Raw genomic sequence first — 55,841 nt, forward strand, 5'->3', positions numbered from 1 at the left:
CCCAAAAACAGCCCCACAAAGTTCTCCGCTCGCCAGCTCGCTTCGATACTTTGCGAGGACCCCAAAAACAGCCCCACAAAGTTCTCCGCTCGCCAGCTCGCTTCGATACTTTGCGAGGACCCCAAAAACAGCCCCACAAAGTTCTCCGCTCGCCAGCTCGCTTCGATACTTTGCGAGGACCCCAAGTGAGCACCGCAACGCTCGACGAACCAGCAACGGCCCGCCCGACGACGGTGCGCGTCGAACCAGTGACCCTGAGCCGGGTGATCAAGTCGGAGTGGATCAAGTTCGCCAGCCTGCGATCCAGCTGGATCACCCTGCTGGTCTCGATGCTCGGCATGATCGGGGTCGGAGCCCTGGCGAGCTGGGCCACGAACAACCACTGGTCGCAGATGGGTCCTGGCGAGCTGGCACACTTCCAGGCGGTCACCCGAAGCCTGGTGGGCGTCAACCTCGCGCAGCTGGCGATCATCGTGCTCGGCGTGCTGGTGATCACCGGTGAGTATGCGACCGGCATGATCATCGCCAGCCTCGGTGCGGCGCCGAAACGAACCACCACTCTGCTCGCCAAGCTGACCGTATTCGGCGTGATCACCTTCTGCGTGAGCCTGGTGAGCTCGTTCATCGCCTTCGTTATCGGCCAACAGCTGCTGCAGTCCCATGGCGTGGGCCTCGGTGCGCCACACGCGATTCGAGCGATCTTCGGAGTCGCGATCTATCTCACGCTCATCGGAGCCATGTCACTCGGCGTCGGCTTCGCCATCCGCAGCACGGCGGGCGGTATCGCCACCGTCCTCGGTATCGTGCTGGTCCTGCCTGCGCTGCAGGACATCCTGCCAACGTCGTGGCAGCCGCACACCACGCCGTATCTGCCGAGCAATGCCGGGTCGGCCCTCTACTCAGCGGTGCCGGATCCGGGCAGTCTGAGTCTATGGACCGGATTCTTCGTGCTGCTCGCCTGGGCCGTGGCCGCACTCGCCCTGGGTCTCTACCTGCTCAAGAGGAGGGACGCCTGACCACGACGCGCGTGCCCGGACGCCCAGCGAACCTCACCTCCCCCTGGGGGCGAGTGCATCGCTGGGCGGTCGCGCACCCGGTGCTCGTCGATCTGCTGCTGGTCCTGTTGCTGGAGGCCTGGGCCACCCGATTGCAGCACCGGATCGATCGGCAGGAGCTCGCCGCGGCCGTGCTCAGCCAACTGCTGATCCTCCCCCTCGCGATCCGCCGCATCTGGCCCTGGCGGCTGATGTGCTACCTGTGCGCGGTCGGCTTCGTGCAGTGGCTCCTCGGGGATGCCCTGGTGGCCGACGCGGCCCTGCTGATCGGCCTCTACACCGTCGCCGTGCACGACTCGCGCCGCCGCGCGTGGATCGCCGCGGGCATCCTCGAGGTCGGCGTCATCATGGCCTCGATCCGGTTCGCGCCGTCCGGGGACAGCGTGGCCGCCTCCCTGGTCTTCCTGACCGGTATGGTGGCCGCCGCACTGTTCGGCGGCATCACCTTGCAGGTGCGTCGGCAGTATGTCGCATCGATGGTGGAGCGCGCCGCACAGCTCGAGCGGGAGCGCGATCAGCAGCTGCGTCTGGCGGCAACCGCGGAGCGCAACCGGATCGCCCGGGAGATGCACGACGTCGTCGCACACAGCCTGTCGGTGATCATCACGCTGGCCGACGCCGCCGTCCTGGCCGACGATGCCACCGGGACCGAGCTGATGAGCCAGGTCGCCGCGACCGGTCGCACGTCGATGGCCGAGATGCGTCAGCTGCTCGGCATCCTGCGTGACGACGATGTAGCCACCGGCGCTCCGCTGACACCGCAGCCCGCCCTCGGCCAGCTGGGCCAGCTGGTGGAAGAGGTCCGGTCCGCCGGACTGCCGGTCACGCTGTCGATGTCCGGTCAGCCGCAGTCGCTCTCGCAGACACGGTCGGCCGCGGTATACCGGATCGTGCAGGAAGGGCTCACCAACGTGTTGAAGCACGCCATCGAACCGACCCGGGTGGCCGTCCACCTGAGCTGGTCCACCGACCTGTTGAAGGTCGTCATCCAGGACGACGGGCATCCTGGCGTCGGCGACGCTCCAGGGGTCGGTCACGGGGTGACCGGCATGCGGGAGCGGGCCGCGGTCTTTGGTGGCACGCTGGACTGTGGACCAAGAGCCGCGGGATGGCGCGTGGATGCGCGGCTACCTTTGGCGCAGGGCTGCCCCTCCGACCAGATCCGACTCCGTGAGCAGGACCGACCGTGACCGATGAGCAAGGCCGCGTCCGCGTCATGATCGTCGACGACCAGCCGCTGCTGCGCACCGGATTCAGGCTCATCCTGGGCGCCGACGCCCAGATCGACGTGGTCGGAGAGGCGGAGGACGGCGCGGCGGCGATCGACGAGGCCTCCCGTTGCCTGCCGGACGTCATCCTCATGGACGTGCGGATGCCCGTCATGGACGGGGTCGAGGCAACTCGCCGGATCCTTGCCACGGGAGCCGCCAGCCGCATCCTGATCCTGACGACCTTCGACCTGGACGAGTATGCCTTCGCCGGGTTGGCTGCGGGTGCGAGCGGCTTCCTCCTGAAGGACGTCCCCGCAGCGGAGCTGGTCGCCTCCATCCACGTCATCGCCGGTGGGGACGCGGTGGTGTCGCCCCGGGTGACGCGCGCCCTGCTCGATCGGTATGCGCGCGAGCTGTTGCCTGACCCGAAGGATCAACGGCCGCACGAGCTGCTGGGCAGGCTTACCCCGCGAGAGCGAGAGGTGCTGTCAACACTGGCAACCGGGCTGTCCAACGCGGAGATTGCCGAGGTGCTTGTCGTGTCCGAGGCCACCGTCAAGACGCACGTCGCCCGGCTGCTGGCCAAGCTGGAGCTGCGCGACCGGGTGCAAGCCGTGGTCTTCGCCTACCAGCACGGCATCGTCGACTGAACCGCCCAGCGACCGTTGCTCTTAGCCAGTACTCAGCCGAGGGCGACGTTGAGCGCACGCCAGTCGATGCCTTGCGGCGCTCGGGCAACCACGGTCTGCACCAGACCCAGCCGCGCCGCACGCACCGCTGGATCCTGCGCCATCACGAGCACGTCGTCGAAGAACGCCGTCAGCGGCTGCACCAGACCCCGCGCGTCAGCGAACCACTCGGGCAGCCCGTCGTTCGCGTGATCCGGAAGCGAGTCGACCTGACCGGCCAGCGCCAGCTCGGCAGGCTCGGTGAGTCTGCTCGTGTCGTATGCCGCGTCGGTGCCCGCGGGCACGATGCGGGTGATGCGCTGCACGGCCTCGACCAGCGGCGCGAAGTCGCCGTCGCCGCGCGCCGACTCGATGTCCTTCAGCGCCCGCTCGGCCTTGCCTGGTGCCGCCGCGAGCGGCTGCACCGCGGACACGAGATCCGCAGACACATTCTCGTCGCGCAGCTGCTGCGCGAAGCGCCCCTCGACGAAATCCCGTGCCGCAGAGACCGACTCGTCACTGACCTCGACACCCTGACCGCGCAGCCGCGCTGCGGCGGCGGCCAGCCCGGCATCGACGGTGACCCCGGCAAGGCTCGGCAGGCCACGCAGGATGCTCACCGCGCCGAGCGCGGCACGACGCAGCGCATACGGGTCGGAGGACCCGGTCGGCTTCGCGCCGAGCGCGAACATCGCTGCGAGCAGGTCGAACCGGTCCGCGAGCGCCAGCAGTGCGCCGGGCTTCGACTCCGGCAGCGGGTCACCCGCCGACCGGGGCGCCTCCATCTCGAGCAGCGCGGCGGCGACCTGCGGGGTCTCCCCCGCGCGAGCGGCATACTCCTTGGCCATCACTCCGGCCAGGCTGGAGAGCTCGACCACCATCTTGGCGGCCAGGTCGAACTTCGCCAGCTCCCCCGCACGCTTGAGCGTCGCCTGTTCGTCGGCGCTCAGGTCGACCGACGACGTCAGAGAGGAGGCGACGTCGGCGATCCGGTCGGAGCGGTCGGCCATCGAACCGATGCGGTGCTCGAAGGTGAGCTTGCCGATCTGCTCACGCAGGGTGTCCACCGGCACCTGCAGGTCGGCGTCGTAGAAGAATGCCGCGTCGTCGTACCGGGCGCGCAGCACCGACTCGTTGCCCAGGCGCACCAGTTCGTCATCACAGTCGCCGTTCGCCATGGTGATGAAGCGGGCCATGAGCCTGCCGACCGCGTCTCGCACCGGCAGGTAGCGCTGGTGCTTGCGCATCACGGTGGTGAGGATCTGCTCGGGGACCTTCAGGTATCTGTCGTCGAACGCGCCGATGATCCCGCGAGGGGCCTCCACCAGGTTCGTGATCTCGTCGACGAGCTCCGACTCGGCCGCAAGGTCCACGGTGCCCCCGACCGATGCGGCGAGCTCCTGTGCCGCCGCGACGACCTGCTCGCGACGAATGGCGGGGTCGAGCACCAGACCGTGGGCCTCCAGCACGCCCATCAGTTCCCCGGCCGTGGCGACGTCGACGAGCGGGACTGCGTCGGTGCGGTGGACGTAGGTCTGCCGGCCGGAACGCAGCTCGGAGACCTCCACGGGCACCACGGCGCTCCCCCACAGCGCGACCAGCCAGCGGATCGGCCGACTGAACGACAGCTGCGGGTCGCGCCAGCGCATGTTCTTGTCCGAGCGCAGCCCGGCGACGAGGTCGTGGGTGACTGCGCCGAGCACCTCGAGCGCGCCGCGACCGACCTGGTCGATCCGCACCGCCACGTGCTCTGCGCCGTCGAACTCGGCGCGCACCAGATCGGCGGGATTCACCTTCTGGCCGCGCGCGAAACCTTGCGCCGCCTTCGTCAGGTTGCCGTCGGCGTCGTAGGCCGCAGCGACCTTCGGCCCCTTGCGCAGCGTCTGCGCATCGGGCTCCTTCGGCGCTACCTGCGCGATGGTGGCGACGATGCGGCGCGGAGTCCCGACCACCCGAATGTCACCGTGCGTCAGCCGGGTCTGCGCTAGCCGCTCGGTGAGCGACGTGCGCACGTGCTCGATGGTCTGGTCGACGACGTGCGGGGGCAGCTCCTCGACGCCGATCTCCAGCGCGAAGTCCTGCGGATCGGTAGGCAGCGCGGCGGCATCGACCGGCTCCGGCTCGGGATTCGGCGGCATGACCGCCGCACCGACGAGCACCTTCGCGCCCTCGGCCTTGAGCAGCGGGAAGTCCAGCTCCTCTCGGCGCTCCACCCACAGCTTCGCAACCTCGCGCGACAGCCGCCGCATCGTCGAGAAGGCTTTGGCCCGTTCCGTGGTCGAGATGGCACCACGGGAGTCGAGCACGTTGAAGGCGTGCGAGGACTTCAGCACGTAGGTGTGCGCCGGCACGGGCAGCCGCGCGTCGACCATCCGCTGCGCCTCTGCGGTGTAGTGCTCGAAGAGATCCTGGTTCGCCTCGACGTCGGCGTCGTCGAGGTAGTACCGAGACATCTCGTACTCCTGCTGGCCGAAGGCCTCACCGTAGGTGATGCCCGGCGCATACTGCATGTCCTTGAAGTGCGTGACGCCCTGCTGCGCCATCATGATGCGCTCGATTCCATAGGTCAGCTCGACGCTCACCGGGTCGAGATTCTGGCCGCCCACCTGCTGGAAGTAGGTGAACTGGGTGACCTCCATGCCGTCCAGCCACACCTCCCAGCCCAGCCCCCACGCGCCGATCGCGGGCTGCGCCCAGTTGTCCTCGACGAACCGCACGTCGTGCGCGTGGATGTCGATGCCGATCGCCTCGAGGGACTCGAGGTAGAGCTCTTGTGGGTTGCCCGGGTCCGGCTTGAGGATCACCTGGAACTGGGTGTGCGTCTGCAGCCGGTTGGGGTTCTCGCCATACCGGGAGTCGTCCGGGCGGACCGAGGGCTCCACGTAGGCCACCCGCCAGGGCTCGGGTCCGAGCACCCGCAGGATGGTTGCGGGGTTCATCGTTCCGGCACCGACCTCCGTGTTGAACGGCTGCACGGTCATGCAGCCTCGGTCGGTCCAGAACTTCTGCAGCGTCAGCAGGGCCTCTTGCACGGTTAGCACGAGGGCAAGGCTACCCAGCCGCCGAACTCGTCGTGTCGGTGCAACCCGCCGACGGCGCCGCACGTCCTACCTACGTGATCAGGCACACACCGACTCAGGGAGGAATCAAGGTGTCCCACCATCAGATCAGGGCGGTCCAGGCGGTTCTGGCGACGGCGGCGGCGCTCGGTCTCGCCGCCTGTGGACAGGCAGCGAACGGCGCCGGCTCGAGCGGGCTACCGACCGGCACGAGCGGGACGCCCGCTCCTACCTCGGCGGGTCCCACCACCACGTCGTCGCCCGACCCATCGCACCGCATGACCGGAACCCCCGTCGGGCAAGGACCGGTGGTGTCCGAGGTCGCTGCCCGCGGGGCACTGATGCAGAAGTCGGGCTCGCTACACCCCGCAATAGTGCGGCTGGGCTCGGGCTATGAGGCCGCCACCCTCGGTCAGGGGAATGACGTGGTCTTCTGGAGCAGCACCGGCCGCACCTGGACCAGGAACGGCACCAGCACCCGACTCCCGGTCCACTCCGGCAACCACGGCCAGGTGACGGTGGCCGGCTCCTTGCTCCCGGGAGCCAAGCACGCCACCTTCGTGGTCACGGGCGCGTTTACCGGCGACGGGACCGGCGGCGCCCTCGCCTACGGCCATGGGCCGCGCGGATGGAGTCTCATCACGGCACGGCCCGACGGATCTCTCGCACCCTCCGGGCACGGCGCCGACAGGCTCGGCGAGAACGGGCTGGAGCTGAACATCTCCCTCACGCCATCGGGTCTGACGACCTACTCGATGTGGAGCCCACGCAGCTCGGCCGCCTTCGCCATGCAGACCGGCCGGCCCACCATCCGCCGGTGGAAGGCGTCCGGCAGCACCTTGCAGCTCACCGGCAGCAATGTCGTCACTGCCAACGCCACAGAGGTGACACTTCCGAACCCGTTCCCGGCGCCCCCCGGCACCTCGTCGCTGCCGGACGGCACATGGGCGGCTCGGCTGATCACGGCCAAGCAGTCCGGCAACACCATCTCGATGCGGGTCCAGCCCGAGAAGGGCCGAAACTGTATGTCGGGTGCGGGCGTGTGCTTCACGGCCGTCGGCCCGCGGGTATCCCTCACCATGGACGCCTACTCGCCGACGAGTGTGCTGGCAACGAACAGCCACGGGCAGCTGAAACATCTCACGGCGCCCGGCTGGGCCTTCACAGCTGTCGAGGACGGCGCCTCGATACCGCTGAGCACGTACTTCACGGACGGAGCGCCGTGGGTGGTGCCCGCGTCATTGGCGACCACCTCGGTGCCCAGCCCGCACGCCCTCCTTCAAGTCAGGGACGGCACGGTCACGCACGCCGACGCGATCTACACCTCGTAGCCACAAACCCCTCGGATTGGTAGTACGAACGGGACCCATACGTCCCGCTTGTACTACCAACTCGGCGGCCGGAAGGATCCGCCGCCGCCGTGCGTTGTGAAAGGCATGGTGTTTGGATTCGGTCGTTCATCGTCCATGGTCACCCGCGACGAGGCCCTGCCCGGCCGCGCGGAGCGGCCCTACCGCATACCGGAGCGGCATGCGGTGCTCGACACCCCGCTGGAGGGGCCGTGGCCGCAGGGCACACAGGTGTTCTATATCGCGATGGGGTGCTTCTGGGGCACGGAGCGCATCTTCTGGAAGCAGCCCGGCGTGGTCACGACCGCGGCGGGCTACGTCGGCGGGTTCACCCCAAACCCGACGTATGAGGAGGTGTGCAGCGGGCGGACTGGCCACACCGAGGGGGTGCTGGTCGCCTACGACCCGAGCAAGACCTCGGCGGAGCTGCTGCTCAAGGAGTTCTGGGAGAACCACGACTCCACGACCCGCAACCGCCAAGGCAACGACATGGGCACGCAGTATCGGTCGGCGATCTACTGGACCACCCCGGAGCAGGAGCAGGCTGCCACTGCCACCCGGGACGCCTTCCAGGAGGTGCTGGCGAACAACGGACTCGGGCGCATCAGCACTGAGATCCGCTCGGCGGACGAGGCCGGCCGGTTCTACTACGCCGAGGACTACCACCAGCAGTACCTGCACAAGAATCCCGGTGGCTACTGCAATCACGGCCCCAACGGGATGACGTGCCCGGTCGGGATCGTCCGCCAGGACCAGCTGCCCAGCCAGGAGTCGGTCCTGCGCGACAACGGCTGAGCCCACGGCTCCGCGACCGTCGCGGTCTGCCCTGTTACCGAGCCTCTGTCGGCAGGTGCAAGGCGAGGAAGTCCACCGTGTTCCGCCATGCGGTGGCCGAAGCCTCGGCGTGGTGAAAGACGGGATGCGGGTTGTCGAACGCATGCCCGGCACCGGGATAGGTCTCGAATCGGACGCCCTCGCGTGACACCGCGGCGCGAATCTGCTCGACGGTGTCGGCAGAGAGGTAGGCGTCGGCGAGACCGAAGTGGTGCAGGCTCGGCGCCGTGACGTCCTTCGCCCGGTCGAGCAGCCCCGGAATCGCTGAACCGTAGTAGCTCACCAGCACATCGGGGTCGCCGTCGGCAGCGACATTGAATGCCAGCCCACCACCGAAGCAGAATCCCACCACCCCCACGCTGCCGCGGACGCAGTCGTCGGCGCGCAGCGCGGCCACCGCGGCTACGCCGTCGGAGACGGCCTTGCCCCAGTCGACTCGACCGGCGACGGCGACCGCCCGGTCGAGGAAGTCCGGCCGTGACTCATCGATGTCCGCGTCATCGAGTCGCCAGTAGATCTCCGGAGCGAGGACGACGTATCCGAGGGCCGAGAGATCGGCGGCCCGCCGCTTGATGTAGTCGCTGACTCCGAAGATCTCCTGGAACAGCACGAGCCCGGGTCCCGACCCGGCCGGGGGCAGCCAGCGCCGGGCGGGCATCGCTGCGGCATCGGTGGGCACGCTGATCGATTCGCTGCTCATCCCTGCAGTCTGCCGGACCGTTCCTCGGGCGAGCGGACAAGTGGGCCAACTGCGCAAAATCGGTCAAGCACGCGGACCACCGTTCGAGGCAGGCTTGGGGCCATGGACCACGACGACCGCCTGGACACGCTTCTCCAGTTCGCGCAGCAGGCGTTGGACGATCCCGGTCTGAGCGGCGACGATCTGGCCGCCCAGGCCCACCTGTCGCGATTCCACTTCGACCGGATCGTCTCCGCTGCGGGCGGCGAGCCACCGGGGTCGCTGCGCAGACGGCTCCTGCTGGAGCGTGCCGCCTACCGGCTCGTCCACGACGCGCAGTGCATCGTGCTCGACGTCGCTGTCGAGGCGGGCTACGGCTCCCACGAGGCGTTCACCCGAGCCTTCGCCCGTGCCTACGGACGCACTCCACTGCAGACCCGCCACAACCCACCACCGACGTTTCGCGGGCTCGAGCTCGCGGCTCCCAGTGGTGTCCACTTCCAACCACCCGGGGGTCTGCGACTTCCGGCACCACGAAAGGAAACCGGCATGGACGTCATCCAACAGCTCGTCGACCACCACGTCGACTCGCTGACGGCAGTCATCGGATCAGCTCGACACCTCCCCGACGAGACCCTCGACCGAAGCATCGCCCTGTCCGTCGAAGGCATCGACGACGACCCCACCCTGCGTGGCCTGCTCAACGGCATGGTCACTCAGGAGGAGCACTGGCTGTCGGCGCTGCGCGGGGGCGACTGGCCCGACGAGTCCGACCGGTCCATCGCCGGTCTCACGCGACGGCACGAGGTGGCCGGTGCGAGCTTCCGGACGTTCGTCGCATCGGCGATCGAGGACTCGACCATGGCCGACACCTTCATCGACACCACCTGCAACGATCTGGCGACCCACACCATCGGCGGCACCATCGCCCACGTGATCACGTTCGGCGCGGTGCGCCGCACGATGGCCGTCGGCGCGCTGTGGAGCGCCGGCATCAGGGATTTCGACAGGGCCGACCCCCGGCCGTGGATCGACTCGCTCGCCGGTGCGGGCGATCAGTCCTCGGCTCGAGAGCGCAGATAGTCGCCGAAGCCGTTGATCGTGAACCCGAGCCGGCCATGACCGGTGACTCGAATGATCCCCTTGACGATCAGCCGTTCCCGGTGTTCGCTCAGGCTGCGGCTGGCGACGTGCAGCCTCGAGGCGATCTCGGCACGACTGACCGATGAGCCGCCGATATCCGCCATCGCCTGCAGGAAGGTCTGCTCCGCCGGCGTCGCGGCGTTCCACCGGGCGCGGTGCAAGGTGGCCAGGTCGGTCGCGATCACCCCTTGCGCGGTCATCGCGTTCGCAAGTGTGATCTGTCCTCCCGGGTCGGGTCGGCCGGCGGCACGCCAGGCGGCATCCCCCAGCAGTTGCAGGGTGAAGGGAAACCCCTCGGCATACTCGACCGCCGCCTGGAGGACGTCTGGTCCCCACCCCACGCCCAGCCGCTGCGCCGGGCGGACCAGGGCGGCAATCGCCGCATACTGCGACAACAGGCCGAGCGGCTGGTAGTCCCATCGCTCGGTGAAGCTGGCCGCGGCACGCAGCGCGCTGTCGGAGTTGGGTAGGCCGGCGGCGAACACGGCCGCGGGCGCGGGGCCTTGCCCGGGGAGGTGCTGCAGGTTCTGCCAGCCGTGGGCGAACGAGCTCAGCCCGCTCTGGTCGGCATCCTGGATCTCGTCGATGAACAGGACCAAGCCGCTGCGGTGCTCACGCTGCGTCGCCGCTGCGGCCTCCGCGAGGAAGGCAGTGAACTCCCCCGCTCCGGCCGGGACGGACGTCTCGGCCGTATGCGGTGCGGCGATCTCCGCTTCCGCGCGGGCGACGCCGGGCACACCGACGCCGACCTTGAAGCTGGCGCGACTCGCGAGGTCGTGCAGTTTGCGCCGGGTGGTCGGCGCCCAGCTCTCGGTCGCCGCCTCCAGCTGGGCGACCAGGTCGGCAATCAGGCTGCCGCTTCCACCGCCGGCCACCCACACGGTGACCGCGCCGCGCTGCTCGGCCATCCGCCGTACCTGCGCGAGCATCGACGTCTTGCCGACGCCGCGCGGAGCGATGTCGATGCGTGGCCGGCCGACGAACTGCCTCAGGTCGGCCATCAGGGACAGTCGCTCATCGAACTCGGCGAGCTGATGATCTCGGCCCGGCAGCTCGGACGCAATGGCCCCGGGAGTGTATGGACTCGGCTGCATATCCCCTCCCAATACTCTGTGATATCTAGATCAAAGTATCACCTGGTATCGCCCTTCAGCGAGATCGCAATTTCCCGCCCCCCTTCTCGAGATCGCACTATCCGGGCGTATTTCGCCATTTCGGGCAAGATAACGCGATGTCGCGCCAGCGTCCGGACGGATAGTGCGACGTCGACGCGGACGGGCATAGGTCGATCGTGCTCAGGCTCGATTGCGGACCGACATGGTCAGCAGCTGACCGGCGCCCTGCCGTAGGTTCGCTCCGGCCTGCGCATCGCCGGCGAGGTGCCGGGTCAGCGCCTGCTCGAACACCCCGTCGAAGGTCGCGTAGGCCATCACCTTGGACATGGTCGGCTCCCCGTCGACCAGCGCGGCATACGCCAGGACGACCCGCCAGATCATGTCCTCGAGCTGGGCGTCGAGGTCGGTCACGGTCGGTTGCAGCTTGTCCTCGAACATCGCCTGTGAGCGCATGTCGTACCAGAGCCGATGCATGGCCGTGTCCTCCATCAAGGTGGCCACCAGCGCCTCGGGGAAGAGCCCCAGCAGTTGCTCGCCGGTGGCGGCCTCAGCGACGATCTCGTCGTAGCGCGTGACGCAGTGCTCCTTGTAGCGGCGCACGCAGTAGGTGATCAGCTCGACCTTGTCGCGGAAGTAGTAGTGCAGCACCCCGTGCGAGAACGCCGTCTTCGCCGCGATCTCCCGCAGGCTGGTGTGGGCATAGCCGAGCTCGCCCAAGGTTTGCAGTGCCGCGTCGGCGAGCTCGCCACGGCGCGCCTCGAACTTGTCCACCGGCGGCCGGTCAAACCGGTCGGCCCGGACAGCCGTTGCACTGGTCACGATGTGCTTCTCCTCACTCGCCGGTCCGCGGTCGACTGGGCATGCCCGACCGCCCGCAGACAGGCATATCGCCTCCGTCGAGCATAGACGCCACCTCTTCTTGACAAGTGTCCAAGAAAACCTTGACACCTGTCAAGGCTAGGGGCAGGGTGGGCTGGATCCAGCCGTCTCGACCTCCGGCGTCACGACTGCACCCACACCCGCCGCCCGGAGATGCCAAGGAGCCCACCATGACCTCGATCGACCTGACCGGCCGCAAAGCCCTCGTCACCGGAGCCGCCCAGGGCCTCGGGGAAGGGATGGCCACGGCGCTGGCCGCAGCGGGCGCCACCGTGATGATCGCCGATGTGCAGGACTCCGGCCGGCAGACCGCCGAGGCACTCGGCGAGGGTCACGGGTTCGTCCGGCTGGACGTCACCGACGACGCGAACTGGGCCGGCGCCATCAACGAGACGGTCGAGCGTCTCGGCGGTCTCGACATCCTGGTCAACAACGCCGGGGTCGAGATCACCAGCCTGCTGACCGACGTCGAGGCCGACGACATCCGAAAGATGCTCGAGGTCAACCTGCTCGGAACCACGCTCGGCATCAAGAACGGTCTGCGGGCGATGCGCCCCGGCGGGCCCGCCGGACAAGGCGGCGCCATCATCAACGTGTCCTCGGTCGCGGCCACCATCGCGTTCCCGGGGATCGCCGTGTATTCCGCCACCAAGTCCGGGGTTGACCGGCTGACCCGGGTCGCGGCCATGGAGTCCGGCAAGCTCGGCTACGGCGTGCGGGTCAACTGCGTCTACCCCGGCCTGGTGCCGACGGCCATGGGCGCCGGACTGGCGAACGACGTGGCCGAGCTGGGGCTGTTCCCGTCCGCGGAGGCAGCGGTCGGTGCGGTCGTGGAGCTGACTCCGGCAGGCCGTCTGGGCCAGGTCGACGACATGGCCGATGCGGTCGTCTTCCTCGCCTCCGACGCCGCGAAGTTCATCACCGGCACCGGCCTGGCAGTTGACGGCGGCATGGGCATGTGACGGACCCCGCCCCGCACACCGTATCTCCGATCATCACCTCCCACCCGAAAGGCCTGAATCCTCATGGCTGACAAGAAAGTCTTCGTCTACGGAGCATCCGGATACACCGGGCGGCTCATCTGCGAGTACCTGCGCGAGTTCAATGTCCCCTTCGTCGCCGCCGGCCGCAACGAGGAGAAGCTGACCGAGTCGATGACCTCTCACGTGGCGGGCATCGAGACCGCCGACTACGAGGTGCGCACGGCCGAACACTCGGTGGAGGGACTCACCGAGCTGTTCTCCGACGCCTCGGTGGTGCTCAACACGGTCGGCCCGTTCAGCAAGTGGGGCGGGACGGTGGTAGAGGCGGCTCTGGCTGTGGGCGCGCACTACACCGACACCTCCGGTGAGCAGGACTGGCTGATCACCTGCGACGAGCAGTACGGGGCCGACTTCGCCGCCAAGGGCCTGCTGCTCAGTCCCGGAACGGCGCAGATGTACACCACCGGCGAGATCGCGGCCGAGCTCTGCCTGGAGAAGCCGGGCCTGGACACCCTCGACATCGCCGTGTTCTGGGGTGGCAGCCCGACCATTGCCTCCACCCAGACCATCCTGATCAATGCGGCCACCTCGGTCGCCAATCACCTGTTCCAGAACGCCTACGCCCCCTTCGACCCAACCCAGGGCCTGGTGCCGCTGGTCGTGCCCGGTCAGCACGAGCTGGCCCTGTCGCTCCCCTGGGGCGGCACCAGCCACCCGGTGTGGTTCCGGCATGACCCCCGCGTCGCCAACTGCAAGGCGCAGGGCGGCCTGTTCGACACCGCGCTGATGAACGGCGTGCCGCAGATCGTGGCGGCCGCCCTCGAGGCAACCAAGGACATGACCGAGGAGGACCGGGACGCGGCCCTCACGGCCACCGCCGCGCAGGTCATGGATCACATGCCGCCTCGCGAGAACCCGCGCATCAACAAGTCCCTCGACTCGGTCCATGCGTCCGGCCCGCTGGGCCGCGCACACTGCGTCATCTACGGCAACAGCAACTACAAGCAGACCGGCCTGCTGCAGGCCTACACCGCCTACTCACTGCTGCAGCAGCGGCCGCGACGCACCGGATTCGCGTCGGCCTGTCAGGCCTTCGGCCACCGTGAGCTGCTCGGCGTGATGCAATCGTTCGGTCTGGTCATGGAGCCCGTTCTCACGGTCGAGGGCTGACCCGATGCGGATCGTCGACTACCTCGACAAGGGCGCGTCGCTCCACCCTGACGCGGCCTGCCTCACCACTGATGGGTCCTCCCTGTCGTATGCGCAGGTGCAGTCCCTGTCACGGGCGATCGCCGCCGCGCTGGCCGCCCAGGGCGTCAGCGCGGGTGACAAGGTGGCGATCTTGTCATCGAACGATCCGGTCGCCTTCTCGTGTGTATTCGGCATCAGCCGAGCGGGCGCGGTCTGGTGCCCGATCAACCCACGCAACGAGGCGGCCGAGAACCGTGACCTGCTGGAACTGTCCGACTGCTCGGTGCTGATCTACCAGTCGGCGTATGCCCCACTGGTGGCGCGGATCCGAGCGGACCTGCCGCGGCTGCATACCTGGGTCTGCCTCGACGGGGCGGACGACGGGTCGCTTCGCTGGGACGACTTCATCGGCGGCGGCGTGGCCCATGCGAAGGAGGCGCCGACGGACCTGTCGGCGCCCGGGGACCTGGCGATGATCGCCGGGACCGGCGGCACGACCGGGCGCCCCAAGGGCGTGATCCTCAGCGGAACCAACCTGGAGACCATGACCGCCCTCACCCTGATGGGCTATCCCTTCCAGGGACGTCCGGTCTACCTGGCGCTCGCACCGCTCACCCATGCGGCCGGGGTGTTGTGCTTTCCGATCCTCTGCCTCGGCGGGGAGATCATCATCATGCGGGCGCCCGATGTCGACGGTTTCCTGAGCCTCGTCCCTGCGCACCGGGTGACCCACACGTTCCTCCCACCGACGCTGATCTACATGATCCTCGGCAATGAGCACCTGGACAGCACGGACCTGTCGTCGTTGCAATGCTTCTGGTATGGCGCCGCACCCATGTCGACCACCCGTCTGGAGGAGGCGCTGCGACGCATCGGGCCGGTGATGGCCCAGCTCTTCGGCCAGACCGAGGCCCCCATGATGGTGTCCATGATGCCGCCGGCCGACCACTTCCGCGCTGACGGCTCCATCGCCACCGAGCGCCTGTCCACCGCTGGCCGGCCCTCCCCCTTGGTGACGGTCGGCATCATGGACGACGACGGTCGACTCCTGGCCACCGGCGACCACGGCGAGATCGTGATCCGCTCCTCGCTGGTGACCCCCGGCTACTACAACAACGTGGAGGCCACTCGCGAGGCGTCCCGCTTCGGGTGGCACCACACCGGTGACATCGGCTTCCTCGACCGCGACGGCTTCTTGTCCATCGTCGACCGGGCCAAGGACATGATCATCACCGGTGGCTTCAACGTGTATTCCGCCGAGGTCGAGCAGGCGGTGATGCAGCACGCGGACGTGCAGGACTGCGCGGTGGTAGGGGTCCCCGACGACAAGTGGGGCGAACGGGTCGAGGCGGTCGTGCAGCCGCTGCCGGGCCGGACGCTCGACCCCACCGAGGTGATTGCCTTCGTCAAGGAGCGAATCGGGTCGGTCAAGGCGCCGAAGGCTATACACGTCTGGGCAGACCTGCCACGGTCGAAGGTCGGCAAGGTGGTCAAGCCGGACATCCGGGAGCGGCTGCGGAAGTAGCCTGCTCGCCGCCGGCGCAGGGTGCCGGCGGCGAGGGCGCACCAGGGCACGGACACAACATACGGCCGCAGAACCCTCCTTCTGCGACCGTATGAGTTCACTAATCTACTACTGCTTGTTGCGGACCCCGCGCTCGATCCGGTCACCGATGGCCTTGTCGATGCTGCGCCAGTAGTCGAATGCCCGCTGCAGCACCGGCTCGGTCACCCCGTCGAGCAGGTGACCGACCGTGTTGCTGACGAGCCGGTCCCGTGCCGCGTCATCTAGCACCTCGCGCACCAACGTGCCGGGCTGACCGAAGTCGTCGTCCTCGGCGTGCAGGGTGGCGGCGGTCCGCGCCAGGTCACCGTCCGTGTGCCAGCCGGCCGGCTCACCGAAGCGCGCGGTGTCTGCGCTCGGGCCACCCTTGGAGTTGGGTGCATAGACCGGGTCCGACACCGGGTGGATGCGCATGGCGCCGTCCTTGGAGTAGGACCGCACCGCCGCGTTCTTCGGGTAGTTGACCGGCAGCTCACGGTAGTTCGTGCCGATGCGGTGGCGGTGCGCATCCGCATACGAGAAGATCCGGGCGAGCAGCATCCGGTCCGGGCTCGGCCCGATGCCCGGCACCAGGTTGTTCGGTTCGAACGCCGCCTGCTCGATCTGGGCGTGATAGTCGGTCGGGTTGCGGTCCAAGGTCATCCGCCCGACCTCGATCAGCGGATAGTCCTTGTGCGAGATCGTCTTGGTCAGGTCGAAGGGGTTGAACCGGTAGTCCTTCGCCTCGTCGAACGGCATGACCTGCACGTGGAGCGTCCAGCTCGGGTGGTCGCCCTTGTCGATCGTGTCATAGAGATCCCGCGTGTGGTAGTCCCCGTCCTCACCGGCGAGCCGGTCGGCGTCCTCCTGCAGCAAGAACTCCACGCCCTGGTCGGTCTTGAAGTGGTACCTCACCCAGAACCGCTCACCGGCTGCATTGACCCACATGTAGGTGTGGCTCGAGTAGCCGTTCATGTGCCGCCAGCTGCGCGGGATCCCGCGGTCGCCCATCAGCCAGGTCACCTGGTGTGCGGACTCCGGTGACAGCGTCCAGAAGTCCCACTGCATGTCGTGGTCGCGCAGGTTCGTGTCCGCGCGCCGCTTCTGCGACCGGATGAAGTGCTGGAACTTCAGCGGATCGCGCATGAAGAAGACCGGCGTGTTGTTGCCGACCATGTCGTAGTTACCCTGCTCGGTGTAGAACTTCAGGGCGAAGCCGCGCGGGTCGCGCCAGGTGTCCGGACTGCCGCGCTCCCCCGCCACCGTCGAGAACCTCGCGAGCATCTCGGTCTTCTTGCCCGGCTGGAAGACGTCGGCCTTGGTGTATGCCGAGACATCACCGGTCACCTCGAAGTGGCCGAACGCTCCGCCGCCCTTGGCGTGTGGCTGCCGCTCCGGCACCCGCTCGCGGTTGAACTGCGCCATCTGCTCGATCAGGTAGGCATCGTGCAGCAGGATCGGGCCGTCCGGACCAACCGTCAAAGAGTGCTCATCGCTCTCCACCGGGATCCCGGCGTCCGTGGTCGTGAAGTTCTCGTTACTCATGCCACTCCTTCCGCAACCGAAGGGTTGACTTCAGCCGGTGATGTCGTCCTGCGTGACACCATGCCTGCAGGACAACTGGCTGCAGGTCCACCAACAGCGAAACACCCAATCTGGATTCAGTCAACAGGTCGGGTGTCCAGAAGATCTCGACAGCGCTGTCAGCCGTCCGGCCCGTGACCGCCGGCTCTGATCCGCATACGTGACCTCGAATCTTGGTAGGACACAAGGAAGGTCTCGCATTCCCGGAGCCGGCCGCAGTCGCATTTCATGGCCCACCCAGGGCTAACTCATAGGTAGGCAGGGCAATCTTTGCCGGATGAGTGACGCGTCGCCGTTGAGCGGCAACCAAACAGACGCTGCCGATCACGTCGCGCGTCAGCGGCCGCGGCCACGGCCACAGCCACGAAGGAGGCTCCGGCGCAGCCGATGCGCACGTTCGTCAGCACTGACCTGACGACACCGGTCGTCACCAGCTGGCGGTACGGCGCCCCAACCGATGGCCTCTTGGTGGTCGACCAGTTCGATGGCGGTTACTGTGGGCTCATCATGGACGACTCGGGCGAGCCGGTGCTGACGTTCTGGTCGGGCACGAGCAACTCCGGGATGGCGCCCCGGTCACGCGATGACCATGTTTGATGATCACTACTACGCGGCGAGCACGACTGACGGCTCCGGCGCCGGCGAGTCTCGAGGTCTGCGGTTCGTGCTCGATGAGTCGTCCAACACGGCGAAGCTGACTGCGCTGTACGCCTACGACCGGCACCGAGCGACCGCCATGGGGAATGTGCAGGCACTGGCAAACGGCAACTCACTCGTCCGGTGGGGTACCGTTCCGGCGATCACCGAGTTCGACTCGCAAGGCGGCAATGTCGACGTCTACCTGAGCTGGAACGGAGCCACCGAGGTTGCCTCGTTGCAGGTGCGATCCGGTGTGAGCTCGGCCGCCCTCGACGACGCCGTGACCGTGGCGCGGACCGGATTCGAGACCGCGGTTCAGATCGCACCCGCCAAGGTCTTCTCGGCGCAGGCCCCCGACAAGTTCGGCAAGACCCTCGGCAACACACCAACCACCGACGCATGACCTCCTTCGTGATCACCCTGGACTCGCCGCTCGCCGCCGAAGAGTCGTGGCGGCGCGTCTTCGACCTGCGGCAGCACACGCGGATCATCCCACTGACAACGGTGCGCGGTGACGACCTCGATTCGGACCACCTACACGTAGGCAGCCGGTTCATCGGGCGGACCGGACTGGGGTTCCTGACTTTCGATGACCCGATGACGGTGGATGCCTGGAGTCCACCGAACCCCGACCGTGGTCGATGCACGTTGGTCAAGCACGGTCGCATCGTGCAAGGTCGCGTCCACGTGTCGATCGACAGAACGCCAGCGGGCTCACGGTTGAGCTGGGAGCAGGAACTCGGTCTTCCCATCCGCTGCTGGCACACCTTGCCAGGCCCGCTGTCCAGGCGGGCTATCGGTGGACGCTCCGGCGCCTCCTCCGTGACGCGCCCCGTCGGCCACCAACGGGATCGGACGATTCGGACTAAAAACACGTTTGAGAAACCCTCCGCTCGGTGGTTGACTGACGCCTCCACCTACCACAGGCAGGAGCGGAGCCACGACCACGTCATTCACCTCGGCTGGAATCGCCTACGACCGCAGCGGCCCTCGCGGCAGCAGTACGGTCGTGCTGCTGCACGCCGGTGTCGCAGACCGTCGCATGTGGGAGGCCCTTTGGACCGCGCTCACGGTCGATCTCGACGTCCTTCGGTTGGACCTGCGTGGATTCGGTGAGTCGATCACGCGACCAGCGGGCCCGTTGTGCCAGGTGGACGACGTGCTGGACACGCTCGACGAGCTCGAGGTTCGGCACGCTCACCTCGTGGGCGCCTCGCTGGGAGCCGGCGTAGCGGTCGAGGTCGCGCTCACTCGTCCGGACCTGGTCAGCTCGCTCCTGCTCAGTGCGCCCGGCGGTTCGCTCATCGCCGACCTCACCCCCCACCTGTGTGCGTTCATCGCGGCCGAACGTTCGGCGCTCGATCAGGAGGATCTCGACGGTGCCGTGGAGGCGAACCTCACCTGGTGGGTCGACGGGCCCGGACGCCGTCTTGACAACGTGGACCCGCAGGTCCGAGACCTCGTCCGGCGTATGCAGCGCCGCGCCTTCGAAGTAACGGCCGACTGGGATGACCTGCCGGAGACAGAGCTCGATCCTCCACCGTTCGAACGACTCTCGGAGATCTCGGCGCCTACCCTCGTCCTGGTCGGCGCACTCGATCTCGATGCCATCCAGGACACCGCTCACCGAGTGAGCGATGGGATCCCTGATGCCCACCGCGTCGACTGGCCCGACACCGCGCACCTGCCGTCCATGGAACGCCCAGACGACTTCGTCGCGCTCGTCCGCGATCTGGTTGCCGTCGGATAGCGGGGCCTCGATACGGCTCGCGCCTCGCGCTCACCTACTCGACCACCGGGCGACGACTCGCGCCTCGCGCTCACCTACTCGACCACCGGCGGGGGCGGCTCGCGCTGCGCTTGACTACTCGAGGCTGAGCGGCACACAGTCGGAGCCGCAGCCGGTCGCGGACTCACCCTCGTGCTCGTGTGGCCGGTGCAGCACCGCACGGGTCGGCGTCACGATGATGCCGGGCTGATCGTCGGGTTGCGCGGTTCCGTTCACGATCAGCGAGTAGCCGTCAAAGTCGGCAGGCGGCCAGACCAGCGACACCTGGGGATGCGCCCCGATATTGCCGCGACTGCGCGACCCGACCGCGTCGATCTGCAGCACTCCGGCACTCAGTCGGGGCTGGACCGCGACAGCATGTGCCTCGCCGGCGTCCGTGACCGTCATCAGGTAGGCGAAGGCGTAGCCATCCATGGCGTCCGCCAGCTCAGTTCCCGGGACTCCGCTCATAACCTGATCGTAGGTCGCCGGGCCGGCGACGCGCAGGCCGTCACCGCAAACCTGCGGCGCCGGGTCGCCGAGGCCTCCGGCGGACGCGACAGGTGACGATGCTGGGCATAGGCTGCGGCCATGTCTGCGATCGAGTTCACCGAGCACCAGATCACCGCCCACGTGCCGGAGCTGACGAATCCGACGAACCGCATCGAGGTACCGCTCAGCATCCGCGTCGACCCGCTCACGGGTCATACGTCGCGAGTGATCACCGGCACCAAGCTGGCACCGAGCGAACGCCCCGATCTCTCGGCGCTCACTGCGGATCCGCCGTTCTGCCCGTTCTGCGCCGACAAGATCGAAGCCGCCACCGGCACCTTCCCCACCGAGATCTCGGCGGACGGCCGGATCCGTCGCGGAAACGCCGTCATCGTGCCCAACGTGATGGCCTACTCGGAGTTCTCTTCGGTTGGGCTCTACGACACCGAGCGCCACTTCCTCGACCTGCCCGACCTGACCGGGCAGCGCGTCGGCAATCTGTTGTCGGCATTCGTCGACTACACGACGGCGCTGCATCGGATCCGCCCGATGTGGTCCTCGGTCAACGCGAACTACCTGCCCCCGAGCGGCAGCTCGCTGATCCACCCGCATGCGCAGTCGGCCCACGACGATATCGGCACCACGCTGCATCGCACCCTGGTGGAGCGTTCCGGCGCGTGGCAGGGCGCGGGCGCCTACTGGGATGAGCTGATCGCCCGGGAGCGGGGCGGCCCGCGGTGGGTCGGCGAGCGGGGCCGCGTCGCCTTCCTGACGCCATTCTCCCCGATCGGCTTCCACGAGACCTGGGCGGTTGTGCCGGGCTGCCCGGACATCACCGACCTGACGGAGCAGGACTGCGCCGACCTCGGAGAGGGCCTCTCACGTGTCTTCGGGGCGTACTACGCGACGAAGCTCACCTCGTTCAACTGGGCGATGTACGGCGGCGGGCCAACCCCGTCCGACCGCTACAGCCTGCTGTTGCGCGTGGTGAGTCGCAGCAACGCCGAGCCGATGTACCGCAGCGACGTCACCTACTTCGAGAAGCTGCACAACGAGGCCATGATCGACCTGTCGCCCGAGGACTGGGCCACCACGCTGCGCGCCGACTTTCCCTGACCGCGGCGACCGTTCCATCCCAGCCAGGGTATGCCGTCCGCCTCAGTGGCGGATCGACCCTGCCGGATCCTCGTCCTCGTGGGTGATCCACATCGGATCGCCGTCGGTGCCAGGCTTCGGCACCTTGAGGGTGCGCCCATGCGACTCGTCGATCACATCGTGGCGGACTCCGGCATTGAGCAGCGCCACATGCACCTGCTCCAGGTCCCCGTCGTAGTCCAACGCCGAGTCCGCCGCAACGACACCATTGTCGGCGACGTGCACCAGCACTCGACCGAGGTCTGCATCCACGTCGATCGTGCGACCGTTGGTCTCGGTCAGCCGTTTGCGGCAACCCAGGGCGACAAGGTCCTCCGCGGTCCGCGCGACGTCCGTCGAGACCCACAACTGGTGCACGACGACCGCGGGATCCGCGGTGACCGGCACGTCCGGCTGCTCCGCCTGGTCGATGGTGAACTCCAGCCCGTCCCTGCCGGTCACCCGCACCGCACGCCCGTGATCCGCGTCCCCGACCTCGACCCGCAGACCGGACGGTGCCCGGCCTCGAGCCTGCACGGCATACGCCTCGAGGTCGGCGACCTCGAAGCCCAGTGCGGTCTGCCCCTCGAACACCCCGTCATACAAACGGTGCAGCGCCAGACGCCCGGATCCACCCTGCAGCAGGGTCCACCCGTCCGACCGCGACAACACCTGCATCCCGGCTGCCCGCAGGATCGTCAGGTAGGCGTCGGTGTGCGCCGTGTGCAGGATGGGTCGCACCTGCAGCGCTGCGCTCACATGCTGATCGTTCATTTCTCCTCCTTGAGATAGCGCCGCAGTGCACGCTCCACCAGGGCCGACAGCGAGATCTCGTCATCGACGGCGCGATGCTTGACGCTCCGGATCAGCTCGGGCGGCAGGTACACGTTGAACTGCGCCTTCGGGTCTTTGTGCGGCATACCCAGATGCTAGCAATCTATCTTGCTTGCATCAAGACGTCTCGTAAGCTGGTGTCATGGAGATCTGGATCAATCCACGCTGCAGCAAGTGCAACGCCGCGACCGCCGCGCTTGATGCCGCCGGTGTCGACTACACCGTGCGCCGCTACCTCGACGACCCGCCGAGCAGGACCGAGCTGGATGAGGTGCTGGACCGCCTCGGCCTCGACCCCTGGGACATCACGCGCATCAGCGAGCCTGTCGCGAAGGAGATCGGCCTGCCGACACTCCCCCGGGATCTCGCACACCGCGACGAGTGGGTCACCGCGCTGGCCGCGCACCCCGTGCTGATCCAGCGGCCCATCATCACCGCAGACGACGGCACGACCGTGATCGGGCGCGACCCTGCCTCCCTCGACAAGGTCATCGGCTGATCCGGCCAGCCTCGGACGATCGGAGGCGGGCGTTCGAGCTCAGCCTGCCCCGCCTGCCAGGTGCTGCTCGAGGTCGCGGACCGCGGTGTCGAGCTCGCCGCGGATCTGTAGCACGAGCTCGGCATGGGCGCGCCGTAGGTCGGCGACGGTGACATCGCGGTTCTCCTTCGCGAGAGTGACCACAATGCTGCCGCCGGGCGACAGCGTTGCTTCTTCGATCTCGCCGATGTCGTCGGCGCCCTGGCTACGGCAGGCGGCGGCCACGTCACCTCGGCGCAGCCCCAGTCGGCGCAATGCGTTCGGGACGGGTTGACCATCTCGAACCAGCACGGTCGGTATGCCCTCGAACACGCGCTGCAGTCGGGGATAGCGGTTGGCGAGGCGGACCACGACGGCATTGAGGGCGACCAGCACCGCGGCGCCGAACAGGCCACCGCTGACACTGTTGTCGCTGCCGATGACGGCGTTCTGGACGACGTTGGACAGCAGCAACAGCACCACCAGGTCGAAGCTGTTGAGCTGTGCCAGGTCGCGCTTGCCGGCCAACCGCAGCAGCACGACCAGACCGCCATAGACCAGCACTGTGCGCAGCACCTTTTCGAGCAGCGGTATCTGCATCTGCCAGAGATCGTTCCAGATCACAGCATTCCTTCTTCCGGTCCACACGCGCCCAGAGTGTCGCCCACAACCCGTGGTGTTGATCGCGCCAAGGCACTCCGGCACGACGAGATCACGTCGGCCGTATCACTGAGTATCGACCTTCCCGATCGGCCGCCCTGACCGTCCGCGCACACGGAGCCGACACGGGACACCCGGCGAACAGCTTGCGCTTTCGCCCGTTTGAAATTGATTGATCATCACTCAACTTTATGGAATGTTTCTCGCTCAACTGCAGTTGGACAGGTCAAGAGGTCCGCACCAGGATCGCAAGCACCCGAGGAGCACAACATGAGCATGACCATGATCAACCAGCGCAGCGCCTTCCCCGAGTTCGACGCCCTCATCCGAGGCGCGTTCGGGCCGGGCACGGCACCCTCCACCACCGGCTTCACCCCGGCGGCCGAGGTGCGCCGCGACGGTGACGACGCCGTCGTGTCGCTGGAGGTGCCCGGCGTCGACATCGACCGGGACGTCACGGTGGAGGTCGACCGGTCGCGCCTGGTCGTCCGCGGCGAGCGCCGCCGTGAGGAGAAGGACGGGGGCGGCCTGCGCGAGATGCGCTACGGCTCGTTCCGCCGCAGCTTCTCGCTGCCGAGTCACGTGACGGCAGACGCTGTGAGCGCGACCTACGACGCCGGTCTGCTGCACATCCGCGTCACGGATGTCTACAAGGGCACCGAGCCGCAGAAGATCAGCATCGCCTCGACCGCGCCGACCGCCGCCCCGGTGCAGGCCACCGACGGCGAGCAGTCCGAGCAGGAGTAGTCACAGCGGCGTGGGGCTGCCGTGGAATCGCGCGCAATAGGCAACGCAACCACTGCAGCCCCCGCACGCCACCGACCCCTGCCGTGGAATCGCGCGCAATAGCCAACGCAACCACTGCAGCCCCCGCACGCCACCGACCCCTGCAGTGGAATCGCGCGCAATAGCCAACGCAAGCGCTGCAGCCCCCCGAGCGCGGGTGCTTACAGCGAGCGCAGCGCCTCCGCGATCGGCGCCGAGCCGTTGTTGAACTCGATCGTCTTGTCCAGCAATGCGTCCGAGCTGCCATCAACCAGCTGCACAACCTCGGCGATCACCGCGGCGACGTCCTGCCTGGTCACTTCGGACTTGTCGTCGCCCACAGTGCCCGTCGCACCGGGAATCTCGATCCTGCCGGTGCCGACATCATCGGTGAGCCGACTGGGTCCAAGGATCGTGTAGGCCTGGCCGGACCCGGCGAGGTGCTCGTCCGCGGCCGCCTTCGCCTCGGCATACGCGAAGAATGCGTCATCCTGCGGCACACCGTGGTCCGTGGAGGCGCCGAAGTAGGAGACCATCACGTAGCGGCCGACGTGCGCCTTGACGGCGGCCTGCATCGAGCGGATCGCCGCATCCCGGTCCACGGCATAGGTGCGCGCGGCACTGCCGCCGCCCGCGCCGGCCGCCCACACGAGGACGTCGCAGCCGTCCAACGCAGCGGTCATCGCCGCCACGTCGGCCTGCTCCACATCCACCAGCACGGCGGTGGCGCCGGCCCGTTGCACGTCGTCGGTCTGGCTGTCCGAGCGGATCCACGCGCTCACGTCATGGCCGGCCCGCACGAGCAGTGGGGTCAGCCGCAGCGCGATCTTGCCGTGTCCGCCGATGATGCTGATCTTTGCCATTTCCCCACCGTATGCCGTTCGGCTCGGCTGCGAGGCGGTGGACCGGCAAGGCGGTTATCCCCGCTGCGACAAGAACGTATGCAGGGCGTCCAGCCAGGCACGCGGGGCCTCAAGATGCAGGTCGTGTCCGGCCGCAGCCACAGTGATCGCGTGCACGTCCCGGCCACGGCGCAGCATCTCGTCGACCTCCGGGCCGCTCAACCGGCCTTCGGCGCCGCGCACCACGAGGGTCGGCGCGCTGACCCGCTCCCAGGCCTTCCACCAGGCGATTGCGTGCACCTGCGCCAGGGCCGCCTCCAGCACGTCGGCGTCCCACCGGGGCCAGAGCCCGTCGACCCGCACGTTCAGGCCGTCCGCCCACGCCCGAGCGACCCGGGGACTGCCGCCGAAGAACTCAGCAAACGCATCACGGTCCCCGAAGGGCACCGGCCAGCTGTGCAGCCAGCGCGCGACGGGAGCCGTGGCCTCGGGTCCGCCCCCGCCCACCCCGCCTTCGACGAGCACCAGCGACCGGATCAGGTCGGGCCGTTCGGCCGCGACGAGAAGCGCCGTATGTGCCCCCATCGACTGGCCGATGAGGTCCACCGGCCCGGCGCCGGACTCCTCGATGAGTGAGACGACGTCCTCGACGTAGGCCGCCCGCGTCACCGACGCGGGCCGGCGCGTCGACCGTCCGTGGCCGCGTTGATCCAGGGCCAGCACGCGATATCCCTGCGCACGCAGGTCGTCGAGGGTGCCCTTCCACTCCTCGACACAGCCGGCAAGTCCGTGCAGCAGCAGGGCCGTTCGCTCCCCGGCGCCCACCTCGGCATACGCCAGCTCCACCCCGTCGCGATGCATCGACCGCCAGTCCGACTCCTCCAGCACGCACCCATTGTGTCGACCCTGTCTCGCAGCCGATCGCGGGCCCTCGCATCGTGGTTGGGCCGGCGCCTCCATCCTGGCCGAGAAGCGAATTTCGTTCTAAGGTCATGGCATGAAGATGACCGATTCGCTCGAGAAGAGCTTCAACAAGCAGATCACCCTCGAATTCGAGGCGTCGATCGTCTATCGCCAGCTCGCGATCGAGATGGAGGACATGGACCTGCCAGGTATGGCGGCGTGGCTGCGCCACCAGGCGGACGAGGAGATCGTCCACGCGAACAAGTTCATCGACCACCTCAGCGACCGCGGCAACCACCCGGTCATCGGGAACGTCCCCGCCGCGAAGCTGAAGGTCACCTCGGTCCAGGACTGCTTTGCCAGCGCCCTGTCGCACGAGAGCCGGGTGTCCGAGGCGATCAGGGAGCTCTACCGCGAGGCCGACAGCGCCGGCGATCTGGACTCCCGTCCGCTGCTCACCTGGTTCCTGAGCGAGCAGGTCGAGGAGGAGGCCACGGTCGATGAGATCCTCGGTCGCATCAAGCTGATCGACAACGACGGGCCGGGTCTGCTGCGTCTCGACGACGAGATGGCCACTCGCCCTGTCGCCACCACCGAGAACACCGGCGGAGCCTGAACCCACCAGAACGGCCCGATGAAGCCGGATGGGGCAACTTGACGTGGTCGAACAAACGTTCGATCATGGATAGATGCTCCATCCGGCTTCAGCTACGGTCGCTGACCTGCACGACCTGATCGAGCGCCGCGACACCTCCCCGTCGACGGTGCGCCTGCCGGTGCACCCTGCCTTGGCCGACGCCTTTCCCACCGGGCTGGCAGCGGGCACCGTCTACTCCCTGACCGGCTCCACCACCCTTGCCCTCGCCCTGCTCGCCGGGCCGTCCCAAAACGGCTCCTGGTGCGCCATCGTCGGGCTGCCCGACCTGGGGGTCGAGGCAGCCGCCGGGTGGGGGGTCGATCTGGACCGGCTCATCCTGGTGCCCGATCCCGACGCGAACCAGTGGGTCGGCGCCGTGGCCGCCCTGGCCGAGATCACCGATGTCATCGTGGCGGCACCGAGCCGGATCACCCCGGGTGATCTCTCCCGACTCGCCGCGCGACTGCGGTCCCGGCAGACCACCTTGGTGGTGACCGGGCCCTGGCCCCGAGCGGCAACGGTGCAGGCGACCACCGTCGGCTGGGACGGGCTCGGGCAGGGTCACGGGTGCCTGCTGCGTCAGCACCTCCGCCTGGATATCACCGAACGCCACGAGCCGCGCAGCATCCACCTCACTCTTAATCCCCACCAAGCCACCCCACAAAGTTCTCCGCTCGCAGGCTCGCTCCAATACTTTGCGGGGACCCCGACAGTTCTCCCCCGTCCCTCCTCCAATACTTCGCGGGGACCCCAATGAAGACACCCCCGATGAAGACCTCAAGTCCTGCACCAGTCCGGGTGCTGCTGGTGTGGTGCCCGCAGTGGTCGATCCGCGCCGTCCGTGAGCAGGCCGCTCCGGGGGCCGCCCTCCTCCTGATCGCCAAGGGGATGGTGGTGGCCTGCTCCCCCGCGGCTGCGGCCGCCGGCGTCACCACCGGCCTACGAGTGCGGGAGGCTCAGCTGCGCTGCCCGGATGCCGCTGTGCTGCCACACGACCCGGCGGTGGAGTCACGCGAGTTCGAGCCTGTCCTTCGCGCGATCGAGGAGGTCGTGCCGGGCGTGCATACGATCCGCCCGGGGCTCGCAGCGGTCCGCGCGGGCGGTGCCCGCAGGTTCTACGGCAGCGAACATCTCGCTGCCCAGGCGATCCTGCACGGGGTCCAGGACCGCCTCGGCGGGGACCTCCGGGTCGCGGTGGCCGATGGCCTTTTCGCCGCGGAACAGGCCGCCTACACCACGACGGCCGAATCTCCTCTGGTCCTCGTCCACCCCGGTGCGTCACGCCGGTTTCTCGCCCAGCTGCCGGTCAGCACCCTTGAACGAGAAGTAGATTCGACCCGGATGCCCGGCCTGTTGCGTCGCATGGGCATTCGTAGGCTGAGCGAGCTGGCCGACCTACGCCGCGCCGAGGTCCATGCCCGATTCGGCCCCGATGGCCTACGCGCCCATCAGCTGGCCTCGGGCGAGGACGCACCCGTGCTCGACGTGCGCAGCGCACCGAAGGATCTCACCGTGCGTATCGACCTGGAGGACCACGTCACCCAGGTCGACCAGGTGACCGACCTGTGCATCGCCGGCGTCGACCGCTTTGTCCAGCACTTGATCGAGCAGGCCTTGCTGTGCCACGAGATTCGCGTGATCCTCGACCTCGAAAGCGGCGCCACAGACACCCGCGTGTGGCGCCATCCCTGGCACTTCAGCGCAGCCGACGTGCTGGACCGCGTGCGATGGCAGCTGCAGGACCTCGCCTCCGACGACGAACCGCTGACCCACGCAATCACCGGAGTGAGCGTCGTTCCGGAGTCGGTTGACCCCGCGCTTCATCACGCCACGGGATTGTGGGGCGACCGACCCGACGAGCATGTCGTGCAGGCCCTGACCGGACTGCAAAAGACCCTGGGTCGAGGCGGCGTGCTGACCTGCGCCGTGCGTGGTGGCCGACTGCTCGACGAACGCCGCGTCCTACGCCCGTGGGGTGATGCCCTCCCCACTCCACGAGAACGGCGCCTCGAGCAGCCCTGGCCGGGCAACCTGCCCGGCCCGCCGCCGGCCACCGTCTTCACGCGTGCCCGGCCGGTGTCGGTGCTCACCGAGATCGACCAGCCGGTCACGGTCTCCCCCCGCGGCGAGGTCTCCGGGGCACCGGCCTGGCTGCGGCTGCCCGAGGATCGACCGGATACCCGGCGCATCACCGCCTGGGCCGGTCCGTGGCCCGTGCAGCAGCGATGGTGGCAGGCCACCGGCCGCGGTCCGCTGGACCGCTTCCAACTGCTCGACGAGCGGGAGCAGGCCTGGTTGGTGCTGTCCGAGGCCGGCCACTGGTGGGCCGAGGCCCGCTATGACTAGACGACTCGACGCCACACCGCCCTGCGAACGATCAAAGGAGACCGCATGCGGCGAACCGCCGGGGTCCTCGCGAAGCCACCCCACGAAGTTCTCCGCTCGCGAGCTCGCTCCGATACTTCGCGGGGACCCCGATGGTTACCCCACGAAGTTCTCCGAAGGGTATGGCCGTGGGTTGGAGTAATCCCGCGATCCCGTGGTGGCAGCTGGAGCGTGCGCTCTCCACCGGGGCCAGGCCGGACGTGCGGCGGGCCTATCCCGCGGACGGCGGCGACGGCCCGGCCTTCTCCCGCAAGCGAGCGCCCTTCCATGCCGCCCGGATCGACCTCACCGAGGCCGGTCCGGCGGTCCCGTATGCCGAGCTGCACGCCCACTCGCACTACAGCTTCCTCGACGGTGCCTCCGCGCCGGAGGACCTGGCCACCGAGGCCGTTCGGCATCGGCTGCACGGCCTCGCCCTGACCGACCACAACGGCCTCTACGGCGCGGTGCGGATGGCCGAGGCCGCGCAGGAGTACGGCGGCCTGACCACCGTCTTCGGTGCCGAGCTGTCCCTCGGGCTGACCGAGCCGCAGACCGGCGTCGCCGACCCGGAGGGCACCCACCTGCTGGTCCTCGCCCGCCGACAGGAGGGCTACCGCCGACTGGCGGGTGCGCTGACCGACGGGCACCTGGCCGACGGCGCCGAGAAGGGACGCCCGGTCTACGACCTGGACGACCTCGCCGCCCGGGCCGCCGGCCACTGGATGGTGCTGACCGGGTGCCGCAAGGGCAGTGTCCGCCAGGCGCTGGAGGGCGGCGGCCCACAGGCCGCGACCCGCGAGGTCGAACGCCTGAAGGAGCTCTTCGGCCCGGACAACGTGCTGGTCGAGCTGACCGACCACGGTGACCCGACGGACAGCATCCGCAACGACCTGCTGGCATCGGTCGGGGCCACCACCGGCACACCCGTGGTGGCCACCAACGCGGTGCACTACGCCACCCCTGACCGTTTCCCCCTGTCGACCGCGCTGGCTGCCGTGCGCTCCAGGCGCAGCCTGGACGACCTGGAGGGTTGGCTGCCCGGCGCCCCGACCGCATACATCCGCAGCGGGGCCGAGATGGCGACCCGACTCGGCCGGTTCCCCGGTGCGGTCGAGCGCACCGTCGACATCGCCGACGACCTCGGCTTCGCCCTGCGCGCTGCCACCCCGCACCTGCCGCGGCAGGAGGTGCCCGCCGGGCATACCCCGATGAGCTGGCTGCGTGAGCTCACCTGGCGTGGCGCCGCAGTGCGCTATCCACAGCTGCCGCAGCAGACCCGTGCCCGTCTGGAGAAGGAGCTGCGGGTCATCGAGGCGAAGGACTTCGCCGGCTACTTCCTCATCGTCCATGACATCGTGCAGTTCTCGAAGAGTCGCGGGATCCTCTGCCAGGGAAGGGGATCGGCGGCGGCCTCCGCCGTCTGCTACGTTCTGGGCATCACCGTCATCGATCCCCTTTTCTACCGCCTGCCGTTCGAGCGGTTCCTCTCCGAGCTGCGCGCGGAGGCCCCCGACATCGACGTCGACTTCGACTCCGGCCGGCGGGAGGAGGTCATCCAGTACGTCTACTCTCGCTACGGTCGCCGCAACGCCGCACAGGTTGCCAACGTCATCACCTACCGGCCCAAGAACGCCTTGCGCGACATGGCAAAGGCGCTCGGTCACAGCCAGGGACAGCAGGATGCCTGGTCCCGGCAGGTCGAGCGGTGGGGCGCCGACATCAGCAGCCACGACCACGACATACCCCAGGAGGTCATCGACCTGGCAAGCCAGGTGCTGACCTTTCCCCGACACCTGGGCATCCACTCCGGGGGCATGGTCCTCACCGATCGGCCCGTCGGCGAGGTCTGCCCGATCGAACATGCCCGGATGACCGATCGCACTGTGCTGCAGTGGGACAAGGACGACTGCGCGTGGATGGGGCTGGTGAAGTTCGATCTGCTGGGGCTCGGGATGCTCTCGGCGATGCAGCAGACCTTCGACCTGGTGCACGACCGGCTCGGCGTCACCTGGCGGATCGAGACGATCCCCAAGGGCGAGCCCGGGGTCTACGACATGCTGTGCCGGGCCGACTCGATCGGTGTCTTCCAGGTCGAAAGTCGCGCCCAGATCGGCACCCTGCCCCGGCTGAAACCGCGCAGCTTCTATGACCTGGCGATCGAGATCGCACTGATCCGACCGGGACCCATCCAAGGTGGCGCAGTGCACCCCTACATCCGCCGCCGCTCCGGCGAGGAACCCGTCACCTATGTGCATCCACTGGTCGAGGACGTGCTCGCGCGCACTCTCGGGGTGCCGCTCTTCCAGGAGCAGCTGATGCAGATGGCCACGAGTGTCGGGTCCTGCAGCCCCGCCGACGCCGACCTGCTGCGCCGCGCCATGGGCTCCAAGCGGGGGGTCGAGCGCATCGACCGACTGCGCGACAAGCTGTATGCCGGGATGGCCGCGAACGGCATACCGCGGGACACCGCTGATGAGCTCTACGCCAAGATCGAGGCCTTCGCCAACTTCGGCTTCGCCGAGTCGCATGCGCTCAGCTTCGCCGTGCTGGTCTATGCCAGCTCCTGGCTCAAGCTGCACTACCCGGCCGCCTTCCTCGCCGGTCTGCTGCGCTCCCAGCCGATGGGCTTCTACTCGCCGCAGACCCTGGTGGGAGATGCCCGCCGCCACGGAGTCACGGTGCTGCCACCAGACCTGTCCCGCTCCCCCGCTCAGGCCGGCCTCGAGCCACTCGGTTCGACAGCGCATTCCGGTGGGCTGCCGGACTGCCTGCACGATCACCCTGAGGACCAGATCGGCCCCTTCGACCCCGGCCACCCCGACGACAGCGCGCAGCACCGCCGGGACAGCGCGTATGCCGTGCGGCTCGGACTGGCCGACATCACCTCCATCGGTGCCGACACTGCGACGCGGATCGTCACCGAGCGCGATCAGCACGGCCGCTACCGGGATGTGACCGACCTGGCCCGGCGCACTGCCTTGAGCACACAGGAGCTGGAGGCGCTTTCGACATCCGGAGCCCTCGACGGCATCGCCGGCTCACGCCGTGAGGCACTGTGGCAGTCGGGCGACGCCGCTCGGGTCCGGCCCGGCCAGCTGGACCTGCAGATGCCCTACCAGCCACCGCTGCTGCCACTGATGACATCCGGCGACGTGCTCGCCCACGACCTGCAGTCCACCGGGATCAGCACCCAGGACCACCCAATGCGCTACTCCCGGGCCGCGGTCACCGCGCAGGGCGCGCTGCCCATCGAGACCCTGCGCACCGCAGAGTCCGGACGGCGCATCCTGGTCGCCGGTGTGGTGACCCACCGGCAGCGGCCGGCAACCGCCGGCGGCATCACCTTCGTCAACCTCGAGGACGAGACCGGGCTGATCAACATCATCGTCAGTCGCGGTGTCTGGCACCGCTATCGCAAGATCGCCCGGTCCGCGCCGGCCATGGTGGTGCGCGGCATCGTCGAGCGCTCACCGGACAATGTCATCAATGTCCTCGCCGACCGCCTCGAACGACTGACGATCAACGTGCACACCCGGTCCCGTGACTTCCAGTGACACCTCACCGAGAGGCATACTTCACCTCTGAGGGGCATACCTCATTGGTATGCCCCTCAGTATTCTTGTATGCCTCTCGGCGGGAGGCAGTCAGCCGCGCGGGATGTTGCGGATGTTGGATCGCGCCATCGAAACGGCTTCTCCCGCACCGCCGTTCAGCACGATCTTGCTGATCGCGGTCGCAAAGCCGAACACCTGGTCCGAGCTGATCTTCGGCGGGATCGACAGGGCGTGCGGGTTCGTAACGATGTCGACCAGGGACGGTCCGTCGAAGGCCAGGGCGTCGGCCATCGCGCCTTCGAGCTGACGCGGATCGGTGACTCGCACGGCGTGCCAGCCCATGGCCTGCGCGATCGCGGCGTAGTCGGTCTCCGGCACATCCACCCCGAAGTCCGGCAGCTTGTCGACCAGCATCTCCAGCTTGACCATGCCGAGAGTGGAGTTGTTGAACAACGCGACCGTGATGGGCAGGTCGTAGGCCTTGACCGTCAGCATGTCGCCGAGCAGCATCGACAACCCGCCGTCACCGCATACCGACACCACCTGCCGGTCCGGGTAGGCGAGCTGGGCGCCGATCGCCTGTGGGAGCGCGTTGGCCATCGAACCGTGCAGGAAGGAACCGATCAGCCGGCGGGTGCCGAGCGGGTTGATGTAGCGCGCGGTCCACACGTTGCACATGCCGGTGTCGGCGGTGAAGATCGCGTCGGGTGCTGCGACGCCGTCGAGGATGGATGCCGCGAACTCCGGATGGATCGGCTTCTTCGTCTCGACGTTCTTGGTGTAGGCGCCGACCGCCTTGTTCATCAGCTTGTCGTGCTTCTTCATCGTGCGCTCGAGGAACTTGCGGTTCGCCTTGCGCTGCACCAGTGGGAGGAGAGCCTGCAGCGTAGGACGCACCTCGCCGTGGATCGGCAGGTCCACCTCGGTGCGCCGCCCCAGGACCTCCGGCCGGGCATCGACCTGCGCGGTGCGCACCTCGGGCAGGAACTGGTCATAGGGAAAGTCGGTGCCGAGCATGAGCAGCAGGTCCGCTCCCTCGATGCCATCGGCCGCCGCGCCGTAGCCGAGCAGTCCCGTCATCCCGACGTCATACGGATTGTCGTACTGGATGAAGTCCTTGCCGCGCAGCGAGTGACCGACCGGTGCGCCGATCAGCTCCGCGAGCTCGATCACCTTGTCGTGCGCACCCTTGACTCCGATGCCGGCAAAGATCGCGACCTTCTCTGCCTCGTTGATGGCGTCGGCGAGCGCACGGATCGTGTCGGTGTCGGGCACGATCTGCCCGGGCCGGACCGGTTGGTAGGCCCTCGGCTCACCGACCGCCGACTCGTCCGCGATGTCACCGGGCAGCGTGACCACGGCAACCCCGCGCAGGCCCAGCGCGTGCTTGATCGCACCGTGGATGACCCGTGGCGACTGCCCGGGGGTGCTGATCAGCTCGGAGTAGACGGAGCACTCGGTGAAGATCCGATCCGGATGCGTCTCCTGGAAGTAGTCCTGCCCGATCTGTGCACTGGGGATGTGGCTCGCGATCGCCAGCACGGGCGCGCCCGAGCGGTTCGCGTCATACAGTCCGTTGATCAGGTGCAGGTTGCCCGGGCCGCACGAGCCCGCGCATACTGCCAGCTCACCGGTGAGCTGCGCATCCGCGGACGCCGCGAACGCCGCCGTCTCCTCGTGACGCACGTGGACCCAGTCGATACCCCCGTGCTTCGAGCCGCCGGTCTTGCGAACCGCATCGACGATCGGATTCAGGCTGTCCCCGACAATGCCGTAGATGCGACGTACGCCCGCGTCCTGCAGCTGTTTCACGATCTGTTCGGCGAGTTTCATGCCACGTCCTTTGCTCGGCTCGAATCCGTGGCCCTTACGGTAGCCCGCCGCTCGCGCTCCACGTCACCATCACCCGATGCCGGCGGGGCGACCCGGGTGAAAGAATGCTCACCGTTCGACCGTCGCGCAAGGAGGATGATGACCGTCGCACCGACCCAACCGGCACCAGCCCGGTCCCGCCGATTGGCCGTGCTCATCGTGCTCGGCGGGCTGAGCGCATTCGGACCGTTGTCGATCGACATGTACCTGCCGTCGCTGCCCCGCATCACCGGCGACCTGTCGACCGGTGACACCCAGGTGCAGCTCACGCTCACCGGCTGCCTGGCCGGGCTGGCACTGGGTCAGGCGCTGGCCGGGCCGCTGTCCGACACCCTCGGGCGGCGGCGACCCCTCCTGATCAGCCTTGTCGGGTATGCCGTCGCATCCGTCCTGTGCGCGATCGCCCAGTCGGTCTACCTGCTGATCGCCATGCGGGTCCTGCAGGGACTGGCGGGAGCCGCGGGCATCGTCATCGCTCGTGCAGTGATCCGTGACCTGCGCGAGGGCCCTGCCCTGGCCCGACTCTTCGCCATGGTGATGATGGTCAACGGGATCGCGCCCATTCTCGCGCCGATCATCGGCGCCCAGGTGCTGCGATTCGGCTCGTGGCGCTGGGTGTTCATCATCCTCACGGTGCTGGGGGTGCTGCTGCTGGCGGCCGTGGTCGCCTGGCTGCCGGAGTCGCTACCCGTCGGTCGACGGCACGCCGGCAGCATCACGCACACGATGCGCACCTTCGGGCGCCTCTCCAAGGACCGCGCATTCGTGGGCTACCTGTTGTCAATCGGGCTCAGCTTCGGTGCGATGTTCGCCTACATCTCCGCGTCACCCTTCGTGCTGCAGGACATGCACGACCTCAGTCCCCAGCAGTTCAGCCTGGTCTTCGGCGCCAACGCGGTCGGCATCGTGGGCTGCTCGCAACTGAGCGGCCTCCTGGTCGGCCGGGTCCGCGCGGGGACGCTATTGCACCTCGGCGCGCTGCTCCAGTCCTGTGGTGGGGTCGGCGTGCTGCTGCTGATCTCGCGCGGCCCGCTCTGGGCAATCCTGGGTGCGCTGTTCGTCTCGGTCGCGACGATCGGGCTGATCCTGCCGAACGCGAGCGCCCTCGCCCTCGCCGAGCACGGTGCCCAGGCCGGCACGGCCTCCGCCATGCTCGGCACCTTCCAGTTCGCGGTCGGCGCCCTCGCTCCGGTGCTCATGCGGATCGGCGGGATGAGCCAGGACCTCGGGATGGGTGTCGTAATGGCCGCGCTGGCGCTCGGCTCGCTCGTGGCGTGCGTGACACTGACCCGTGGCCACACTGAGTTGTGCACTTTCGCTCCAAAGGCGCAGCTGTAGCTGCGCCCTTGGAGCGTAAGTGCACATCTGGGCGGGGGTGACTTGCCGTAGGTTGGAACCATGCCTCGATCCATCGCCACCAACACCCCGGCCGACCTGGACGCCCTGCTGGAGTTCGTGCGCCCACGCCACCGCATGCTGCTGGCCACCGTGCGCGCCGATGACCGCCCTCAGATGTCTCCGCTCAGCGGCGGGGTCGATGCGCAGGGCAGGATCGTCATGGCCACCTACCCGAGGCGCGCGAAGACGCGCAACGCCGAACGCATCCCGCACGTCTCCGTCGTGGTCCTGTCGGATGAGTGGAACGGCCCATGGGTGCAGGTCGATGGTGATGCGCAGGTGCTGCACATGCCGCATGCGGAGGACGCGCTCGTCGACTACTTCCGCAGCATCTCCGGCGAGCACCCGAACTGGCAGGAGTACCGCGAGGCCATGCGCGTGCAGGACAAGTCGCTCATCCGGATCACCCCGACCCGGTGGAGTCCGATCGCCACCGGTGGCTTCCCGGCGGAGGTTGCGGCCCGCCTGGATCGGGCCGATCAGTAGCAACCAGAACGCGGAATGCCGGCGTCAGTACGAGTCGTGGGCACAGCTCCCGCTCGAGGAGGACCCGCATACCTCGCCGTGACCAGAGGCCGGGACGTCGAGTGCAGGATTGCGATCGAAGAACCCGAAGGGGCGCAGGCTGAACCCTGCCTTGTCCGACGGCATGACCGGCCAGTCCTCCGGCCGGGTGATGTGGTGGATCCCGAAGACGTACCAGAGAACCACGTCGGTGTCCTCGATCGAGCGGTTCCGCGCGGTCCACGCCGGTAGGCCCTCATCCGTGACGCTCTGGTTGACGAACTCACCGCAGGGCCACCGCTCGGCGGGGTCATACGGCGTCACCCACAGCGTGTGCCCGATCACCTTGGCGCGCTGGAGCACTGGCGACGCCTCGTCGAACATCGCCGGGAAGGTCGACGTCGGCGAAAGGGTGTATGCCGTGGGCGCACCGAACGCGTTCGTCCGCTTCGTGCTGGCCACTCGCCAGGTTCGGCGCGTCGCCCAGTTGCCGTCCTGCTTGCCCTCGGACTCCGTGCGCAGCGGGGTCGAGCGCACCCGCAGCGCAAGGCCGCTCGGGTTGTCCGGCCCCATCGGCAACGGCTCGCAGTCGTCGGCGTAGACCGTGTTGGCCTCCCCGTCGACGTCCAGGTCGAGCCGCGCCACCAGGAAGTGCTGGTGGTATGGCGCGTAGGTGCGTTCCCCGACGAGCGTCCCGTGCTGCGTGCTGGCACCCTCGTCGAGATGGGACACCACCATGATGCCAGTGGCCCGCGCCTCGAAGTCGACCGTGCCGTCCTGGTAGATGCTCCAGTAGAGCAGGTACTCGTAGTTGGCAACGGTGACGTGCGAGGAGATCGTCAGCCGCCGGGATCGGCGCACCTCCGCGCCGGCCACCTCGTCCACGTGCTTCCACAGCACGCGGTCGTCCTCCTCGTGGATGCAGATCGCGTTCGGGATCACGCGGGGCCTGCCATGGCTGTCGTGCACGACCGCGTCGAGGTAGCGGATCTCGCCGAGGCAGTCGCAACCCAGAGAGAGCGAGGTGGTCATGAATCCGAGCCCCCACTCTCCGACGTCGAACGCCGTCCGCGCCTGGTGGTCGCTGGCCGGATCCCGATACGGGACAACCATCTCAGCGATCGACAGCCGGTGCGCGATCGGACGATCCCGCCCGTCTTCGGCGTAGCTCAGGGTGTGCAGCACCAGTCCCTCGCGGTAGTTGAACCCGACTCGCACGGACCATTTCTGCCACCGCAGCAGGTTCCCTTCGAGCGTGAATGACGGACCGTCGGGCTGGTTCACCTCCAGCGGGCGCACATCCGTGCGCTCGGTCTGACCCGGCACCAGGTCTGGAAGGTACTCTCCCATCACCTCGGGCGGCGGGCTCTGCGGGACGTTGTCATGGATCTCCAGCAGCTCCATCGCATTCAGGTCCACGACACAGTGCAGACCGTCGACCGGGTTGGCGTAGGGGTTGGAGCGGGGACTGGTCCGGAACCACGTGTCGGTCCACGCCACCCGCCGGCCCTGATACCGCTCCGGCACCAGGAAACCGCCGTAGGTCCACGCGTCCATGTAGACGAGGTCCAGGTCGGTGATCCCCCGGGCGTGCAGAGCCGCGACCACCTCCGGGTGCAGCCGCAGCATCTGGTCGCACTCGCTCGCCTCGTCCATCGTGATGTTTGCCTGGCGGCCAGGTTGCTCGTCGAATGAGCGCACCGCACCCCCGCCCGACAGCTCGACGATCGCGACGTAGGTTGCGCCGTCGCTGCGGTTGAAGCAAACCACTCGCGCGCTTCGTTGCCAGCCGGCTCGCGGATCCCACTCCCGCAGCTGCACCTTCGTCGGTTCAACCAGCTCGATTGACGCAAATCGCCAGCCCTCCCCCACTCCGCGACGTTCGCGGAGCACCGCGACCGCGAGCTCGATCTCCGCCTCGCTCAGTGGGTCGAGTGGATGCTCCGGTCCGTCACGGCTGGTCTCAGGCTTGTCCGACATCGGGATCTCCTGCTCTCAGGCCTTCTTGCGGCGGCCGGCGATCACGCTGTAGGCCGCGAGCGCCAGACCGAAGACGAAGATGAGGGTGCCCATGACGTTGACCTGCGCCGGAATGCCCAGCCGGGATGCGCCATACACCCATAGGGGGAAGGTGACCGTCTGGCCGGCGTTGAAGCTGGTGGTCACGAAGTCGTCGATCGACAGGGCGAACGACAGCAACGCTCCCGCCATGATGCCGGGCATGATCATCGGCAGGGTGACCTTCCGGAAGGCCACCATCGGCGTCGCACCCAGGTCCAGCGCCGCCTCCTTGAGCGAAGAGTCCAGTCCGGCCACCCGCGCCTGAACCGTCACGGCTACGAACGGGATACAGAACATGATGTGCGCCAGCAGGATCGTCACGTAGCCGCGCGGGATATTCAGCGTCAGAAACAGTGACAGCAGCGACGTGCCGAGCACCAGCTCCGGCGTGGCGATCTGCGCGAATACGACCAGGCTGAGCGGCCCCTTGCCCCGGAATCGGTATCGCCCCAGCGCGAGCCCCAGCGCACCACCGATCGCCACGGACACGATCGTGACGATGATGGCAATGGTGATCGAGTTGACCAGCGCATCGGTCAGCCCACCGATCGAGAAGAGCTCCCGGTACCACTTCAGGGTGAAGCCCTGAAAGCTGATGTTGTAGCGGCCCTTCGTGTTGTTGAACCCGAAGAGAATCATCACAAAGATCGGCAGGCAGAGATAGAGCAGTACGGCCCAGGTGTAGACCGGAAGGATGTAGTAGGTCCACCGCCGCTTCGGACGCCGGTAGCGTTCGTCCGCCGCCGAGTTGGCCTTGGACATCGTCGTTGTCATAGCGCGGCCGCCTCCATCACGTCCTTGGTGCCGAGGGCTCTGGCGTATACGAAGATGCCGATCAGCAGCACGCCCATCAGGGTGAACGACAGGGCCGACGCACCCGCGTAGTCGTTGTTCGTCAGATACAACGTGTAGATGACGTTGCCGATCATCGTGGTCTTCGCGCCGCCCAAGAGCTGGGCGTTGACAAAGTCGGATGCAACGGGGACGAACGTCATCAGCACGCCGGCGAAGATGCCGGGCACCGTCAACGGGAAGACAACCCGCAACAGGGCCTGAAACTTGCTGGCATACAGGTCATTCGCCGCTTCCATCAGCCGCGAATCAAGTCGCTCGATGGACACATAGAGTGGCAGCACCATGAACGGCAAGTAGTTGTAGGTGAGTCCGCATATCACCGCGACCGGTGTCGCGAGCAGGTGGAAGCCCGAGCCGACCAGATGCAGGTTCTTCAAAGTGCCCAGCACGAACCCGTTGTCGGCGAGGATGAACTGCCACTGCAGCGTCCGGATCACGAACGACACGAAGAAGGGCAGCAGGATGATCAGCAGATAGCTCGACTTGTTGCGCCCCCCTCGCATCGCGATCCAGTAGGCCATCGGGTAGGCGAGCACGATAGTCAGCACGGTGACGATCACCGCATACATGATCGATCGGATGAACTGGTCGTGATAGAGGCTGATCGTGTGACCGTAGGTCGCGAAGTGGAACGTCTGCGTAAAGCCGTGGATGAAGTCGCCGGTCATGAGCGACAGCGACAGCAGGTAGATCATCGGGACGACGAAGAAGATCGCCAACCACAGACCACCGGGAAGGGCGAGCCAGTATCCGGTGAGCCTGCCGAAGCGTCGACGGAATCCGCCTGCGGCCAGGCGGGATGCGTCGTCGGCGTGCACCCTGCTCATCGTCGGGCTCCCGTGCGTGCCGCCTGCCGGACGGTCATGACTCGTACACCGGCTCGAAGATCAGGTTCCATACCGGCACCTCCTCCGGGGTCAGGGTCGCGTAGCGGTAGAGCTTGGACTCCATCGCCTTGGTGGGGAAGACGAGCGGACTGTCCGCGATCTGCTCCAGGGACGTCCGGTCGGCCTTGGCCGTGGCGGCCTTCGCGTCGTCGAGGATGTACTTCTTCGCGCCCGGCACCGGCGTGAAGTAGTTGACGTACTCGGCGATCATGGCCGCGATCTTGGGGTCGTAGACGAAATTCATCAGCTTCATGGCTGACACCGGGTTCTGCGAGTAGAGCGGGATGCACAGGTTGTCCGTCCACACGACCGCTCCCTGCTCGGGGACCACGAACTTCAAGTCCAGCCCGGGAGTGGACGCATTGGCCTGGAAGATGTCACCCGACCACGCCATCGTGATCCACAGGTCGCCCTTCGACAGCGGCGCGATGTAGTCCTGCTGGTAGTACGCCCGCACCAGCCCCTCGTCACGCTGCTGAGTGAGCCTCTTCGCGGCGCGGCGCCAGTCGGCCTCGGTGGACTTCGCCGGATCCACGCCAATGCCGACGAGAGCGAGATTCGGCAGGTCCTGATTGTCGGCCATCATCCCGACCTTGCCCTTGAATGCCGGGTCGAACAGGTCGTCGAAGCTGGTGATCGGACGCTTGACATACTTGGGGTTGTACGCGATTCCGGTCATCCCGGACTGCCACGGCACGGTGAACTTGTTGCCCGGGTCGAACGTCGGGTTCTTCGCCGTCGCATCGGCATACCTGAAGAAGTTCGGGATCATCGCGTGATCGAGCGGAATGACGTAGTTCAGCTCCGTCATCTGGGTCAGGTAGATGCCGTTGGTCAAGACCATCAGGTCGTAGCCGGTGGACTGGTGGGAGGCGAGCACCGGCCGGATGGACCCGACGAACGAGTCCATGTCCTGGATGACCTCCTGGTAGTTGACCTGTATCCCGGTCTCCTTGGTGAACTCCTGCAGTGAGGGGTGCACCGTCTTGCCCTTGACGGTCGCCGTGTCGATATAGAGCGGCCACTGCGCCCAGTCGAGATACTTCGTCGGCTTTTGGTGGCTCCAGTAGTCCGACGGCGCCGCCTTCGCCCGGGCACCGGCGACACCGCAACCGGCGAGCAGCCCGGTGCCGGCGAGCAGGCCGGCCGCGCGCAGCATGTCGCGCCGGCTGTAGCGGCGCTGCATGGAGCCGCGCAGGATCGAGGGGTCGCGGGGGTAGGGCGGGTCAGCCGGCGTCATCGGCGGCACCGCCCTCGGTGGCAGCGGCGGGTTCGTCCACCAGCTGAAGCGAGTGCTGCGGCCGCCAGGTCAACCAGACGGTGTCTCCGCGCTGCGCGGTGGACTCACTGGTCGAGTGGTTCTGCTCGAGGACGGTCAGCATCTCGCCACCGTTCAGGCGCACCTCGTAGGTGTTCGACGTGCCGAGATAGACCATCTCCGCCACGGTGCCGGTCACCGCGCACCGCTCGTCGTCGGCCGCCGGCTCATCGCGGGAGAGGACGATCTTCTCCGGGCGGACGCTGACGGCGATCCGGTCGCCGACCGCGGAACGATCCGTGGGGACGAGCACCCTGCCGTCCGCGCCGGCGTCGATCACCGCAATGCCTCGATCAACACCGGTGACCTTGCCCTCCATGATGTTCGACGTCCCGAGGAAGCCCGCGACAAACCGGGTCGCCGGCCGCTCGTAGAGCTCGTGCGGGGTGCCGACCTGCTCCAGCAGTCCGCCGTTCATCACGACCAGCCGATCGCTCATCGTCAGGGCCTCACCCTGATCGTGGGTAACGAAGACGAAGGTGATCCCGACCTCCCGTTGAATCCGTTTCAGCTCCACCTGCATGGCCTGGCGCAGCTTGAGGTCGAGAGCTGCGAGAGGCTCATCTAGCAGCAGCGCTCGGGGCCGGTTCACCAGGGCTCGGGCCAGCGCGACACGCTGCTGCTGTCCACCCGACAGCTGCTGCGGCCGCCGATCCCCGCGTTCCCCCAGGCCGACGATCTCCAACATCTCGCCCACCCGCTGACGGATCTCCTGCTTGTCGACGCGCTTGCGCTCCAGGCCGAACGAGACGTTCTCGGCGACGGTCATGTGCGGGAAGAGCGCGTAGCTCTGGAAGACCGTGTTGACGTCACGCTTGTACGGCGGGACGCCGACCATGTTCTGACCGTGCAGCAGGATCTCCCCCGCTGTCGGCTCCTCGAACCCGGCGATCATCCGCAGGGTGGTCGTCTTGCCGCATCCGGACGGTCCAAGGAGGCTGAAGAACTCCCCATCCTGGATCGCCAGGTCGAGGCTCCGGACGGCACTAAATGTCTCGGCCTTCGAATAGAAGGTCTTCTCGACGCCGCGCAGGTCGATCGCAGCGGCGGCAACACCCTGCCCGGCCTCGCGCCGTTCCTGTTCGGTTTGGCTGGTCATCTGTCGGCTCCCATCGAGTCGTGGCCATCGTTGAGATGGATGCTGGGTGCCACCTAAGGAGTGGCGGTGCGGTAAGCCGTCGTCATGGCGGGTCTCCGGCGGTCGTCCTGACGTGAGCACACTGGGAATCGGTGCTCGCTAGATGCGATCCTGACAGAATCCCACGAGCACGACAAGGGATTCAGTGGATTTTTTTTCAAATTGCCACTAAATCAGTCGCAAGGCAGAGTTGAGTCCGCGCCGAGAGCGGCCAGGAACCGCATCCAGTCTGCCCCCAAAGCAACGAACCGCGCCAGGGTCCACCGATCCCTGGCCTGGATGCATCGATCAGCGACCAAATCGGGATCAAACCGGGCACACACAACGAAATCAGTCGCGCATTCCTTGCCAATGCCGGCGGCATGGGCCACCATCGCAGGGTGACCTCCTCCCAGTCCTCGCGCGCCGCACATGGCCGGCGCGGCTCCGACAAACGTGGCGCCGGCGCACGTGCTCGGACGCCGATCGGTCTCGACGATGCGTCCAAGGCGATCATCGAGCACCTTCAGGCCGACGGACGCCGCTCGTACGCCACCATTGCCAGGAGTGTCGGGCTCTCGGAGGCGGCCGTGCGCCAGCGAGCCCAGAAGATGATCGATGCCGAGATCATGCAGATCGTCGCAGTCACCGATCCCGTCCAGGTGGGCTTCGACCGTCAGGCGATGGTCGGTATCCGTGCCGACGGAGACCTCGAGGAGATCGCCACGCGGTTGTCCGAGATGCCGGAGGTCGACTACGTCGTGACGACCGCGGGATCTTTCGACCTGCTGGTGGAGGTGGTCTGCCAGGACGACCAGGAGCTGCTCGACCTGGTTGCTCACCGGATCCGCACTCTGCCCGGCGTTTCCGTCACCGAGACCTTCGTCTATCTGAAGCTGAACAAGCAGCACTACAACTGGGGCACCAGGTGAGCCGGCCGCCGTCCCCCGCGCGACACCCATCCCCAGCATGACCACTCAACCGCTCTGGTGGGACGCGGTCTCCGCGACCGTACGCCCGCCACTCGTCGAGGATGCAGACGTCGATGTCTGCATCGTGGGAGGCGGGTTCACCGGGTTGTGGTCTGCCTACTACCTGCTGCAGGCCGACCCTTCACTGTCGGTGCTCGTCCTCGAGTCCGAGCACGTCGGCTTCGGCGCCAGTGGCCGCAACGGCGGCTGGGTGTCCGCGCTGTACCCCGCACCACCCGAGGTCCTCGCACGCACGCACGGGGATGCCGCGGCACGCGACCAGTACGCCGCGCTGCGTGAAAGTGTGCACGAGGTGGATCGGGTTGTGCAGACCGAGGGCATCGACTGCGGGTTCCGGCAGGGCGGCACGGTCGTCGTTGCGCGTAACCGCGCCCAGCGGGAGCGAGCACGGGCGGAGGTGCAGCACTCGACCCACTGGGGCATCGGGACGCAGTGGCTGGAGCAGTCCGAGGCAACGCATCGACTGGCCGCAGCCGGCGTCCTTGGCGCCACCTACAACCCGCACTGCGCACGCATTCATCCGGTCCGCCTCGTCCGCGGCATCGCGGCCGCCGTCGAACGGCTCGGCGGCCGAATCGCCGAACACACCACGGCGACACGGATTCAGGACCGAACGGTCCACACGACCCTCGGTCCCCTGGTGCGCGCGCATCACGTCATCCGAGCCACGGAGGCCTGGACCGCGCGCCTGCCGGACTTCGCCCGCCAGGTTGCACCGGTGTATTCACTGGTGGTTGCGACCGAGGCGCTGTCCCCAGGTCAGTGGGAGCAGATCGGTCTCGCGGACGCCGAGACCTTCAGCGAGCACCGCAATGTCATCGTCTACGGCCAGCGCAGCGTCGACGACCGGCTGGTGTTCGGCGGTCGAGGTGCTCCCTATCACTTCAGGTCGGGCATCCGGCCGGAGTTTGACCGGAACGAAAAGGTTTTCGATACTCTACGGCGTTCTTTGCGAGAGCTTCTGCCGGGCCTGGACGACGTCCGATTCACTCACGCGTGGGGTGGTCCGTTGGGCATCCCGCGTGACTGGCAGCCGAGCGTCGGGTACGACCCGGCAACCGGGCTCGGCTGGGCGGGCGGCTATGTCGGCGACGGGGTAGCCCTGTCCAACCTCGCCGGCCGCACCGTCGCCGAGCTCGCCACCGGTCGCATCACCGCGATCTCGTCGCTGCCGTGGGTGCAGCACCTGTCGCGACCCTGGGAACCGGAGCCGTTGCGCTGGCTCGGGATCAACGCCGGCCTGCAGATCGCCTCGCTCGCCGACCGCGAGGAGCACCTGACCGGTCGACCGGCGAGGCTCGGCCGCCTACTCAGCCTGCTGACAAACCACTGACGGCCACGAGCGAGATCCACCGCTCTAGAACGTCATCGAAACTCGGCGATACCCTCCCTGCCGTCGTACTCCAGGCCGTACTTGCCGATCAGACCCCAGCAGTCCGGCCGTGAGCCATCGGTGTCCGTGACGCCGTAGGCATCGGACAGCTGCCGCGATGTGGCCACGGTGCCCGCGAACCGGTCCGCCCGCGGATCAGCCGCCAGTGCTGCCACTCCCCTGGCGAGGTAGGTCGGCGACTCGGAGATCCCGAAGCCCGGGACGGTGGCAAGTGCGTCTCGCCAGGTCGCCTCCGTGACCGCGAAGTGCTCCAACATGTTCTCCGAACGGAGCCATCCCGGTGTCACACCGAGTGCGACGACCCGCCGGTCCCGCAGTTCATAGTGCAGGCCCTTGACGATGCGATCGACGTTCGCCTTGACCAGGTCGTAGTAGAAACCCACGCCGGGACGCACGTTGGCGTTGAACGCGCTGGTGCCGTCTGTGACCTCGATGAGCAGACCGCGATCTCCGCGCAGAATGAGTGGGATCGCCTTGGCACTGGTGATCAGGTGGGTATCCACTCCCATCCGCAGCATCCGCAGTCCACCGGCCAGATCGTGCTCCCACAGCGGATGCCCCCAGTCTGCATACCGGTCGCCACCGAAGATGTCATTGACCAGGATGTCGAGCCGGCCGTGATCACGGTCGATGCGCTCGACCAGACCGGCGACAGCATCGGGATCCTCGTGATCGACCCGCAATGCGCACCCGGCGCCGACCTGGTCGATGAGGTCGCCGGTCTCTTCGATGGTCTCCGGCCGGTCGATCTCCGACCGACCGGCCTGGCGACTGCTTCGGCCAGTCGCATACACGTGCGCCCCTGCACGGGCCAGCTCGACAGCGATCGCGCGGCCCGCTCCGCGGGTGGCTCCGGCAACGAGCGCAACCTTCCCATACAGTGCCCTATCTTCAGCCATGTCCGTCCTCCTTCTGGGTCGACCAACCTGACAGCAACGCATCGAGGTCGGTCGAAAGGCGTTCAATGAGAGAGCCTTCAGGGTGCACCGACCATGCAAGGCAGCCGCCCTCCATCGCGGTCGAGACGATTCGCGCGAGTTGAGCGGGCGCGGTCCTGTCGACGAGCTGTCCGGCGTTGACGGCAGCCTGCGCGTGACCCTCGAGGTGGCGACGAACGTGACCCCATCCGACATGCAGCCAGCCGCACATCTCGTCGTTCTGCAGATCGATCGCTAATGCCGCGAGCTGCTTTGACGCCGTCAGCGGGTTGTCCAGGTCGTGGTAGCTGTGCAGCGCCACGGCACGCAGTCGCTGCATGGGCGAGTCGATCCCGCGGACCGCCGCCGTCAGTTCGCCGTCCAAGGAGACGACCCACCGCTGCGAGAGCCGCAGGAAGAGCCGCTCCTTCGATCCGAATCGCTTGATATAGGTCGCCGCCGACACCCCGGCGGCCTCCGCCGCCTTGCCGAGAGTGAACCGGGACGGGCCCTCGGTCATCAGGACTCGATCGGCTGCATCGAGCAACTCATCGTCGGAGGTCGCTTCCGGCCGCGCCATCTCCGCCACCTCCGTATGACGTCTCAGCTCCTGACACAATAAGTGAATGCCGGTTTACTAATTGTGTCAACCGATGGTTCGAACCGAACTTCACATAACCCTTGCTGTATATAACTTACAACTGATATAAAATTTGCATGAACGCCTTTGAGATCCTGGGTGACCCGGTGCGACGCCGGATCGTCGAGCTGCTGGCCGACGGGGAGATTCCTGCCGGCGCGGTGACCGAGGTCATCGGCACCGAGTTCGGCATCTCCCAACCGGCGGTGTCGGCGCAGCTCAGGGTCCTTCGTGAGGCCGGTTTCGCCGCCGTGCGCCCGCAGGGGGCCCGGCGTCTCTACGCCATTCGGCCGGACGCATTCGACGAGGTCGATGCCTGGCTCACCACGAACCGCCGGCGGTGGACGCAGTCCCTCGACGCGCTCGACACCGAGATCGCCCGTGGCCGGTCACGCCGCGAGCAGGGAGGAAAGCCATGATCGACGACGTGCAGGACCCGATCCAGCGGGTCCTTGGGGGCACACCCGACCAGCCGTCTCTGACCTTCGAACGCCGATTCCGCACAACCCCGGCCGACCTCTGGGAGGCGATCACCGACCCGGAACGGCTATCTCGATGGTTCGGCCGACTGGATACGGCCGTCCCCCAACGAGTCGGCGACAGGTTCGGCATCCACCTCGGCGACGACGAGGACCACGCGGTCGGCGTCATCACCGCCTGCCGCCCGCCCGAGCACCTGGCCTATGAGTGGGCCTGGCAGGGCGAACGCACCAGCCTGGTCGACGTCACGCTCACGGCCGGCGACGGGCACACGACGCTGCTCCTGACTCACCGGCTGACCGAACGGGATCATGCGGTCGAGTACGGCGGCGGCTGGGAGGAGTTGCTGGGCTCACTGGCCAACCAGCTCTCCCCCGCCACCAGGTCGGATCACGACGCGGCCACCACGGAGGCCGAAGGAAACCGGCAGTGGTCGCAGCTGCTCGAACTACGAGACACGGCAGCCGATCTGCGCCTCACGCGCACGCTGCCCGCCATCGAAGACGACGTATGGCGCGCGCTCACCACCCGCGAGGGTCTCGCCGCCTGGTGGTGGCCCAGTCTCGGCACGACCTACGAGCTGGCCACGCACGTCGGTGGCCACTACCGGTTCACCGCCGGGCAAGCCGGTTTTGCGGTGCACGGCACCTACCTCGAGATCGATGAGGGCCGGCACCTTGCCTGCTCGTGGATCTGGCAGGACGCTGACGGCGACCGCCCGGTCGACCGGGTGGACATTACACTCTCACCAACTGACGAAGGGTCCGGCACGAACCTCGAAGTGTGGCATCGCGGCCCGTGGACCGACCGCAGCCAGGTCGAGAACTACCGTCTCGGCTGGACCTCGACACTCGACGCGCTGACGAGCAGACTGGCCGCGCCGCAGGTCAACCGGTAACCGCAGGCTCTTCTACCGCGAGAGATCCACCGTTCCACCGACAGGAGTCGAGCGCCACCGGCCCGCGCCAGGGCCCGGCATACCCGCAAAGTCGCGGTATGCCGGGCCGACGAGTCGTGTTCACGTGACGGCACGGCCGATCAGTCGTGTTGTGCTCCCTGGCGTTGAATCTCCTCGGAGATCCGCTTGATCCGCCGGAGCCGGGCGTCCCAGGCGTTGCTCACGGCGTGCAGCTGTGCGACGGCTCGGGCAAACTGCGCGTCATCGATCCGGTAGCGCCGCTCGCGGCCTGCAGTGACGCCGTGGACCAGACCGGCACGGTCGAGGACGCCGAGATGCTTGGCGACCGCCTGCCGCGTGACCGGCAGCTGCTCGCTCAGCGAGGTGGCCGTGCCGAGCCCGGTCGCGAGCAGCAGGTCGAGCATCCTTCGGCGGGTCGGATCCCCGATCGCCGACCACAGGTCGTCCTCGATGTCCCCGGTCGCCAGGGCACTCATGACCGGACGTCCAGCGCCGCGACGCACGGTGCCAACCGCGGCAGGAAGTAGTCCCAGCCATTGAGGTGGTCGTTGTACTGCTCCTCGAGGACGGCGGCTTCCCAGCCCATCTCGCGGAAGCCGGTCTCGTTGAACCTGAGAAGTGTCCCATCGCCGGCTGCGGTCAGCTCAAAGGTCACCAGCAGCGAGTTACCCTCCGCTGCAGTCTCGTCGGCCGGTTGGGTCCAGCGGAAGGCGAACCGCCAGGGCGGCTGCACGTCGACAACGCTCAGTGCGACGGCCTGTCCGCCGCCCTCGGCATCGCCGAACACGATCTCGCCTACCGCACCCGGCACCGCCTCGTAGCGGGCGTCGTCCGGCCACCACTTCTTGACGTGCTCCGGGCGACTCACCACCTCGAACACGATGTCTGGCGTGGCGTCGATGTACATCTCCCGCTCGATCGTGCCGAACTCCATGATTCCTCCGAACTCATCACGCAACCTTTTATTGCTCCTCACCGTACACCGCGAGTCGACGATGCGCAACCATTAGTTGCACAGATGCCCGCGAGTCCCTCTGAAATGACGGAAGTGACACCCTTGAGGTATGGCGAACCAGCTCGCGAACTCCACCAGTCCCTACCTCCTCCAGCACCAGGACAACCCGGTCGACTGGTGGGAGTGGTGCGATGACGCCTTTGCCGAGGCGAGACGACGAGGCGTGCCGGTGTTCCTCTCGATCGGGTATGCCGCGTGCCACTGGTGCCACGTCATGGCCCACCAGTCGTTCGAGGACGAGACCGTGGCGGCCGCGATCAACGCGGACTTCGTGGCAATCAAGGTGGACCGAGAGGAACGGCCGGACATCGACGCGGTCTACATGAACGCGACCACCGCGATGACCGGACAGGGCGGCTGGCCGATGACCTGTCTGCTGACACCGGCTGGCGAGCCGTTCTTCGCCGGCACCTACCTTCCGAAGCCGCAGCTGCTCGGGCTTCTGCAGGCCGCGCACCAGACCTGGACCGAGCAGCAGAGCACGGTGCTCGACTCGGCGAGCCACATCGTGCAGCAGTTGCAGGACATCGGATCCACGACCGCCGCGGCCACCACGTTCGACGCCGCCCAGCTGGACCACGCGGTGGCCCGGCTGCAGACGACCTACGACAGCGTCAACGGCGGGTTCGGCACATCACCGAAGTTCCCACCGTCCATGGTGCTCGAGCTGCTGCTGCGGCAGTACGCGCGCACCGGCGCGGCCGGAGCGCTCGAGATGGTAGAGGGCACCTGCGAAGCCATGGCACGCGGCGGGATCTACGACCAGCTCGCCGGCGGCTTCGCGCGGTACTCCGTCGACGCCGGCTGGGTCGTGCCGCACTTCGAGAAGATGCTCTATGACAACGCCCAGCTGCTGCGGGTTTACGCCCACTGGTGGCGAGTGTCCGGCTCTGCCCTGGCCGCCCGAATTGCCCGGGAGACAGCAGACTTCATCCGTGTGCAGCTCGGCACCGCAGAGGGCGGCTTCGCCTCGGCGCTCGACGCGGACACCGACGGTGTCGAAGGTCTGACCTACGCGTGGACGCCGAGCCAGCTGCGGGAGGTGCTTGGCGACGAGGAGGGCGCACGCGCCGCCGATCTGCTGTCGGTCACGCCGGAGGGCTCCTTCGAGCACGGGTCCTCGACCCTGCAGCTGCGCACCGACCCCGACGACCCCGCCTGGTGGCAGGGCGTGCGCACGCGCCTGCTGGGCGCGCGAGACCAGCGCCCGCAGCCCGCTCGCGACGACAAGGTCGTCACCTCCTGGAACGGTCTTGCCGTCGCCGCTCTCGCAGATGCCGGCACGATCCTCGACGAGCCGCAGTGGGTCGCCGATGCGGTGCGATGTGCCACCTTCCTGATGGAGCATCACCTGGCCGGGGGGCGTCTTCGCCGCACCTCACGCGACGGTCGGATCGGTTCGGCTGCAGGCGTCTCCGACGATTACGGCAACCTTGCCGAGGGTCTGCTTGCACTGCATCAGGCGACCGCTGACCCGTCCTGGCTCGGCGCCGCACAGGGCCTGCTCGACACCGCAATCGAGCACTTCATCGCCGACGACGGCGGGTTCTTCGACACGGCCGATGACGCCGAGGAGCTCTTCTCCCGCCCGCGCGGCCGCGGCGACAACGCGGAGCCGTCGGGCACCGCGGCCCTCGCCGGCGCCCTGCTCACCTGCAGCGCCCTGACCGGTGACACCCGCTACCGCGACGTCGCTGACCGCGCACTGGCAGCGATGACCCACACCGCCGATCGTGACCCTCGGTTTGCCGGGTGGGGCCTGGCAGTCGCCGAGGCCTCGATCGTCGGCCCCCTGCAGGTGGCGATCGTCGGGGACGCCACTGGCGGGCTCACCCGCGTCGCCACGGGGTCGTCCTCCCCCGGCCTCGTCCTGGTCAGCGGCATGCCGGACGCCGACGGGGTGCCGCTGCTCGCCGAGCGTCCACTGGCAGGCGGCGAGCCCACGGCATACGTCTGCCGAGGATTCGTCTGTGATGCACCGGTCACCGATCCGGAGGCACTCGCCGACCAGCTCAGTCTCCCCTGAAACCTGACACCGCCCTCGGAGGGGGTTAGGTGGCCAGGTTCAGGAGGCGGGCACCGTTGTGCCAGAGCACGTCGCGCATCCAGTCGTCACCGAGGTCCAGCCGGGCCAGCGCCTCCAGCTGATGCGCATAGGCATACGGAATGTTGGGAAAGTCGCTCCCGAGGATCACCTTGTCCTGCAGGTCGGGCAGCCGCTCGACATAGGAGCTGGGCATCGACGACCTGGCTTCGGTGAAGTCCGTCCCGCACATGGTCGTGTCCAGACGCACGTTCGGATACTTCTGCGCCAGGTCGGCAAACTCATGGTACTCAGGCATCCCCAGGTGCGCGACGACCAGCGTCAGCAATGGGAAGCGTGCCAGCACGTCGCCAATCCGCGCCGCACCGGTGAACTCACCTGGCAGCGGTGCGGATCCGGCGTGAATCACGATTGGCATACCGGCATCGGACAGAGCCCCCCAAGCCGGGTCGAGCAGCGGGTCGTTCGGTGCGAACCGGCCAACCTGCACGTGCACCTTGAAAAGCCGCGCCCCGTCGGCGACGGCCTGCGCGACGTAGTCGCCCACCCCCTCCTCGGGATAGAGCGTGCCGCAGTGGATGGCGTCCGGCACCCGCTGGGCGAACTCCGCGCACCAGGCGTTGAGCCACTGCGCCATGCCGGGCTTGTGGGGGTACGCCAGCGCCGGGATCGCCTTGAGTCCGAAGCCCCGCAAGATGTCCAGCCGGGCCTGCTCATCGAGCCGGTACTCGATCGGCCACTCCTGGCCGTAGTGCTCACCGGCGTCGTCGAAGTAGGCCCACACCTTGCGCAGCATCGGTTCGGGCAGGAAGTGCACATGGATGTCCGCGAGCCCGGGCAGACCGAGAGCGTCGACGTATGCCGGGATGTCTGCGTCCGTCAGAGGTCCGGGCGTGGTCTGTGCGGGCCGGGGGCTGAGAGTCACGTTCCGACTCTATCCAGCACACTAGGCCTATGACACAGCGCGAGACCCTCACCTGGGAACTGTTCGGCACGGCGAGCCGGGAGCTCGCCCAGACCATCGCCGACGACGGCTACCAGCCGGACCTGATCATGTCGATCGCGCGCGGCGGCCTGATCCCAGCCGGTGCAATCAGCTATGCACTCGGCATCAAGAACGTGCACGTCATGAACGTCGAGTTCTACACGGGGATCGACGAGCGGCTCCCGATGCCGGTGATGCTCCCGCCGGTCCCCCAACCGGTCGACCTGTCCGGCGCGACCGTGCTGGTCATCGACGATGTCGCGGACACCGGCGGCACCCTCGAGCTGGTGCGCAAGTTCTGCGCGGACAAGGTCCAGGAGACCCGCTGCGCCGTCATCTACGAGAAGTCGCACTCGATCATCAAGTCCGACTACGTCTGGCGGCGCACCGACCAGTGGATCGACTTCCCCTGGTCCAGCCGGCCGCAGATCACCGTCGAGCGTTAGTCGGCGCTCTGCGGTCGGACGAACGGGAACGCCAGCGTGGCCCGGATGCTCGCCCCCGTGAGCATCATGATCAGGCGGTCGACCCCGATGCCCAGACCGCCGGTGGGCGGCATCGCCAGCTCCAGCGCCTCCAGGAACGGCTCATCGACCTGCATCGCCTCCAGGTCGCCGGCGGCAGCGGCCATCGACTGCGCGACCAGCCGCCGACGCTGCTCCACCGGATCGGTCAGCTCGCTGTAGGCCGTTCCGATCTCGGCGCCGAACGCGACCAGGTCCCAGCGTTCGGCCAGTCGCGGATCACGACGATGAGGTCGGGTCAGTGGCGAGGTCTCCACCGGAAAGTCGGTGTAGAAGGTCGGAAACACCGTCTGCTTCTCGACGAGGGCGTCGTAAAGCTCGGTGACCAGGAATCCACCGCTCGACCCGGTCGGCACGGCGACACCGTGCGTACGGCATACGGCCGCGACCTCGTCCCGCGTGGAGGCGGAGGTCAGCGGTGTGCCGGAGGCACGGGAGACCGCATCGTGCACGGTCAGCACCGGCCACGGCGGCGTGAGGTCGACCGTCTCACCGCCGGGCCGACGAGCGACGGCACTCCCGTTGACGGCGGTCGCGACCCGCAGGATCACCTCGCGAGTCAACTCCCGCATGGTGGTGTAGTCCCCGTAGGCGGCGTACGCCTCCAGCGCGGTGAACTCGGGGTTGTGCGTCGCGTCGACCCCCTCGTTGCGGAAGTTCCGGCCGATCTCGAACACCCGCTGCATACCGCCGACGGCCAGCCGTTTGAGATAGAGCTCCGGAGCGATGCGCAGGAACAGGTCCATGCTGTAGGCATTGATGTGCGTCTGGAACGGCCGTGCGGTGGCGCCGCCGTGCACCGCCTGCAACATGGGCGTCTCGACCTCGCAGAACTCGTGGTCCTGCATCGCCTCGCGCAGCGCGCGGACCCCGCGGGACCGGCTCTGCAGCAGGTGCATCGCCCCCTGATTCATGACCAGGTCGAGACTGCGGTGCCTGACTCGACTCTCCTCGCTGAGCGTCGCGTGCAGATCGGGCATCGGAGTCAGACACTTGGCGGCCATCTGCCACGACGTCATGAGCACCGACAGCTCGCCACGCCGTGACACCGTAACCGGCCCCGTCACGCTGACCAGGTCACCGAGGTCGACGACGCTCCGCCACCTGGCACGCTCCTCGCAGGGCGTGTCCGCCATCGTCACCATCACCTGGATGCGTGCCTTCTCGTCCTGCAGCACCGCAAAACACACCCCCCCGAAGTCGCGCAGAGCCCGCACCCGCCCGCACACGGACACCACGTCGTCGGTGCGCTCCCCCGGGGACAGGTCCGGATGCACCGCGCGCACAGCCGCCACGCGGTCGGTGCGAGCGACCTTCGCGGGGTAGGCCGATCGGTGCTCCTCCTCGAGCTGGCGCAGCTTGGCGCGGCGCACCCGCTGCTGCTCGCTGAGGATCGGAGCAGGAGCCATCGGCATCAACAGCTCGTCCTCCTGCTGCAGCACCCGCTGCACGAAGTCGGGCTCGGGACGCGGTCGCTGCACCTCCTCCGGACGTGGTCCGACGAGCAATCGCGGACCGAGCATCGGGACGAAACCTTCGGCCACGCCCATCGCGAGGCCGGCACGCGGCACGGTCAGGGCGGCGTCGTAGCACAGCAGCCGCGGCACCCACTCCGGCCGGTACTTCTCATTGCTGCGATAGAGCGTCTCGAGCTGGTAGAACCGCGAAGCGAAGGACAGCAGCGAGTCGGTCACCTTGGTGACCGGCCCGGCGCCGACCTGGTCCGCATTGTTGAACACGTTGCGGAAGACCGCGAAGTTCAACGACACCCGGCGTATGCCGTGCTCCGGCCCGAGCTCGATCAGCTTTGCCACCAGGTATTCGTTCAGCCCGTTCTCGGCATCCCGGTCCCTCCGCATGAGGTCGAGCGAGACGCCGCGCACGCCCCACGGCACAAAGGACAGAAAGCCGCGAATCGTCCCACTGGCGTCATGTGCCGTGACGAGCACACATCGCCCGTCGGCCGGGTCGCCGAGCCGGTTCAGGGCCATCGAGAAGCCTCGCTCCGCCTCGTTGCCACGCCACCGGTCGGCCAACTGTTCGATCATCCTCAGCTCCTCGGGCGACAGCTCGTGGTGCCTGCGCACCCGGCAGCTGTACCCCGCCCGGCTGATCCGTGACACCGCTTGACGCACGGGCCGCATGGTGCGTCCACTCAGGCTGAATGAGTCGACGTCGATAATGGCCTCATCGCCCAACGGGAACGCCTTCAGACCGGCCGCGACGTAGCGCTTGGTGCCCTCCTCGCTGGAGGACAGCACCGCGGCGTACAGCCCCTGGGTCCGGCACTGCTGCAACCAGGCCTGCACCGCGGCCGACCACGAGCTCGGTAGGCCGATCGGGTCCGCACTCGCGACACTGACCGAGCCCTCGACCCGGTAGGTCACCGCCGCCCGACCATCCGGCGCGAAGATCACCGCCTTGTCCCGCCGCGTGGCGAAGTAGCCCAACGAGTCGTGCTCACCGTGCTCCAGCAGGAGTCGTCGGACCGCCAATTCCTCCTGCGTGGACTGCGCCGCACGGCCCCGGCCGGACCGCCAGAACACCAGTAGTGCCAGCACCAGGGCGGCCGTCGACATGACGCCGGCCAGTCCATAGATCCAGCCATGACCAAGGTCTCCGGTGAAGCCGGGGGTGCCCACCGGAGTCGAGACACCGAGCGTCGAGCGCGCGGCCCACACAACCTTCTCCCGGACGCCCTTCAACTGCCCCGGGAGCGAAAAAACGAGGAGCACGGTGATGCTCAACGAAAGGGCAAGCCCGCTGAGCAGCACGCCCAACGCCGCCACCCGACTGCCCGGTGTGAGCCTGGCCGGGAAGGCGCTGCGGCTGCGAACGACCAGGACGAGCAGCACCAGTCCCACGATCAACGACACCAGGTTGAAGCCGACACCGTTGCGGAAGATGGCGTACTCGTGGGAGAACCCTCGAAGCGGCAGATCACTGACGGCATCGGGCTCCTGGAACGCCTGGCCCAGAACCGCCAACACGTCCAAGATGTTCAAGGCGATGAGCACCACGACCACGGTGTGCGCCGCCCGCAGCCGACGGCGCACCGCGCCGGTGAGCACCAGCATCAGGCACACCACGAACAGGCTGGGCTCGGATGGCACGTTCAGCACACCCAGCAGGTCGGCCACCATTTCGACACCGTCGAAACCGCGTAGCGGAATACTGATCAGCGACCACACGGCGCCGAGCAGGAGCAGTCGCCCGACCCAAACCGCCACCTGCTCGCGCCACGAGCTCCTCGGAGCCGAGCGGGCCGGCGCGCCCCCATAGGGCGTAATCGAACCTTGTAAGGCTCTCGGCGTAAGTCGCATACGCATATGCTCCCATAAACAAAGATTGGAGGCCGTTCCCGGTATTACCCGGGAACGGCCTCCAACTTCTTTTAATGTTAGTCCGGCAGTGTCCTACTCTCCCACACCCTGTCGAGTGCAGTACCATCGGCGCTGAAGGGCTTAGCTTCCGGGTTCGGAATGTGACCGGGCGTTTCCCACTTCGCTATAACC

Annotated in this window: 50 protein-coding genes and 1 rRNA gene; 27 read left to right on the plus strand and 24 right to left on the minus strand. The window is 67.7% G+C overall.

Going from position 1 to position 55,841, the window contains the following annotated elements; all coding sequences use genetic code 11:
* Positions 1–185 precede the first annotated feature (185 nt).
* From FGL98_RS10930 to FGL98_RS10940, 3 genes are read left to right on the plus strand one after another with little or no spacing between them, the layout of a single operon-like run.
* Positions 186–1,016: an ABC transporter permease subunit gene (locus tag FGL98_RS10930; protein ID WP_222432115.1), complete on the plus strand. Its 831-nt coding sequence runs from the start codon at positions 186–188 to the stop codon at positions 1,014–1,016.
* Between the two features lie 11 nt (positions 1,017–1,027).
* A complete protein-coding gene (locus tag FGL98_RS10935) occupies positions 1,028–2,245 on the plus strand; it encodes a sensor histidine kinase (RefSeq protein WP_186526104.1) in 1,218 nt (405 codons plus the stop codon).
* A 26-nt stretch (positions 2,246–2,271) separates the two neighbouring features.
* Positions 2,272–2,916, plus strand: a complete 645-nt coding sequence (locus FGL98_RS10940; protein WP_146316850.1) for a response regulator — start codon at positions 2,272–2,274, stop codon at positions 2,914–2,916.
* A 32-nt stretch (positions 2,917–2,948) separates the two neighbouring features.
* On the opposite strand, the gene FGL98_RS10945 is transcribed toward FGL98_RS10940, so the two are convergent.
* Positions 2,949–5,975, minus strand: coding sequence for a glycine--tRNA ligase (locus FGL98_RS10945; protein ID WP_146316801.1), 3,027 nt, complete (start codon positions 5,973–5,975; stop codon positions 2,949–2,951).
* A 110-nt stretch (positions 5,976–6,085) separates the two neighbouring features.
* On the opposite strand from FGL98_RS10945, the gene FGL98_RS10950 reads away from it, so the two are divergent.
* Complete coding sequence (locus FGL98_RS10950; RefSeq protein WP_146316802.1) at positions 6,086–7,324, plus strand: hypothetical protein; 1,239 nt, start codon at positions 6,086–6,088, stop codon at positions 7,322–7,324.
* Between the two features lie 105 nt (positions 7,325–7,429).
* The gene (gene msrA, locus FGL98_RS10955; RefSeq protein WP_246136499.1) at positions 7,430–8,137 is read left to right on the plus strand and encodes a peptide-methionine (S)-S-oxide reductase MsrA; all 708 of its coding nucleotides are present in this window, start codon (positions 7,430–7,432) and stop codon (positions 8,135–8,137) included.
* A 34-nt stretch (positions 8,138–8,171) separates the two neighbouring features.
* Here msrA and FGL98_RS10960 read toward each other — a convergent pair whose 3' ends face one another.
* Positions 8,172–8,876: a dienelactone hydrolase family protein gene (locus FGL98_RS10960; protein ID WP_146316804.1), complete on the minus strand. Its 705-nt coding sequence runs from the start codon at positions 8,874–8,876 to the stop codon at positions 8,172–8,174.
* 102 nt (positions 8,877–8,978) lie between these two features.
* On the opposite strand from FGL98_RS10960, the gene FGL98_RS10965 reads away from it, so the two are divergent.
* Complete coding sequence (locus tag FGL98_RS10965) at positions 8,979–9,938, plus strand: helix-turn-helix domain-containing protein (protein WP_146316805.1); 960 nt, start codon at positions 8,979–8,981, stop codon at positions 9,936–9,938.
* On the opposite strand, the gene FGL98_RS10970 is transcribed toward FGL98_RS10965, so the two are convergent.
* Together FGL98_RS10970 and FGL98_RS10975 are read right to left on the minus strand one after the other, a co-directional pair.
* Positions 9,911–11,092 carry an ATP-binding protein gene (locus tag FGL98_RS10970; RefSeq protein WP_146316806.1) on the minus strand — a complete coding sequence of 394 codons (1,182 nt, stop codon included), beginning with the start codon at positions 11,090–11,092 and terminating at the stop codon, positions 9,911–9,913. The genes FGL98_RS10965 and FGL98_RS10970 overlap by 28 nt on opposite strands.
* A gap of 201 nt (positions 11,093–11,293) precedes the next feature.
* Positions 11,294–11,932 (minus strand): TetR/AcrR family transcriptional regulator, encoded by a 639-nt coding sequence (locus FGL98_RS10975; protein ID WP_146316807.1) that lies wholly within the window; start codon positions 11,930–11,932, stop codon positions 11,294–11,296.
* Between the two features lie 230 nt (positions 11,933–12,162).
* On the opposite strand from FGL98_RS10975, the gene FGL98_RS10980 reads away from it, so the two are divergent.
* From FGL98_RS10980 to FGL98_RS10990, 3 genes are all read left to right on the plus strand, one after another.
* Complete coding sequence (locus tag FGL98_RS10980) at positions 12,163–12,954, plus strand: SDR family NAD(P)-dependent oxidoreductase (protein WP_146316808.1); 792 nt, start codon at positions 12,163–12,165, stop codon at positions 12,952–12,954.
* Positions 12,955–13,017: 63 nt separating this feature from the next.
* The gene (locus tag FGL98_RS10985) at positions 13,018–14,145 is read left to right on the plus strand and encodes a DUF5938 domain-containing protein (RefSeq protein ID WP_146316809.1); all 1,128 of its coding nucleotides are present in this window, start codon (positions 13,018–13,020) and stop codon (positions 14,143–14,145) included.
* Between the two features lie 4 nt (positions 14,146–14,149).
* Positions 14,150–15,691, plus strand: coding sequence for an AMP-binding protein (locus FGL98_RS10990; protein WP_146316810.1), 1,542 nt, complete (start codon positions 14,150–14,152; stop codon positions 15,689–15,691).
* A 108-nt stretch (positions 15,692–15,799) separates the two neighbouring features.
* On the opposite strand, the gene FGL98_RS10995 is transcribed toward FGL98_RS10990, so the two are convergent.
* Positions 15,800–17,254: a catalase gene (locus FGL98_RS10995; RefSeq protein WP_146316811.1), complete on the minus strand. Its 1,455-nt coding sequence runs from the start codon at positions 17,252–17,254 to the stop codon at positions 15,800–15,802.
* A 426-nt stretch (positions 17,255–17,680) separates the two neighbouring features.
* On the opposite strand from FGL98_RS10995, the gene FGL98_RS11000 reads away from it, so the two are divergent.
* The 3 genes from FGL98_RS11000 to FGL98_RS11010 all read left to right on the plus strand — a co-directional run bounded on the left by FGL98_RS11000 (position 17,681) and on the right by FGL98_RS11010 (position 19,682).
* A complete protein-coding gene (locus tag FGL98_RS11000) occupies positions 17,681–17,890 on the plus strand; it encodes a hypothetical protein (protein ID WP_146316812.1) in 210 nt (69 codons plus the stop codon).
* Positions 17,877–18,335 (plus strand): aryl-sulfate sulfotransferase, encoded by a 459-nt coding sequence (locus tag FGL98_RS11005; RefSeq protein ID WP_146316813.1) that lies wholly within the window; start codon positions 17,877–17,879, stop codon positions 18,333–18,335. The genes FGL98_RS11000 and FGL98_RS11005 overlap by 14 nt, the downstream gene beginning before the upstream one ends.
* A gap of 606 nt (positions 18,336–18,941) precedes the next feature.
* Positions 18,942–19,682, plus strand: a complete 741-nt coding sequence (locus tag FGL98_RS11010) for an alpha/beta fold hydrolase (protein ID WP_146316814.1) — start codon at positions 18,942–18,944, stop codon at positions 19,680–19,682.
* Positions 19,683–19,796: 114 nt separating this feature from the next.
* On the opposite strand, the gene FGL98_RS11015 is transcribed toward FGL98_RS11010, so the two are convergent.
* A complete protein-coding gene (locus tag FGL98_RS11015) occupies positions 19,797–20,171 on the minus strand; it encodes a pyridoxamine 5'-phosphate oxidase family protein (protein ID WP_146316815.1) in 375 nt (124 codons plus the stop codon).
* A 120-nt stretch (positions 20,172–20,291) separates the two neighbouring features.
* Here FGL98_RS11015 and FGL98_RS11020 point away from each other — a divergent pair, with 120 nt between their 5' ends.
* Complete coding sequence (locus tag FGL98_RS11020; protein ID WP_146316816.1) at positions 20,292–21,308, plus strand: hypothetical protein; 1,017 nt, start codon at positions 20,292–20,294, stop codon at positions 21,306–21,308.
* A 42-nt stretch (positions 21,309–21,350) separates the two neighbouring features.
* On the opposite strand, the gene FGL98_RS11025 is transcribed toward FGL98_RS11020, so the two are convergent.
* Together FGL98_RS11025 and FGL98_RS11030 are read right to left on the minus strand one after the other, a co-directional pair.
* Positions 21,351–22,100 (minus strand): hypothetical protein, encoded by a 750-nt coding sequence (locus tag FGL98_RS11025; RefSeq protein WP_146316817.1) that lies wholly within the window; start codon positions 22,098–22,100, stop codon positions 21,351–21,353.
* Positions 22,097–22,246, minus strand: coding sequence for a ribbon-helix-helix domain-containing protein (locus FGL98_RS11030; protein ID WP_146316818.1), 150 nt, complete (start codon positions 22,244–22,246; stop codon positions 22,097–22,099). The genes FGL98_RS11025 and FGL98_RS11030 overlap by 4 nt, the downstream gene beginning before the upstream one ends.
* A 56-nt stretch (positions 22,247–22,302) precedes the next feature.
* Between FGL98_RS11030 and FGL98_RS11035 the strand changes: the two genes are divergently transcribed.
* Entirely contained in the window at positions 22,303–22,659 is a 357-nt protein-coding gene (locus FGL98_RS11035) for an ArsC/Spx/MgsR family protein (RefSeq protein WP_146316819.1), read from the plus strand.
* A 39-nt stretch (positions 22,660–22,698) separates the two neighbouring features.
* Here the strand turns inward: FGL98_RS11035 and FGL98_RS11040 are convergent, their stop codons facing one another.
* A complete protein-coding gene (locus FGL98_RS11040; protein ID WP_222432116.1) occupies positions 22,699–23,301 on the minus strand; it encodes a DUF421 domain-containing protein in 603 nt (200 codons plus the stop codon).
* Between the two features lie 306 nt (positions 23,302–23,607).
* Between FGL98_RS11040 and FGL98_RS11045 the strand changes: the two genes are divergently transcribed.
* Positions 23,608–24,084: an Hsp20/alpha crystallin family protein gene (locus FGL98_RS11045; RefSeq protein ID WP_146316820.1), complete on the plus strand. Its 477-nt coding sequence runs from the start codon at positions 23,608–23,610 to the stop codon at positions 24,082–24,084.
* 200 nt (positions 24,085–24,284) lie between these two features.
* Here the strand turns inward: FGL98_RS11045 and FGL98_RS11050 are convergent, their stop codons facing one another.
* Both FGL98_RS11050 and FGL98_RS11055 read right to left on the minus strand, forming a co-directional pair.
* On the minus strand, positions 24,285–24,965 hold the full coding sequence (locus FGL98_RS11050) for an NAD(P)H-binding protein (protein ID WP_146316821.1): 681 nt from the start codon (positions 24,963–24,965) through the stop codon (positions 24,285–24,287).
* Between the two features lie 54 nt (positions 24,966–25,019).
* A complete protein-coding gene (locus tag FGL98_RS11055) occupies positions 25,020–25,832 on the minus strand; it encodes an alpha/beta fold hydrolase (protein ID WP_222432117.1) in 813 nt (270 codons plus the stop codon).
* Between the two features lie 109 nt (positions 25,833–25,941).
* Here FGL98_RS11055 and FGL98_RS11060 point away from each other — a divergent pair, with 109 nt between their 5' ends.
* The 4 genes from FGL98_RS11060 (at position 25,942) to FGL98_RS11075 (ending at position 32,405) form a co-directional block, all read left to right on the plus strand.
* A complete protein-coding gene (locus FGL98_RS11060; RefSeq protein ID WP_146316823.1) occupies positions 25,942–26,463 on the plus strand; it encodes a ferritin in 522 nt (173 codons plus the stop codon).
* Positions 26,464–26,536: 73 nt separating this feature from the next.
* Complete coding sequence (locus FGL98_RS11065) at positions 26,537–27,241, plus strand: hypothetical protein (protein ID WP_146316824.1); 705 nt, start codon at positions 26,537–26,539, stop codon at positions 27,239–27,241.
* Positions 27,242–27,252: 11 nt separating this feature from the next.
* Complete coding sequence (locus FGL98_RS11070) at positions 27,253–28,830, plus strand: DNA polymerase Y family protein (protein ID WP_186526105.1); 1,578 nt, start codon at positions 27,253–27,255, stop codon at positions 28,828–28,830.
* A 167-nt stretch (positions 28,831–28,997) separates the two neighbouring features.
* A complete protein-coding gene (locus FGL98_RS11075; protein ID WP_146316852.1) occupies positions 28,998–32,405 on the plus strand; it encodes an error-prone DNA polymerase in 3,408 nt (1,135 codons plus the stop codon).
* A gap of 90 nt (positions 32,406–32,495) precedes the next feature.
* Here FGL98_RS11075 and FGL98_RS11080 read toward each other — a convergent pair whose 3' ends face one another.
* The gene (locus FGL98_RS11080) at positions 32,496–34,238 is read right to left on the minus strand and encodes a pyruvate dehydrogenase (protein WP_146316826.1); all 1,743 of its coding nucleotides are present in this window, start codon (positions 34,236–34,238) and stop codon (positions 32,496–32,498) included.
* 138 nt (positions 34,239–34,376) lie between these two features.
* On the opposite strand from FGL98_RS11080, the gene FGL98_RS11085 reads away from it, so the two are divergent.
* Entirely contained in the window at positions 34,377–35,615 is a 1,239-nt protein-coding gene (locus FGL98_RS11085) for a multidrug effflux MFS transporter (protein ID WP_146316827.1), read from the plus strand.
* A 60-nt stretch (positions 35,616–35,675) separates the two neighbouring features.
* Positions 35,676–36,161: a PPOX class F420-dependent oxidoreductase gene (locus FGL98_RS11090; protein ID WP_146316828.1), complete on the plus strand. Its 486-nt coding sequence runs from the start codon at positions 35,676–35,678 to the stop codon at positions 36,159–36,161.
* Between the two features lie 24 nt (positions 36,162–36,185).
* On the opposite strand, the gene FGL98_RS11095 is transcribed toward FGL98_RS11090, so the two are convergent.
* Genes FGL98_RS11095 through FGL98_RS11115 form a run of 5 tightly spaced genes read right to left on the minus strand, consistent with a single transcriptional unit; the run spans position 36,186 to position 42,399 of the window.
* Entirely contained in the window at positions 36,186–38,159 is a 1,974-nt protein-coding gene (locus tag FGL98_RS11095; RefSeq protein ID WP_146316829.1) for a primary-amine oxidase, read from the minus strand.
* Positions 38,160–38,174: 15 nt separating this feature from the next.
* The gene (locus FGL98_RS11100; protein ID WP_146316830.1) at positions 38,175–39,014 is read right to left on the minus strand and encodes an ABC transporter permease; all 840 of its coding nucleotides are present in this window, start codon (positions 39,012–39,014) and stop codon (positions 38,175–38,177) included.
* Entirely contained in the window at positions 39,011–39,922 is a 912-nt protein-coding gene (locus FGL98_RS11105; protein ID WP_146316831.1) for an ABC transporter permease, read from the minus strand. The genes FGL98_RS11100 and FGL98_RS11105 overlap by 4 nt, the downstream gene beginning before the upstream one ends.
* Positions 39,923–39,956: 34 nt before the next feature.
* Positions 39,957–41,222: an ABC transporter substrate-binding protein gene (locus tag FGL98_RS11110; protein ID WP_146316832.1), complete on the minus strand. Its 1,266-nt coding sequence runs from the start codon at positions 41,220–41,222 to the stop codon at positions 39,957–39,959.
* Positions 41,209–42,399, minus strand: coding sequence for an ABC transporter ATP-binding protein (locus FGL98_RS11115; protein WP_146316833.1), 1,191 nt, complete (start codon positions 42,397–42,399; stop codon positions 41,209–41,211). Before FGL98_RS11115 ends, FGL98_RS11110 begins: the two co-directional genes overlap by 14 nt.
* Before the next feature lie 503 nt (positions 42,400–42,902).
* Here FGL98_RS11115 and FGL98_RS11120 point away from each other — a divergent pair.
* Both FGL98_RS11120 and FGL98_RS11125 read left to right on the plus strand, forming a co-directional pair.
* Positions 42,903–43,349, plus strand: coding sequence for an Lrp/AsnC family transcriptional regulator (locus FGL98_RS11120; protein ID WP_246136504.1), 447 nt, complete (start codon positions 42,903–42,905; stop codon positions 43,347–43,349).
* Between the two features lie 37 nt (positions 43,350–43,386).
* Positions 43,387–44,742, plus strand: coding sequence for an NAD(P)/FAD-dependent oxidoreductase (locus FGL98_RS11125; protein ID WP_146316835.1), 1,356 nt, complete (start codon positions 43,387–43,389; stop codon positions 44,740–44,742).
* Positions 44,743–44,774: 32 nt separating this feature from the next.
* On the opposite strand, the gene FGL98_RS11130 is transcribed toward FGL98_RS11125, so the two are convergent.
* Both FGL98_RS11130 and FGL98_RS11135 read right to left on the minus strand, forming a co-directional pair.
* Positions 44,775–45,701, minus strand: a complete 927-nt coding sequence (locus FGL98_RS11130; protein ID WP_146316836.1) for an SDR family oxidoreductase — start codon at positions 45,699–45,701, stop codon at positions 44,775–44,777.
* Positions 45,694–46,299 carry a TetR/AcrR family transcriptional regulator gene (locus FGL98_RS11135; protein WP_146316837.1) on the minus strand — a complete coding sequence of 202 codons (606 nt, stop codon included), beginning with the start codon at positions 46,297–46,299 and terminating at the stop codon, positions 45,694–45,696. Before FGL98_RS11135 ends, FGL98_RS11130 begins: the two co-directional genes overlap by 8 nt.
* A 137-nt stretch (positions 46,300–46,436) precedes the next feature.
* Between FGL98_RS11135 and FGL98_RS11140 the strand changes: the two genes are divergently transcribed.
* Both FGL98_RS11140 and FGL98_RS11145 read left to right on the plus strand, forming a co-directional pair.
* On the plus strand, positions 46,437–46,778 hold the full coding sequence (locus FGL98_RS11140) for an ArsR/SmtB family transcription factor (RefSeq protein WP_146316838.1): 342 nt from the start codon (positions 46,437–46,439) through the stop codon (positions 46,776–46,778).
* Positions 46,775–47,737, plus strand: a complete 963-nt coding sequence (locus FGL98_RS11145) for an SRPBCC family protein (RefSeq protein WP_146316839.1) — start codon at positions 46,775–46,777, stop codon at positions 47,735–47,737. The genes FGL98_RS11140 and FGL98_RS11145 overlap by 4 nt, the downstream gene beginning before the upstream one ends.
* A gap of 140 nt (positions 47,738–47,877) precedes the next feature.
* Here the strand turns inward: FGL98_RS11145 and FGL98_RS11150 are convergent, their stop codons facing one another.
* Together FGL98_RS11150 and FGL98_RS11155 are read right to left on the minus strand one after the other, a co-directional pair.
* A complete protein-coding gene (locus FGL98_RS11150; protein ID WP_146316840.1) occupies positions 47,878–48,234 on the minus strand; it encodes an ArsR/SmtB family transcription factor in 357 nt (118 codons plus the stop codon).
* Positions 48,231–48,716, minus strand: coding sequence for an SRPBCC family protein (locus FGL98_RS11155; protein WP_246136500.1), 486 nt, complete (start codon positions 48,714–48,716; stop codon positions 48,231–48,233). Before FGL98_RS11155 ends, FGL98_RS11150 begins: the two co-directional genes overlap by 4 nt.
* A gap of 106 nt (positions 48,717–48,822) precedes the next feature.
* On the opposite strand from FGL98_RS11155, the gene FGL98_RS11160 reads away from it, so the two are divergent.
* Positions 48,823–50,799: a thioredoxin domain-containing protein gene (locus FGL98_RS11160; protein ID WP_146316841.1), complete on the plus strand. Its 1,977-nt coding sequence runs from the start codon at positions 48,823–48,825 to the stop codon at positions 50,797–50,799.
* Positions 50,800–50,824: 25 nt separating this feature from the next.
* Here FGL98_RS11160 and FGL98_RS11165 read toward each other — a convergent pair whose 3' ends face one another.
* A complete protein-coding gene (locus FGL98_RS11165) occupies positions 50,825–51,742 on the minus strand; it encodes an amidohydrolase family protein (RefSeq protein WP_246136501.1) in 918 nt (305 codons plus the stop codon).
* 29 nt (positions 51,743–51,771) lie between these two features.
* Between FGL98_RS11165 and FGL98_RS11170 the strand changes: the two genes are divergently transcribed.
* Positions 51,772–52,248 (plus strand): phosphoribosyltransferase, encoded by a 477-nt coding sequence (locus FGL98_RS11170; RefSeq protein ID WP_146316842.1) that lies wholly within the window; start codon positions 51,772–51,774, stop codon positions 52,246–52,248.
* Here FGL98_RS11170 and lysX read toward each other — a convergent pair.
* Positions 52,245–55,655 (minus strand): bifunctional lysylphosphatidylglycerol synthetase/lysine--tRNA ligase LysX, encoded by a 3,411-nt coding sequence (lysX, locus tag FGL98_RS11175; protein ID WP_342779967.1) that lies wholly within the window; start codon positions 55,653–55,655, stop codon positions 52,245–52,247. The two genes, FGL98_RS11170 and lysX, sit on opposite strands and share 4 nt — an antisense overlap.
* A 74-nt stretch (positions 55,656–55,729) precedes the next feature.
* Positions 55,730–55,841 (minus strand): 5S ribosomal RNA (gene rrf, locus FGL98_RS11180); the annotation flags it as partial.

The organism is Leekyejoonella antrihumi, assembly GCF_007845645.1.
Lineage (GTDB): Bacteria > Actinomycetota > Actinomycetes > Actinomycetales > Dermatophilaceae > Leekyejoonella > Leekyejoonella antrihumi.

Coding starts and splice junctions, on each gene's coding strand:
- FGL98_RS10940 (WP_146316850.1), top strand. CDS start 2,272: ATGATCGTCGACGACCAGCCGCTGCTGCGCACCGGATTCAGGCTCATC.
- msrA (WP_246136499.1), top strand. CDS start 7,430: ATGGTGTTTGGATTCGGTCGTTCATCGTCCATGGTCACCCGCGACGAG.
- FGL98_RS10960 (WP_146316804.1), bottom strand. CDS start 8,876: ATGAGCAGCGAATCGATCAGCGTGCCCACCGATGCCGCAGCGATGCCC.
- FGL98_RS10965 (WP_146316805.1), top strand. CDS start 8,979: ATGGACCACGACGACCGCCTGGACACGCTTCTCCAGTTCGCGCAGCAG.
- FGL98_RS10970 (WP_146316806.1), bottom strand. CDS start 11,092: ATGCAGCCGAGTCCATACACTCCCGGGGCCATTGCGTCCGAGCTGCCG.
- FGL98_RS10980 (WP_146316808.1), top strand. CDS start 12,163: ATGACCTCGATCGACCTGACCGGCCGCAAAGCCCTCGTCACCGGAGCC.
- FGL98_RS10985 (WP_146316809.1), top strand. CDS start 13,018: ATGGCTGACAAGAAAGTCTTCGTCTACGGAGCATCCGGATACACCGGG.
- FGL98_RS10990 (WP_146316810.1), top strand. CDS start 14,150: ATGCGGATCGTCGACTACCTCGACAAGGGCGCGTCGCTCCACCCTGAC.
- FGL98_RS10995 (WP_146316811.1), bottom strand. CDS start 17,254: ATGAGTAACGAGAACTTCACGACCACGGACGCCGGGATCCCGGTGGAG.
- FGL98_RS11000 (WP_146316812.1), top strand. CDS start 17,681: ATGCGCACGTTCGTCAGCACTGACCTGACGACACCGGTCGTCACCAGC.
- FGL98_RS11005 (WP_146316813.1), top strand. CDS start 17,877: ATGACCATGTTTGATGATCACTACTACGCGGCGAGCACGACTGACGGC.
- FGL98_RS11015 (WP_146316815.1), bottom strand. CDS start 20,171: ATGAGCGGAGTCCCGGGAACTGAGCTGGCGGACGCCATGGATGGCTAC.
- FGL98_RS11020 (WP_146316816.1), top strand. CDS start 20,292: ATGTCTGCGATCGAGTTCACCGAGCACCAGATCACCGCCCACGTGCCG.
- FGL98_RS11025 (WP_146316817.1), bottom strand. CDS start 22,100: ATGAACGATCAGCATGTGAGCGCAGCGCTGCAGGTGCGACCCATCCTG.
- FGL98_RS11030 (WP_146316818.1), bottom strand. CDS start 22,246: ATGCCGCACAAAGACCCGAAGGCGCAGTTCAACGTGTACCTGCCGCCC.
- FGL98_RS11035 (WP_146316819.1), top strand. CDS start 22,303: ATGGAGATCTGGATCAATCCACGCTGCAGCAAGTGCAACGCCGCGACC.
- FGL98_RS11045 (WP_146316820.1), top strand. CDS start 23,608: ATGAGCATGACCATGATCAACCAGCGCAGCGCCTTCCCCGAGTTCGAC.
- FGL98_RS11050 (WP_146316821.1), bottom strand. CDS start 24,965: ATGGCAAAGATCAGCATCATCGGCGGACACGGCAAGATCGCGCTGCGG.
- FGL98_RS11060 (WP_146316823.1), top strand. CDS start 25,942: ATGAAGATGACCGATTCGCTCGAGAAGAGCTTCAACAAGCAGATCACC.
- FGL98_RS11065 (WP_146316824.1), top strand. CDS start 26,537: ATGCTCCATCCGGCTTCAGCTACGGTCGCTGACCTGCACGACCTGATC.
- FGL98_RS11070 (WP_186526105.1), top strand. CDS start 27,253: ATGAAGACCTCAAGTCCTGCACCAGTCCGGGTGCTGCTGGTGTGGTGC.
- FGL98_RS11080 (WP_146316826.1), bottom strand. CDS start 34,238: ATGAAACTCGCCGAACAGATCGTGAAACAGCTGCAGGACGCGGGCGTA.
- FGL98_RS11085 (WP_146316827.1), top strand. CDS start 34,377: ATGACCGTCGCACCGACCCAACCGGCACCAGCCCGGTCCCGCCGATTG.
- FGL98_RS11090 (WP_146316828.1), top strand. CDS start 35,676: ATGCCTCGATCCATCGCCACCAACACCCCGGCCGACCTGGACGCCCTG.
- FGL98_RS11095 (WP_146316829.1), bottom strand. CDS start 38,159: ATGTCGGACAAGCCTGAGACCAGCCGTGACGGACCGGAGCATCCACTC.
- FGL98_RS11100 (WP_146316830.1), bottom strand. CDS start 39,014: ATGACAACGACGATGTCCAAGGCCAACTCGGCGGCGGACGAACGCTAC.
- FGL98_RS11105 (WP_146316831.1), bottom strand. CDS start 39,922: ATGAGCAGGGTGCACGCCGACGACGCATCCCGCCTGGCCGCAGGCGGA.
- FGL98_RS11110 (WP_146316832.1), bottom strand. CDS start 41,222: ATGACGCCGGCTGACCCGCCCTACCCCCGCGACCCCTCGATCCTGCGC.
- FGL98_RS11115 (WP_146316833.1), bottom strand. CDS start 42,399: ATGACCAGCCAAACCGAACAGGAACGGCGCGAGGCCGGGCAGGGTGTT.
- FGL98_RS11125 (WP_146316835.1), top strand. CDS start 43,387: ATGACCACTCAACCGCTCTGGTGGGACGCGGTCTCCGCGACCGTACGC.
- FGL98_RS11130 (WP_146316836.1), bottom strand. CDS start 45,701: ATGGCTGAAGATAGGGCACTGTATGGGAAGGTTGCGCTCGTTGCCGGA.
- FGL98_RS11135 (WP_146316837.1), bottom strand. CDS start 46,299: ATGGCGCGGCCGGAAGCGACCTCCGACGATGAGTTGCTCGATGCAGCC.
- FGL98_RS11140 (WP_146316838.1), top strand. CDS start 46,437: ATGAACGCCTTTGAGATCCTGGGTGACCCGGTGCGACGCCGGATCGTC.
- FGL98_RS11145 (WP_146316839.1), top strand. CDS start 46,775: ATGATCGACGACGTGCAGGACCCGATCCAGCGGGTCCTTGGGGGCACA.
- FGL98_RS11150 (WP_146316840.1), bottom strand. CDS start 48,234: ATGAGTGCCCTGGCGACCGGGGACATCGAGGACGACCTGTGGTCGGCG.
- FGL98_RS11160 (WP_146316841.1), top strand. CDS start 48,823: ATGGCGAACCAGCTCGCGAACTCCACCAGTCCCTACCTCCTCCAGCAC.
- FGL98_RS11170 (WP_146316842.1), top strand. CDS start 51,772: ATGACACAGCGCGAGACCCTCACCTGGGAACTGTTCGGCACGGCGAGC.
- lysX (WP_342779967.1), bottom strand. CDS start 55,655: ATGCGTATGCGACTTACGCCGAGAGCCTTACAAGGTTCGATTACGCCC.